Origin of the sequence: Mycobacterium europaeum (assembly GCF_034555895.2) — a bacterium.
Lineage (GTDB): Bacteria > Actinomycetota > Actinomycetes > Mycobacteriales > Mycobacteriaceae > Mycobacterium > Mycobacterium europaeum.
The window spans coordinates 3,822,678-3,877,200 of sequence record NZ_CP157315.1; the positions used below are offsets into that span (position 1 = coordinate 3,822,678).

67 protein-coding genes (2 of these 67 only partly in view) are annotated in these 54,523 nt (G+C 68.8%); 16 read left to right on the plus strand and 51 right to left on the minus strand.

Annotated features, from left to right (window positions below):
- On the plus strand, positions 1-330 hold the end of the coding sequence (gene mmsB / locus U8D42_RS17485; RefSeq protein ID WP_090423384.1) for a 3-hydroxyisobutyrate dehydrogenase. 546 nt of this gene lie to the left of the window's left edge; the window shows 330 of its 876 coding nt (coding positions 547-876); its start codon lies off the left edge, out of view; the stop codon is at positions 328-330.
- 102 nt (positions 331-432) lie between these two features.
- On the opposite strand, the gene U8D42_RS17490 is transcribed toward mmsB, so the two are convergent.
- From U8D42_RS17490 to secY, 6 genes are all read right to left on the minus strand, one after another.
- Positions 433-939, minus strand: a complete 507-nt coding sequence (locus tag U8D42_RS17490) for a MarR family winged helix-turn-helix transcriptional regulator (protein ID WP_090422716.1) — start codon at positions 937-939, stop codon at positions 433-435.
- 41 nt (positions 940-980) lie between these two features.
- Positions 981-1,700 carry an anti-sigma factor family protein gene (locus U8D42_RS17495; protein WP_090423383.1) on the minus strand — a complete coding sequence of 240 codons (720 nt, stop codon included), beginning with the start codon at positions 1,698-1,700 and terminating at the stop codon, positions 981-983.
- Positions 1,701-1,740: 40 nt separating this feature from the next.
- Positions 1,741-2,232 (minus strand): sigma-70 family RNA polymerase sigma factor, encoded by a 492-nt coding sequence (locus tag U8D42_RS17500; RefSeq protein WP_431523882.1) that lies wholly within the window; start codon positions 2,230-2,232, stop codon positions 1,741-1,743.
- 102 nt (positions 2,233-2,334) lie between these two features.
- A complete protein-coding gene (map, locus tag U8D42_RS17505) occupies positions 2,335-3,135 on the minus strand; it encodes a type I methionyl aminopeptidase (RefSeq protein WP_085240494.1) in 801 nt (266 codons plus the stop codon).
- A gap of 2 nt (positions 3,136-3,137) precedes the next feature.
- Entirely contained in the window at positions 3,138-3,683 is a 546-nt protein-coding gene (locus U8D42_RS17510) for an adenylate kinase (protein ID WP_085240495.1), read from the minus strand.
- Positions 3,680-5,005 (minus strand): preprotein translocase subunit SecY, encoded by a 1,326-nt coding sequence (gene secY / locus U8D42_RS17515; protein ID WP_073879353.1) that lies wholly within the window; start codon positions 5,003-5,005, stop codon positions 3,680-3,682. Before secY ends, U8D42_RS17510 begins: the two co-directional genes overlap by 4 nt.
- Positions 5,006-5,226: 221 nt before the next feature.
- Between secY and U8D42_RS17520 the strand changes: the two genes are divergently transcribed.
- Positions 5,227-6,132, plus strand: a complete 906-nt coding sequence (locus U8D42_RS17520) for a class I SAM-dependent methyltransferase (RefSeq protein WP_322859517.1) — start codon at positions 5,227-5,229, stop codon at positions 6,130-6,132.
- 12 nt (positions 6,133-6,144) lie between these two features.
- Here the strand turns inward: U8D42_RS17520 and U8D42_RS17525 are convergent, their stop codons facing one another.
- A complete protein-coding gene (locus U8D42_RS17525) occupies positions 6,145-6,828 on the minus strand; it encodes a GNAT family N-acetyltransferase (protein WP_085240497.1) in 684 nt (227 codons plus the stop codon).
- A gap of 9 nt (positions 6,829-6,837) precedes the next feature.
- Positions 6,838-8,196 carry a xylulokinase gene (locus U8D42_RS17530; RefSeq protein ID WP_322859516.1) on the minus strand — a complete coding sequence of 453 codons (1,359 nt, stop codon included), beginning with the start codon at positions 8,194-8,196 and terminating at the stop codon, positions 6,838-6,840.
- A 30-nt stretch (positions 8,197-8,226) separates the two neighbouring features.
- Here U8D42_RS17530 and U8D42_RS17535 point away from each other — a divergent pair, with 30 nt between their 5' ends.
- The 3 genes from U8D42_RS17535 to U8D42_RS17545 are packed head-to-tail and all read left to right on the plus strand — an operon-like array spanning position 8,227 to position 10,774.
- Positions 8,227-9,207, plus strand: coding sequence for an NAD(P)-dependent oxidoreductase (locus U8D42_RS17535; protein ID WP_322859515.1), 981 nt, complete (start codon positions 8,227-8,229; stop codon positions 9,205-9,207).
- Entirely contained in the window at positions 9,204-9,857 is a 654-nt protein-coding gene (locus U8D42_RS17540) for an L-fuculose-phosphate aldolase (protein ID WP_322859514.1), read from the plus strand. The genes U8D42_RS17535 and U8D42_RS17540 overlap by 4 nt, the downstream gene beginning before the upstream one ends.
- A complete protein-coding gene (locus tag U8D42_RS17545; protein ID WP_322859513.1) occupies positions 9,857-10,774 on the plus strand; it encodes an MBL fold metallo-hydrolase in 918 nt (305 codons plus the stop codon). Before U8D42_RS17540 ends, U8D42_RS17545 begins: the two co-directional genes overlap by 1 nt.
- A gap of 20 nt (positions 10,775-10,794) precedes the next feature.
- Here U8D42_RS17545 and U8D42_RS17550 read toward each other — a convergent pair whose 3' ends face one another.
- Entirely contained in the window at positions 10,795-11,646 is an 852-nt protein-coding gene (locus U8D42_RS17550; RefSeq protein WP_322859512.1) for a helix-turn-helix transcriptional regulator, read from the minus strand.
- Positions 11,647-11,720: 74 nt separating this feature from the next.
- Between U8D42_RS17550 and U8D42_RS17555 the strand changes: the two genes are divergently transcribed.
- The 4 genes from U8D42_RS17555 (at position 11,721) to U8D42_RS17570 (ending at position 15,301) form a co-directional block, all read left to right on the plus strand.
- Positions 11,721-12,368, plus strand: a complete 648-nt coding sequence (locus U8D42_RS17555; protein ID WP_431523783.1) for a class I SAM-dependent methyltransferase — start codon at positions 11,721-11,723, stop codon at positions 12,366-12,368.
- Positions 12,369-12,488: 120 nt separating this feature from the next.
- A complete protein-coding gene (locus U8D42_RS17560; RefSeq protein ID WP_322859510.1) occupies positions 12,489-13,439 on the plus strand; it encodes a class I SAM-dependent methyltransferase in 951 nt (316 codons plus the stop codon).
- A 10-nt stretch (positions 13,440-13,449) separates the two neighbouring features.
- Positions 13,450-14,364: a class I SAM-dependent methyltransferase gene (locus U8D42_RS17565; RefSeq protein WP_431523784.1), complete on the plus strand. Its 915-nt coding sequence runs from the start codon at positions 13,450-13,452 to the stop codon at positions 14,362-14,364.
- 22 nt (positions 14,365-14,386) lie between these two features.
- Positions 14,387-15,301 (plus strand): class I SAM-dependent methyltransferase, encoded by a 915-nt coding sequence (locus U8D42_RS17570; RefSeq protein ID WP_322859509.1) that lies wholly within the window; start codon positions 14,387-14,389, stop codon positions 15,299-15,301.
- Between the two features lie 4 nt (positions 15,302-15,305).
- Here U8D42_RS17570 and sppA read toward each other — a convergent pair whose 3' ends face one another.
- Entirely contained in the window at positions 15,306-17,078 is a 1,773-nt protein-coding gene (gene sppA, locus U8D42_RS17575) for a signal peptide peptidase SppA (protein ID WP_085240507.1), read from the minus strand.
- Positions 17,079-17,117: 39 nt separating this feature from the next.
- Between sppA and U8D42_RS17580 the strand changes: the two genes are divergently transcribed.
- On the plus strand, positions 17,118-18,044 hold the full coding sequence (locus U8D42_RS17580) for an LLM class flavin-dependent oxidoreductase (RefSeq protein ID WP_322859508.1): 927 nt from the start codon (positions 17,118-17,120) through the stop codon (positions 18,042-18,044).
- On the opposite strand, the gene rplO is transcribed toward U8D42_RS17580, so the two are convergent.
- The 13 genes from rplO to U8D42_RS17645 all read right to left on the minus strand — a co-directional run bounded on the left by rplO (position 18,045) and on the right by U8D42_RS17645 (position 24,983).
- Positions 18,045-18,485, minus strand: coding sequence for a 50S ribosomal protein L15 (gene rplO, locus U8D42_RS17585; protein WP_322859507.1), 441 nt, complete (start codon positions 18,483-18,485; stop codon positions 18,045-18,047). It lies immediately after the preceding gene.
- Positions 18,482-18,664: a 50S ribosomal protein L30 gene (gene rpmD, locus U8D42_RS17590; protein ID WP_068051429.1), complete on the minus strand. Its 183-nt coding sequence runs from the start codon at positions 18,662-18,664 to the stop codon at positions 18,482-18,484. The genes rplO and rpmD overlap by 4 nt, the downstream gene beginning before the upstream one ends.
- On the minus strand, positions 18,661-19,335 hold the full coding sequence (rpsE, locus tag U8D42_RS17595) for a 30S ribosomal protein S5 (RefSeq protein ID WP_085240510.1): 675 nt from the start codon (positions 19,333-19,335) through the stop codon (positions 18,661-18,663). The genes rpmD and rpsE overlap by 4 nt, the downstream gene beginning before the upstream one ends.
- Positions 19,336-19,373: 38 nt before the next feature.
- Entirely contained in the window at positions 19,374-19,742 is a 369-nt protein-coding gene (gene rplR / locus U8D42_RS17600) for a 50S ribosomal protein L18 (protein ID WP_085240612.1), read from the minus strand.
- A 41-nt stretch (positions 19,743-19,783) separates the two neighbouring features.
- Positions 19,784-20,323: a 50S ribosomal protein L6 gene (rplF, locus tag U8D42_RS17605; RefSeq protein ID WP_083174725.1), complete on the minus strand. Its 540-nt coding sequence runs from the start codon at positions 20,321-20,323 to the stop codon at positions 19,784-19,786.
- A gap of 10 nt (positions 20,324-20,333) precedes the next feature.
- Positions 20,334-20,732 (minus strand): 30S ribosomal protein S8, encoded by a 399-nt coding sequence (gene rpsH, locus U8D42_RS17610; RefSeq protein ID WP_055401845.1) that lies wholly within the window; start codon positions 20,730-20,732, stop codon positions 20,334-20,336.
- A gap of 67 nt (positions 20,733-20,799) precedes the next feature.
- On the minus strand, positions 20,800-20,985 hold the full coding sequence (locus tag U8D42_RS17615; protein ID WP_003873499.1) for a type Z 30S ribosomal protein S14: 186 nt from the start codon (positions 20,983-20,985) through the stop codon (positions 20,800-20,802).
- Between the two features lie 4 nt (positions 20,986-20,989).
- Entirely contained in the window at positions 20,990-21,553 is a 564-nt protein-coding gene (gene rplE / locus U8D42_RS17620; protein ID WP_065441097.1) for a 50S ribosomal protein L5, read from the minus strand.
- Position 21,554: 1 nt separating this feature from the next.
- Positions 21,555-21,872 (minus strand): 50S ribosomal protein L24, encoded by a 318-nt coding sequence (gene rplX / locus U8D42_RS17625; protein WP_085240511.1) that lies wholly within the window; start codon positions 21,870-21,872, stop codon positions 21,555-21,557.
- Positions 21,873-22,241: a 50S ribosomal protein L14 gene (gene rplN / locus U8D42_RS17630; RefSeq protein ID WP_003403649.1), complete on the minus strand. Its 369-nt coding sequence runs from the start codon at positions 22,239-22,241 to the stop codon at positions 21,873-21,875.
- A 200-nt stretch (positions 22,242-22,441) separates the two neighbouring features.
- The gene (locus U8D42_RS17635; protein WP_322859506.1) at positions 22,442-22,957 is read right to left on the minus strand and encodes a DinB family protein; all 516 of its coding nucleotides are present in this window, start codon (positions 22,955-22,957) and stop codon (positions 22,442-22,444) included.
- Positions 22,958-23,021: 64 nt separating this feature from the next.
- Positions 23,022-23,408 (minus strand): hypothetical protein, encoded by a 387-nt coding sequence (locus U8D42_RS17640; protein WP_322859505.1) that lies wholly within the window; start codon positions 23,406-23,408, stop codon positions 23,022-23,024.
- 69 nt (positions 23,409-23,477) lie between these two features.
- Complete coding sequence (locus U8D42_RS17645; RefSeq protein WP_322859504.1) at positions 23,478-24,983, minus strand: HNH endonuclease signature motif containing protein; 1,506 nt, start codon at positions 24,981-24,983, stop codon at positions 23,478-23,480.
- A gap of 103 nt (positions 24,984-25,086) precedes the next feature.
- Between U8D42_RS17645 and U8D42_RS17650 the strand changes: the two genes are divergently transcribed.
- Complete coding sequence (locus U8D42_RS17650) at positions 25,087-26,319, plus strand: transposase family protein (protein ID WP_348636969.1); 1,233 nt, start codon at positions 25,087-25,089, stop codon at positions 26,317-26,319.
- Positions 26,320-26,349: 30 nt separating this feature from the next.
- On the opposite strand, the gene U8D42_RS17655 is transcribed toward U8D42_RS17650, so the two are convergent.
- Together U8D42_RS17655 and U8D42_RS17660 are read right to left on the minus strand one after the other, a co-directional pair.
- Complete coding sequence (locus U8D42_RS17655; protein ID WP_322858765.1) at positions 26,350-27,330, minus strand: DUF4436 domain-containing protein; 981 nt, start codon at positions 27,328-27,330, stop codon at positions 26,350-26,352.
- 226 nt (positions 27,331-27,556) lie between these two features.
- Complete coding sequence (locus tag U8D42_RS17660) at positions 27,557-28,447, minus strand: formylglycine-generating enzyme family protein (RefSeq protein ID WP_322858764.1); 891 nt, start codon at positions 28,445-28,447, stop codon at positions 27,557-27,559.
- A 341-nt stretch (positions 28,448-28,788) separates the two neighbouring features.
- Between U8D42_RS17660 and pstS the strand changes: the two genes are divergently transcribed.
- Complete coding sequence (pstS, locus tag U8D42_RS17665) at positions 28,789-29,916, plus strand: phosphate ABC transporter substrate-binding protein PstS (RefSeq protein ID WP_244275180.1); 1,128 nt, start codon at positions 28,789-28,791, stop codon at positions 29,914-29,916.
- Positions 29,917-29,926: 10 nt separating this feature from the next.
- On the opposite strand, the gene U8D42_RS17670 is transcribed toward pstS, so the two are convergent.
- From U8D42_RS17670 to U8D42_RS17740, 15 genes are all read right to left on the minus strand, one after another.
- Entirely contained in the window at positions 29,927-30,862 is a 936-nt protein-coding gene (locus tag U8D42_RS17670; protein ID WP_085240515.1) for a DUF4436 domain-containing protein, read from the minus strand.
- Positions 30,863-30,905: 43 nt separating this feature from the next.
- Entirely contained in the window at positions 30,906-31,580 is a 675-nt protein-coding gene (locus U8D42_RS17675; RefSeq protein ID WP_322858763.1) for a hypothetical protein, read from the minus strand.
- The gene (locus tag U8D42_RS17680; RefSeq protein ID WP_322858762.1) at positions 31,555-33,915 is read right to left on the minus strand and encodes an arylsulfatase; all 2,361 of its coding nucleotides are present in this window, start codon (positions 33,913-33,915) and stop codon (positions 31,555-31,557) included. Before U8D42_RS17680 ends, U8D42_RS17675 begins: the two co-directional genes overlap by 26 nt.
- Before the next feature lie 116 nt (positions 33,916-34,031).
- Entirely contained in the window at positions 34,032-34,364 is a 333-nt protein-coding gene (gene rpsQ, locus U8D42_RS17685) for a 30S ribosomal protein S17 (RefSeq protein ID WP_085240517.1), read from the minus strand.
- Positions 34,364-34,597 (minus strand): 50S ribosomal protein L29, encoded by a 234-nt coding sequence (gene rpmC, locus U8D42_RS17690; RefSeq protein ID WP_067274850.1) that lies wholly within the window; start codon positions 34,595-34,597, stop codon positions 34,364-34,366. The genes rpsQ and rpmC overlap by 1 nt, the downstream gene beginning before the upstream one ends.
- On the minus strand, positions 34,597-35,013 hold the full coding sequence (rplP, locus tag U8D42_RS17695) for a 50S ribosomal protein L16 (RefSeq protein WP_007167840.1): 417 nt from the start codon (positions 35,011-35,013) through the stop codon (positions 34,597-34,599). Before rplP ends, rpmC begins: the two co-directional genes overlap by 1 nt.
- Before the next feature lie 3 nt (positions 35,014-35,016).
- Positions 35,017-35,856: a 30S ribosomal protein S3 gene (gene rpsC, locus U8D42_RS17700; protein ID WP_067924222.1), complete on the minus strand. Its 840-nt coding sequence runs from the start codon at positions 35,854-35,856 to the stop codon at positions 35,017-35,019.
- Positions 35,856-36,383, minus strand: a complete 528-nt coding sequence (gene rplV, locus U8D42_RS17705) for a 50S ribosomal protein L22 (RefSeq protein ID WP_085240518.1) — start codon at positions 36,381-36,383, stop codon at positions 35,856-35,858. The genes rpsC and rplV overlap by 1 nt, the downstream gene beginning before the upstream one ends.
- Complete coding sequence (gene rpsS, locus U8D42_RS17710; protein ID WP_085077188.1) at positions 36,380-36,661, minus strand: 30S ribosomal protein S19; 282 nt, start codon at positions 36,659-36,661, stop codon at positions 36,380-36,382. Before rpsS ends, rplV begins: the two co-directional genes overlap by 4 nt.
- 29 nt (positions 36,662-36,690) lie before the next feature.
- A complete protein-coding gene (gene rplB, locus U8D42_RS17715; RefSeq protein WP_085240519.1) occupies positions 36,691-37,533 on the minus strand; it encodes a 50S ribosomal protein L2 in 843 nt (280 codons plus the stop codon).
- Positions 37,534-37,561: 28 nt separating this feature from the next.
- The gene (rplW, locus tag U8D42_RS17720) at positions 37,562-37,864 is read right to left on the minus strand and encodes a 50S ribosomal protein L23 (protein WP_067924225.1); all 303 of its coding nucleotides are present in this window, start codon (positions 37,862-37,864) and stop codon (positions 37,562-37,564) included.
- Positions 37,865-38,530: a 50S ribosomal protein L4 gene (gene rplD / locus U8D42_RS17725; RefSeq protein WP_085240520.1), complete on the minus strand. Its 666-nt coding sequence runs from the start codon at positions 38,528-38,530 to the stop codon at positions 37,865-37,867.
- A complete protein-coding gene (gene rplC / locus U8D42_RS17730; RefSeq protein WP_055401884.1) occupies positions 38,530-39,183 on the minus strand; it encodes a 50S ribosomal protein L3 in 654 nt (217 codons plus the stop codon). Before rplC ends, rplD begins: the two co-directional genes overlap by 1 nt.
- Positions 39,184-39,198: 15 nt before the next feature.
- Positions 39,199-39,504 (minus strand): 30S ribosomal protein S10, encoded by a 306-nt coding sequence (gene rpsJ, locus U8D42_RS17735; protein ID WP_003873519.1) that lies wholly within the window; start codon positions 39,502-39,504, stop codon positions 39,199-39,201.
- 357 nt (positions 39,505-39,861) lie between these two features.
- The gene (locus U8D42_RS17740; RefSeq protein ID WP_244275260.1) at positions 39,862-40,422 is read right to left on the minus strand and encodes a TetR/AcrR family transcriptional regulator; all 561 of its coding nucleotides are present in this window, start codon (positions 40,420-40,422) and stop codon (positions 39,862-39,864) included.
- 192 nt (positions 40,423-40,614) lie between these two features.
- On the opposite strand from U8D42_RS17740, the gene U8D42_RS17745 reads away from it, so the two are divergent.
- Positions 40,615-42,210 carry an MFS transporter gene (locus tag U8D42_RS17745; RefSeq protein WP_322858761.1) on the plus strand — a complete coding sequence of 532 codons (1,596 nt, stop codon included), beginning with the start codon at positions 40,615-40,617 and terminating at the stop codon, positions 42,208-42,210.
- 146 nt (positions 42,211-42,356) lie between these two features.
- The gene (locus U8D42_RS17750) at positions 42,357-42,641 is read left to right on the plus strand and encodes a hypothetical protein (RefSeq protein WP_322858760.1); all 285 of its coding nucleotides are present in this window, start codon (positions 42,357-42,359) and stop codon (positions 42,639-42,641) included.
- Positions 42,642-42,883: 242 nt separating this feature from the next.
- Here the strand turns inward: U8D42_RS17750 and mftG are convergent, their stop codons facing one another.
- From mftG to mftA, 7 genes are all read right to left on the minus strand, one after another.
- A complete protein-coding gene (gene mftG, locus U8D42_RS17755) occupies positions 42,884-44,320 on the minus strand; it encodes a mycofactocin dehydrogenase MftG (RefSeq protein WP_322858759.1) in 1,437 nt (478 codons plus the stop codon).
- A 22-nt stretch (positions 44,321-44,342) separates the two neighbouring features.
- Positions 44,343-45,755, minus strand: a complete 1,413-nt coding sequence (gene mftF / locus U8D42_RS17760; RefSeq protein ID WP_322858837.1) for a mycofactocin biosynthesis glycosyltransferase MftF — start codon at positions 45,753-45,755, stop codon at positions 44,343-44,345.
- Positions 45,756-45,777: 22 nt separating this feature from the next.
- Positions 45,778-46,509 carry a mycofactocin biosynthesis peptidyl-dipeptidase MftE gene (gene mftE, locus U8D42_RS17765; RefSeq protein ID WP_085240525.1) on the minus strand — a complete coding sequence of 244 codons (732 nt, stop codon included), beginning with the start codon at positions 46,507-46,509 and terminating at the stop codon, positions 45,778-45,780.
- Positions 46,510-46,673: 164 nt separating this feature from the next.
- Positions 46,674-47,861 (minus strand): pre-mycofactocin synthase MftD, encoded by a 1,188-nt coding sequence (gene mftD / locus U8D42_RS17770; protein ID WP_085240526.1) that lies wholly within the window; start codon positions 47,859-47,861, stop codon positions 46,674-46,676.
- 2 nt (positions 47,862-47,863) lie between these two features.
- Positions 47,864-49,060 (minus strand): mycofactocin radical SAM maturase, encoded by a 1,197-nt coding sequence (gene mftC, locus U8D42_RS17775; protein WP_085240527.1) that lies wholly within the window; start codon positions 49,058-49,060, stop codon positions 47,864-47,866.
- The gene (mftB, locus tag U8D42_RS17780; protein WP_085240528.1) at positions 49,057-49,350 is read right to left on the minus strand and encodes a mycofactocin biosynthesis chaperone MftB; all 294 of its coding nucleotides are present in this window, start codon (positions 49,348-49,350) and stop codon (positions 49,057-49,059) included. The genes mftC and mftB overlap by 4 nt, the downstream gene beginning before the upstream one ends.
- Complete coding sequence (mftA, locus tag U8D42_RS17785; RefSeq protein ID WP_040621348.1) at positions 49,335-49,424, minus strand: mycofactocin precursor MftA; 90 nt, start codon at positions 49,422-49,424, stop codon at positions 49,335-49,337. Before mftA ends, mftB begins: the two co-directional genes overlap by 16 nt.
- A 99-nt stretch (positions 49,425-49,523) precedes the next feature.
- Here mftA and mftR point away from each other — a divergent pair, with 99 nt between their 5' ends.
- Both mftR and U8D42_RS17795 read left to right on the plus strand, forming a co-directional pair.
- The gene (gene mftR, locus U8D42_RS17790) at positions 49,524-50,120 is read left to right on the plus strand and encodes a mycofactocin system transcriptional regulator (RefSeq protein WP_085240529.1); all 597 of its coding nucleotides are present in this window, start codon (positions 49,524-49,526) and stop codon (positions 50,118-50,120) included.
- Positions 50,117-51,163, plus strand: coding sequence for a DUF2332 domain-containing protein (locus U8D42_RS17795; RefSeq protein WP_322858758.1), 1,047 nt, complete (start codon positions 50,117-50,119; stop codon positions 51,161-51,163). Before mftR ends, U8D42_RS17795 begins: the two co-directional genes overlap by 4 nt.
- Positions 51,164-51,209: 46 nt before the next feature.
- On the opposite strand, the gene U8D42_RS17800 is transcribed toward U8D42_RS17795, so the two are convergent.
- The 4 genes from U8D42_RS17800 to U8D42_RS17815 all read right to left on the minus strand — a co-directional run.
- A complete protein-coding gene (locus U8D42_RS17800) occupies positions 51,210-52,388 on the minus strand; it encodes an NAD(P)/FAD-dependent oxidoreductase (protein WP_322858757.1) in 1,179 nt (392 codons plus the stop codon).
- 25 nt (positions 52,389-52,413) lie between these two features.
- Entirely contained in the window at positions 52,414-53,232 is an 819-nt protein-coding gene (locus tag U8D42_RS17805) for a mycofactocin-coupled SDR family oxidoreductase (RefSeq protein WP_322858756.1), read from the minus strand.
- Between the two features lie 49 nt (positions 53,233-53,281).
- Complete coding sequence (locus U8D42_RS17810) at positions 53,282-54,112, minus strand: SHOCT domain-containing protein (RefSeq protein WP_085240533.1); 831 nt, start codon at positions 54,110-54,112, stop codon at positions 53,282-53,284.
- Positions 54,113-54,200: 88 nt separating this feature from the next.
- A protein-coding gene (locus tag U8D42_RS17815; RefSeq protein WP_085240534.1) for a PE family protein crosses the window boundary here: on the minus strand, positions 54,201-54,523 show its 3' end. It continues 430 nt past the right edge of the window; 323 of the gene's 753 nt are visible here — the last part of the coding sequence; its start codon lies off the right edge, out of view; its stop codon occupies positions 54,201-54,203.

The window sequence follows — 54,523 nt, forward strand, 5'->3', positions numbered from 1 at the left end:
GGCGAGGCGTTCGTCCTGGCCGAGAAGCTCGGGCTGTCGGCGCAGTCCCTCTTCGACGTCATCACCGGCGCAACCGGCAACTGCTGGGCCGTACACACCAACTGCCCGGTGCCCGGCCCGGTGCCGACCTCGCCGGCCAACAACGACTTCAAGCCCGGCTTCGCGACCGCGCTGATGAACAAGGACCTGGGCCTGGCCATGGACGCGGTGGCCTCCACCGGGTCGGCCGCGCCGCTGGGCACTCACGCCGCCGAGATCTACGCCAAGTTCGCGGCCGACCACGGCGACAAGGACTTCAGCGCGGTGATCCAGATGCTGCGGGAGAGCTGAATGCGGTAGCAGCGCGCCGAGCGTGCACTCACGGCGAAATATCGCCGGGAAAATCGCCCTCAGTGCACGTTCGGCGAACGACGGTCCTTCCTCGCGCCGGCGTCAGAAGTCGCCCGCGTTGCGGCGCAGCGTCTCGATCGATGAAACCAGTTCCTGCGCTTCGGTTTCGGACATCCCGATATCGGCGAAGACCTGCTCGTTGAGCGTGACCGTCGCGTCCTCGACCGTCGAGCGGCCCAGCTCGGTGATCTCCACCAGCGTGGTGCGGCCATCGGTGGGGTGGGGTACGCGCCGCACCAGTCCGTCGGCCTCCAGCCGGCGGATCGCGTGGGTCACGCTCGTGACGTGGACCTGCAGCCGGTCGGATGCCTTGGTGATCGGCAGCGCGCCGGTCCGGCTGAACGCCAGCAGCCGCAGCAACTCGTACCGGGAGAAGCTCAGGTCGTAGGGGCGCAACGCCGTCTCGACGCGGGCCAGCAGGATCTGATGCGCGCGCATCACCGACGTCACCGCCACCATGCCCGGCGCCACGTCGGCCCAACCGGAGCGCTCCCAGTTGTCGCGCGCCGCGGCGATCGGGTCGCGCTTGCGCGGTCGTGAGGCAGCCACGCCCCTTCATACCGCACTCTCTGTCGGTCGGTGAACCGCCCCTACAGCGAGCGCTGCAACAGAACCTGGCCGCTGTCGGCGGCCACCACCTGCACGGCGGCGATCTGGTCGACCGGCGTCGAGATGCTGCCCGCGGGCGTCGCGGTGCGGCCGGGTTCGGCCACCCAGGTCGCCAGCCGGGTCTGGGTGCCGTCCCGATCCACCACCACCATGGCCAGCGTGTCGTGGTGGGCGTTGAGCGGCGCCAGGCACACGCAGCGCAGGTTGATGGATGTTCCCCAGTGCTCGCTGGACAACTGCACCGTCGAGGCCAGCAGGGTGGTACCCACCTGCGCCATCGGCGCCGAGGCCGCGGCCACCTGCGGTGCCGGCGACGACGAGTGCCCCTGCACGCCGACGAACACGCCGACGGCCAGGACCACGGCCGCGGCCGACGAGGCCACCCAGGTCACGATCCGCGTGCGGCGGCGGCGCCAGGTCACCTTGCCCAGCAACGACGGCAACAACTGCGGCGACAGCTCCGGCGTCGCCGGCGCGGGGCCGGCCTGGTGGATCGCGGCCACCTCGTCCCCGCCGAGCTGCGAGAGCAGGGCCGGCACACCACTCAGGTCGGCGACGGCCCCCCGGCAGGCCGGGCAGTGCGCCAGGTGCGCCTCGAATTCGCGTCGGTCGCTCGCCGACAGCGAGCCCAAAACGTATGCGGCATCCCACATCACATAGGGATCGTCCGGTGAGCCGATTCCCCGTAGCGGCGTCTTCATGTCATCCATTCCCTCATCACCCTTTAAGCATTCGGAGCCCTCAGCGGGTGACCCCAAGTTCCTGCAGAGTGAGCCGCAACGCCCGCACGGCGTAGTGTAGTCGCGACTTCACGGTTCCCTCGGCGATCCCGAGGTCGGCGGCGATCTGCGCGGTGGTCCAGCCGCGGTAGTAGGACCGGTCGATCACGGCGCGGTGCTCGGTGGACAGTTGCGCCATCGCGTCGGCGATCAACAGCTTGTCCAGCGCCGCGTTCACCTCATCCGGGGTGGACCGTTCGGGCGCACCCGCCTCGTCGGTCGAGCCGACGACGTTGCGGAACCGCGCGCTGCGCCGGTCGTCGATGATCATGTTGCGGGCGACGGTGAACAGCCAGGCCCGCGCCGAGCGCTCGGTGTCCCCGACGACCTCCGGATGCTGCCAGGCCCGCAGCAACGTTTCCTGCACGACGTCCTCGGACTGGCTCGCGTCCCCCGTCAACCGGAGCGCGTAACGCCACAGGACCGCCGCGTGCTCGTCATACAGCGCCTTCATCAGGGCGGCTTCGGCAGCCCCGGATGCTCTCCAACCACCTGCCACACGGGCCACTCGATCACCTCCGACTACTGGAACGAGTCGAACGCGTGTTTAGTTCAGCTAAGGCAGCGTCAGGATGCGCGGCCCGGCGTCGGTGACCGCGACGGTGTGTTCCCAGTGTGCCGCACGGGACCCGTCCGAGGTGGTGACGGTCCACTCGTCATCGAGCACCACGGTCTTGCCCGTCCCGAGGGTCAGCATCGGTTCGATGGCCAGCACCGACCCGGGGGCCAGCAGCGGGCCCCGGCCGGGCGAGCCCTCGTTGGGCAGGAACGGATCCATGTGCATCTGCCGGCCGATGCCGTGCCCCCCGTAGCCCTCCACGATCCCGAACACCTGGCCGTGCCGCTCCCGCGCCGCTCGCGTGCCCGTTTCGATGGCGTGCGAGACGTCGGTCAGCCGGTTGCCGGGAACCATCGCCGCGATACCGGCTTCCAGCGATTCCCGGGTCGCGTCGCAAAGCGCCTGGTCGGCGGCGTCGAGGGCGCCGACGCCGAACGTGATCGCGGCGTCGCCGTGCCAGCCGTCCAGCACCGCTCCGCAGTCGATGGAGACCAGGTCGCCGGGCGCCAGGATCTCCGCGGCCGACGGGATCCCGTGCACCACCCGCTCGTTGACCGACGCGCAGATCGACGCCGGGTAGCCGTGGTAGCCGAGGAACGACGGCACCGCGCCGGCCTCCCGGATCACCGACTCGGCGATGTGGTCGAGTCCCAGGGTGGACACTCCGGCAACCGCGGCCGCCCGAACCGCCTGCAGCGCGGCCGCGACCACCGCCCCCGCCGCCGCCATCGCGTCGAGTTCACCGGCGGTGCGCTGCGGCACGACTTTGCGACTCCGCAGCCGCGCCAGCGGGTTCACGGTTACTTGCCCAGCGCTTGCAGGGCACGGGCGAACACTTCGTCCATCGTGCCGAGGGCGTCGACCGTCTTGAGTTCGTCGCGGTAGTACTCCAGCAGGGGCGCGGTCTCGTCGCGGTAGACCTTCATCCGGTTCAAGATGACGTCGTCGGTGTCGTCGGCGCGGCCCCGCGACTTGAGCCGCTGCAACAGCTCCTCCTGCGAGACGCGGAACTCGAGCACGGCGTCGATGTCGGTGCCCCGGCGTTCGAGCATCGCGTGCAGCGCCTTGGCCTGTTCGGTGGACCGCGGAAAGCCGTCCAGGATGAAGCCGTTGGCCGCGTCGGCATCGTTCAGTCGGTCGTCGACGAGCTGGTTGGTCAGGTCCGAGGGCACCAGGTCACCGGCGTCCAGATAGCGCTTGGCCTCCAGGCCGAGTTTGGTCCCGTTCCCGATATTGCTGCGGAACAGTTCACCGGTGGAGATGTGCGGGATCCCGAGCTTCTCGGAGAGCTTCTGGGCCTGTGTCCCCTTACCCGCCCCGGGCGGTCCCAGCAAAACGACCCTCACTTGAGAAACCCTTCATAGTTGCGCTGCATGAGCTGGCTCTCGATCTGTTTGACCGTATCCAAGCCAACCCCAATCATGATCAAAACCGCAGTACCGCCGAACGGCAAATTCTGAACCGCTCCGCCATTGCCGATCTGCAGGAACAAGTTCGGCAGCACCGAGATCGCGCCGAGGTAGATCGAGCCCGGCAGGGTAATCCGGCTGAGCACGTAACGCAGATAGTCGGCGGTGGGCTTGCCCGGCCGGATGCCGGGGATGAACCCGCCGAACTTCTTCATTTCGTCGGCACGTTCGTCGGGGTTGAACGTGATCGACACGTAGAAGTACGTGAAGAAAATGATCAGTCCGAAGTAGATGCTGATGTAAATCGGGTCGCTGGGGTCGGACAGGTAACTGCCGACGAACTTGTCCCACCAGCTGTTGCCCACCCCACCGCTGCCGCTGCGAATCAGCTGCGTGATCAGGTGCGGAATGTAGATGAGCGACGACGCGAAGATGACCGGGATGACGCCGGCCTGGTTGACCTTGAGCGGCAGGTAGGTCGACGTTCCGCCGTACATGCGCCGGCCCACCATGCGCTTGGCGTATTGCACCGGGATGCGGCGCTGCCCCTGCTCGACGAACACCACGCCGACGATGATGGCCAGGGCGGCGACGCAGACGGCGGCGAAGATGGCCCCGCCACGGCTGTCCAGGATGGTCTTGCCCTCGGACGGGATGCGCGCTGCGATGCCGACGAAGATCAGCAGCGACATCCCGTTGCCGATGCCGCGCTCGGTGATCAGCTCGCCCATCCACATCACCAGCGCAGCACCGGCCGTCATCACCATCACGATGACGACCAGCGTGAAGATGCTCTGGTCGGCGATGATGTCCAGCGAGCAGCCCTGCAGTAGCCCGCCGTTGGCCGCCAGCGCCACGATGCTGGTCGCCTGCAGGATCGCCAGCGCGATGGCCAGATAGCGGGTGTACTGCGTCATCTTGGCCTGGCCGGACTGGCCTTCCTTGCGCAGTTCCTCGAACCGCGGGATGACCACCGTGAGCAGCTGCACGATGATGCTCGCGGTGATGTAGGGCATCACCCCGACCGCGAACACCGTCAGTTTCAGCAGCGCGCCGCCGGAGAACAGGTTGATCAGCGAATAGATCTGCCCGGCCGCGCCGCCGCTGGCCTCTTTGATGCACTGCTGGACGTTGGGGAAATTGACGCCGGGGGACGGCAGGGCGGCGCCCAGCCGATAGAGGACGACGATGCCCAGCGTGAAGAGGATCTTCCGTCTCAGGTCGACTGTCCGCAGCGATGAGATGAAAGCCGAAAGCACTCTTCCTCCTGCGAGCCGGGGGTCTCCTGCAATACGCGCCCAACACCCCGCAGGCCAGGACGTACGGCGTCGCGCGTCAAACCGTGTACGAGACTAACAGCTGGGCTCGGTGAGTCCGTCCAGGCCCGTCATCGGACTACCGATAAATGCACAGGAAGCCGTCAGCGGTGGGGCGTAAAGTGCTCTGGAGTCGTTGCATTTGCTAAGTAAATGGGAGCACCATGACACGCACTGACCAAGACACTTGGGACCTGGCCTCCAGCGTCGGCGCCACGGCCACGATGGTCGCCGCTGCCCGGGCGCTGGCCAGCGAGGGCACCGACCCGATCATCGACGACCCGTTCGCGGCGCCGCTGGTGCGGGCCGTGGGCCTGGAGTTCTTCCGCCGCCTGGTGGACGGCGACGTGGCTCCCGCCGATGCCCGCGACGGCGAACGGGACCTGCAGCTGGAAACGGATTCGATCGCCGTGCGCACCCGCTTCTTCGACGACTTCTTTCTCAACGCCGCCCGCGACGGCATCCGGCAGTCGGTGATCCTGGCCGCCGGCCTGGACGCCCGCGCGTACCGGCTGGGCTGGCCGCCCGGCAGCGTGGTCTACGAGGTCGATCAGCCCAAGGTCGTCGAGTTCAAGACCGCCGCCATGACGCGGCTGGGTGCCACCCCCACCGCCGACCGGCGCACCGTCAGCGTCGACCTGCGCGACGATTGGCCGGACGCATTGCGGCACAGCGGGTTCGACACGGCGCAGCCGACGTCGTGGAGCGCCGAGGGCCTGCTGATGTACCTGCCGCCGGAGGCCCAGGACCGGCTGTTCGACAACATCACCGAGCTCAGCGCGCCCGGAAGCATGTTGGCCACGGAGTTCCACGGCGACTCCGGTCGGACGATGACCGAACGCGCGCAGCAGTTCAACGAGCGGTGGGCCAACCTGGGCTGCGACATCGACCTGTCGGGGCTGTTCTTCGACGGCGAGCGCAGCAATGTCGTGGACTACCTGACGGGCCGGGGCTGGCAGGTCAGCACCCGGGAGCGGCGGGAGTACTTCGCCGATTACGGCCTCGTCTTCCCGGACGACGAGACGTCGCAGCTGCGCAACATCGTCGCGGTCACCGCGACGCTGAGCTGAACCCCGGAGCGGCTACGGCTTTGCCGTGGCTTCGGCGGGCTTGGCGGCCGGCGCCCGCACCACCATCGGCACGGCGGGGAAGCACCAGGCCATCTCGGTGCGCGACTTGCGCAGCGCGGCGGTGCCGTAACCCTTCTTGCGGTGCCCGGGGTGGATCCAGATCCGCACGTTGACCTCGCCGCCCAGCAGCTCGCCGAACACCATCCCCACCTTTTCGCCCGAGTCGACCGCGACGAACCAGGCGGCCTCCTCGTCGTCGAGGCGTCCGAGCGCCGCGCTGATCTCGTCGTCGAGGTTGCCGGCCGGTCCGCCGGAGCCGTCGCCGGCGGCGCCCATGTCCTCGGTGCGGGCGGCGAAGATGTCGCGGTCCTTCTCGGCGGAGAACGGCCGCAGCTCGAGGGTCTCCCCCGAGCTGGCCGGGCGCTCACCGAGGGTGAAGCTGAGTTGTTTGTTCAGGTCCTCGAGTTCGGCCAGGATCTTGCGGCGCGAGTCGATGGTGAGCTGATCGAAGGACATACCCATCACCGCTTCGGCGGCGACATGAGAGGTGTCGAGCAGGCGGACGATCGCCTCGACCGCGGCCGCCTTGTTCTCCGATTCCACCACGACATCGGCGATTTCGTGCCGCCGCTCAAGGGCTTTCAACAGGGCGTCGGCGATTTCGCGGCGGGCGGCTTTGCGGTCGTGGTCGGTCATTGCACCAGCCTAAAACGCCGGGGGAGGTAGCGCGCTACATCTGCGGTTTCCCAGCTCCAGGAATCGCTGGTAGCGGCCCTCGATCGCGGCCGCCCAACCGGGGTCGGGTTCGACGACGCGTTCGGTGCGCGCCCATCGGGCCGCGTCGGCGATCGCGGTCTCCAGGCCGACCGCCATGCGCGCGAGGAAGGCAGCACCCAGCGCCGCGCCCTCGGGCACCCCGGACACCTCGACCGGCCGCCCGGTGGCGTCGGCGATCGCCTGCATCCACGGCCCGATCCGGGTGCCGCCGCCCGTGGCGACGATGCGGGCCACCGGCGCCCCGCTCAGTTCGATGAGCTGGCGCACCACGAAGCCCGACGCCTCGTACGCGGCCCGGCGCAGCGCGGCGGCGTCATGGGTGAGGTCCACGGCATCCAGCGTCGCCCGGCGATCGGGGTCGTGGAACGGGGTGCGCTCCCCGCGGATGTAGGGCGACCACACCGGCACCCGCCCGGGCCGGGCGGCGGCAGGGTCGCCGGCCGCAACCACGCGGTCCACCCAGCCGAGGAACAGCCCGCCGGCGTTGCTGGCCCCGCCGATCTGGCTCTTGCCCGCGGCGGTGTGGGGGATCGTCCACAGGCCGGGCACCTGCCGGGCCTCTCCGAGGGTGGTCCACACGATCAACGTGGTGCCGCACAGCACCAGCACGTCGCCCTCGCGGTCCGCGCCGGCCACGATCTGCTCGCACAGGGCATCGATCGCGCCGACCGCCAGCGCGGTGCCGCGGCCGCGCACCTGCCCCGCGGCGGCCCCCATGCTCTCGACCCGCGGCATCTGGTCGGGCCGCGCGCCGCGTTCGGCGCACGCCTCGGGACTCCAGCCCGTGCCGTCGAACAGCGGATACGCGGTCGCGGCGGTGGCGAAGTCGATCACCGGCTCGTCGCCCAGCGCGTGGTTGGCCACCGCCGGCGCCGGCCAGTAACCGGCCGCGTCAGGGGCCCGCGCCGCGGTCCAGCGCAGGAATTCGGCGGCCTCGCCCAGGGCCGGCAGCGGCTGCGCCTGCTGATCCGGCGTTCGGCCGCGCTCGTCTCCGTACAGCAGCCCCGGCGTGACCGGCACCCCCGCCGCGTCGACGGCCGTCAGCGACGGCACCATCGCCGACACGGCCACCGCGCGCACGTCCGGCCCGCCCAGCCTTTCCAGGGCCGCCACCGGTCCCCGCCGCCACGCCTCGTCGGCGTCGTGCTCGAGCCGGTTCGGCGCCGGCACCCGCAGCTGATGCGGGATCCGCACCCGCGCCGTCACCCGGCCGTCCGCGTCCGCGGCGACCGCCTTGACCGCGGTGCTGCCGACGTCGATGCCGATTGTGACGTCTTCGCGTGACACGGGCGTCACCGTACGCCAGCATTGGGGTTCGTGACGTCAAGACCGCGCGCCCTGGTGACCGCCCCCCTGCGGGGGCCGGGTTTCGCCAAGCTCCGCGAGCTGGCCGACGTGGTCTACGACCCCTGGATCGAGCAGAGCCCGCTGCGGATCTACAGCGCCGAGCAACTGGCCGACCGCATCGCCGCGGAAGGCGCCGATGTCGTTGTGGTGGAAAGCGACTCGGTGGCCGGGCCGGTGTTCGAGCGGGGGCTGCGGGTGATCGCATCCACCCGCGGGGACCCCAACAACGTCGACGTCGCCGGGGCCACCGCGGCCGGTGTCCCGGTGCTGAACACGCCGGGCCGCAACGCCGACGCGGTCGCCGAGATGACGGTGGCCCTGCTGCTCGCCGCCACCCGCGGGCTGCTGCCCGCGGACGCGGATGTCCGCAGCGGCAACGTCTTTCGCGACGGCACCATCCCCTATCAGCGGTTCCGCAGCTGGGAGATCGCCGGGCGCACCGCCGGGTTGGTGGGCCTGGGTGCCGTCGGCCGGGCCACCGCGTGGCGGCTGGCCGGGCTGGGCATGCGCGTCATCGCCCACGATCCGTACAACGACGACGCGCGGCACGGCCTCGACGAGCTGCTGGGTGAGGCGGATGTCGTCTCCCTGCACGCGCCCGTCACCGACGACACCGTCGGCATGATCGGGGCGCCGCAGTTCGCCGCCATGCGCGACGGCGCGGTCTTCCTCAACACCGCCCGCGCCCAGCTGCACGACACCGAGGCGCTCGTCGAGGCGCTGCGCGGGGGCAAGGTGGCCGCCGCCGGATTGGACCACTTCGTCGGCGAATGGCTGCCCACCGACCACCCTCTGGTCGGGATGCCCAACGTCGTGTTGACGCCCCACATCGGCGGCGCCACGTGGAACACCGAGGCGCGGCAGGCGCAAATGGTGGCCGACGACCTCGAAGCGCTGCTGGCCGGTGATCCGCCCGCCCACATCGTCAACCCGGAGGTGCTGGTCTCATGAAATCGGTCCCCCACCCCGAGACCGCGGTGCTGGACGCGGCCAAGGACATGCTGCGCCGGGGCCTCGTCGAGGGAACCGCCGGCAACATCTCCGCGCGGCGCTCCGACGGGAACATCGTCATCACGCCGTCGTCGGTCGACTACCGCGACATGCAGCTCGACGACCTCGTTCTGGTCGATCCGGACGGCGCCGTGCTGCACGCGGCGGACGGCCGCTCGCCGTCGTCGGAGATGCAGCTGCACCTGGCCTGCTACCGCGCGTTCGACGACGTCGGCAGCGTCATCCACAGCCATCCGGTGTGGGCGACCATGTTCGCGGTTGCGCACCAACCGATCCCGGCCTGCATCGACGAGTTCGCCGTCTACTGCGGCGGCGACGTCCGGTGCACCGAGTACGCCGCCTCCGGCACGCCCGACGTCGGCGCCAACGCGGTCAAGGCGCTCGACGGCCGGGGCGCCGCGTTGATCGCCAACCACGGCCTGGTGGCCGTGGGCCCGCGGCCGGACAAGGTGCTGCACATCACCGCACTGGTGGAGCGCACCGCCCAGATCGTCTGGGGTGCAAGGGCGCTCGGCGGCGCGGTGCCCATCCCCGAGGACGTGAACCGCAACTTCGCCGGCGTCTACGGCTACCTGCGGGCGAACGCCTGATGCGCCCCGTCCGGTTCGGTGACGCGCGCGTGACGCGGGTAGTCGAACTCCAATTCGACCTCGGAGCACAATTTTTCCCGCACACCCCGCCATCGGGTTGGCGGGACAACGCGGACCTGTTGGTGCCGGACTTCTTCGACCCCTCGACCGATCAGTGGCACATCGCGATCCAGAGCTGGGTGATCGAGGTCGACGGGCTGACCGTCGTGGTGGACACCGGTGTCGGCAATGACCGCCCGCGTCCCCACATGCCGCCCCTGGACCACCTCAACACCGGGTTCCTGGCCGCGCTCGGGTCGGCGGGCGTCGACCGCGCCGCCGTGGACGTGGTGGTGAACACCCACATCCACTCCGACCACGTCGGGTGGAACACCATGCTTGAGAACGGCACGTGGGTGCCGACGTTTCCCAACGCCCGATACCTGTTGCCCGCCGGCGACTTTCACTTCTTCGCGCCCGACGGCCCCGCGGCGCGGCGGACGCCGCGCACCGACGAGGAAGCGGCGCAGCAGCGAGGCGACGGGCTGGTGTTCGCCGACAGCGTGGCGCCCATCGACGCGGCGGGCCAGCTCGTCCAATGGTCGGATGACTATCAGATCAGCCGGTCGCTGCGGCTGCGGCCCGCCCCCGGGCACACCCCCGGCTCCTCGGTGCTGTGGCTGGATGCGGGCGAGCCGGCGGTCTTCGTGGGCGACCTGACCCACAGCCCGCTGCAACTCCGCCGCCCCGCCGACGCCTGCGCCTTCGATGTCGACGCGCCGGCCGCCGCGGCGACCCGCCGCCGGATCTTCACCGAGGCGGTCCGGGCGAAGGCGGCCGTCCTCCCCGCGCACTACCCCGGCTGCGGCGGTGCGACGATCCGCGCCGAGGAGGACCGGTTCGACGTCGACCACTGGCTGGACTTCGAATCCCTCTGACGCGTGCGGCATCCCGCCCGCTACGTGGCGCCCCGCCACTGGCGCGGCGAGGCGCCGTGCGCCCGGCTGAACAGCCGGCTGAAATAGCCGGGATCGAGCATCCCGACCCGCCTGGCGACCTCCCGGATGGGCAGGTCGGTGTCGGCCAGCAACCCGCGGGCCGCGGCCATCCGGCGCTCAGTGATCCACTCGCCCACGGTGCGTCCGGTGCGGCGCCGCACGACGGTGGTCAGGTGTCCGGGGGTGACGCCGAGCTCGTCGGCGACATCGCGTAGCGACAACGGCCCGGTGTGGCGCCGGTCGATCGCATCGAACACCGCGGCCAGCACAGGTTCGCCGGCGCGCTGCAGCTCGGCCACCGCCGGTCCCGCCAGCCGCGCGAGATCGATCAGCAGCAGCGTCAGATGCGCCAGGGCCGCCTGCCGATAACCGTCCTGCCGCGCGAGCAGCTCGGCTTCGATCGACCTGATCGCCGCGTCCCATGCCGGCCGTCGCGCAGCGGGCACCTCCAGCCGCAGGATCCCGCCCGCGCGCCCGTGCAGGAAGGGGAACAGCAGCGGGTGCCCTCCCCACGCCGGCCAGGGCGATCGCCCGTCCTCGCCCAGCGCCGCGGGGTCGAAGAACACCGCGACACCGTCGTCGCGGCCCTCCAGCCGCCCCGGGTCGAGCACCTGACCCGGAGCCGCCACGTAGACGAGCGAGGCCGAGGGCAGGTACCAGAGCGCCGGAAAGTCGTGGATGTGGCGACCGCGCTCGACGAAATCCTCGGGACCCGACCGCACCACCGACACCGGGGGCGTATCCGGATCCGTGCGGTACGCATAGATCGGCACGCCCGCCCTGCGCCGGACCATCCGAGTCGGTCGCGTCATGCCGCCAAAAATAGTCCCACTTTGACCGATGATCAGCCAATTCCTGAGCTTGCCAGCGGTTCACCATGGGTGATGTGACGAAACATCATCCACATGACTACCTGCCCGCCGCCGGCCACGACGCGCTGCTGCCGGCCTACGACCTGATGTCACGCCTGATGGGCATGCGAACGGCCTACGACACCCTCATCGCGCAGGCCGAGCTCGCCGATTGCCGTCGGATCCTTGAAATCGGCTGCGGTACAGGAAACCTGATCATCCGTGCCAAACGCGCCCATCCCCGCGTGGAGGCGATCGGATGCGATCCCGACCCGCGCGCTCTGCGCCGCGCGCGGCGAAAGTCGGTAAAGCTGAGCGGCATTCGCTTCGACCAGGGCTACGCGCAACGACTCCCCTACGCCGACGGCGAATTCGACCGGGTGCTGTCATCGATGATGCTGCACCATCTCGACGACGACGCGAAAACCGCCGCGGCAGCCGAGGTCTTCCGCGTCCTTCGCCCCGGCGGCCGGCTGCACCTGGTTGACATCGGCGGTGACCTGACCGCCGCCGATGGCCTGGGCGCACGACTCATCCTGCGCAGCCACCACGCGGCCGGCAACCTCGGCGACGCCATCCCGCGACTGCTGACGGCGGCGGGATTCGATTGCACCCAGGTCGCCACGCACCGGCAGCGCGTCGTCGGACGACTCACCTACTATCGCGCCACCCGGCCCGCCTGACGCGGGTCGCGTTCAGCGCGCCATCAGCCCAGCTTGCCGCCAACCGGTGCAGGCGTACAGTGGGAGAAGCTTGTTAAATTGGCTAAATATTAGCCTTGCTACTCCTGAAGAGGGGCGAACATGACTTCCACCAGGTATGAGGGCGACACCTGGGACCTGGCATCCAGCGTCGGGGTGACCGCGACGATGGTCGCCGCCGCCCGCGCCGTCGCCACCCGCGCCGAGCGTCCGCTGATCAACGACCCGTTCGCCGAGCCGCTGGTGCGGGCCGTCGGCGTGGACCTGCTCACCCGGCTGGCGACCGGCGAGGTGAACCCCGACGAGCTCAACGACGCGCACGACGGCGCGACCGGGTCCACCGGCGCGATGTCCCGGATGGCCGACAACATGGCGGTCCGCACCAGGTTCTTCGACGAGTTCTTCCTCAACGCGACGCGCGCGGGAATCACGCAGGCGGTGATCCTGGCCTCGGGGCTGGACGCCCGCGCCTACCGGCTGGCGTGGCCCCCCGGGACGGTCGTGTACGAGGTCGACCAGCCGCAGGTCATCGACTTCAAGTCGCGCACCCTGGCCGAGTTGGGCGCCACGCCGACCGCCGACCGGCGCGTGGTGGCCGTCGACCTGCGTGACGACTGGCCCGCCGCGTTGCGGGCAGCCGGCTTCGACCCGGCCCAGCCGGCCGCCTGGAGCGCCGAGGGCCTGCTCGGCTATCTGCCCCCGGAAGCGCAGGACCGCCTGCTGGACACCATCACCGAACTCAGCGCGCCGGGCAGCCGGTTGGCCGTGGAAAGCGCGCCCAACCCCGAGCCCGGTGACGAGGACAAGATGAAGGAACGCATGCAGCAAATCTCCGAACGCTGGCGTGCGCACGGCTTCGACCTCGACATGGCGGGGCTGGTCTACTTCGGGGACCGCAACGAGGCGGCCCCGTACCTGCGCGACCGGGGCTGGGCGCTGGACGGCGTCACCATCCGGGAGTTGTTCTCGGCCAACGGGCTTCCCCCGCTCGGGGACGATGACATGCGCATGGGTGAAATGCTCTACGTCAGCGGCACTTTGGACAAGAAATAGGAGCCATTGTATGACTGTGGAATCGGGACGCACGGAAGGCGACAGCTGGGGACCCGGGCACAGCGTGGGAGCGACGGCCACCATGGTGGCGGCGTCCCGCGCGGTGGCCTCGCAGGGGCCCGACGCGCTGCTCGACGACCCGCTGGCCGAGCCGCTGGTGCGCGCCGTTGGCCTGGAGCCTTTCATCCGCATCGTGGACGGGCAGGTCGATTTCGAGGACGACCCGCTGTTCAACCGCAAGGCCCGGGCCGAGCAGATCACGGTTCGTACCCGGTTTTTCGACGACTTCTTCACCGGCGCCGCCAAAGATGGTGTGCGGCAGGCGGTGATCCTGGCCTCCGGCCTGGACACCCGCGCCTACCGGCTGCCGTGGCCGGCGGGCACCGTCGTCTACGAGATCGATCAGCCGCAGGTCATCGCGTTCAAGACCGACACGCTGGCCGGGCTCGGCGCCGCCCCCACTGCCGAGCGCCGCGCGATCGCCATCGATCTGCGCGACGACTGGCCGGCCGCGTTGCGCGAAGGCGGGTTCGACGTGACACAGCCGACCACGTGGAGCGCGGAAGGGCTGCTGCCCTACCTGCCGCCCGAGGCCCAGGACCGGCTGTTCGACAACATCACCGGGCTCAGCGCGCCGGGCAGCCGACTGGCCACCGAGCATGTGCCGGACCCCAATGCGTTCTCCGACGAGCGGTTGCAGCGCATCAGCGAACGATGGCAGCGCTTCGGCTTCAACCTCAACGCGGCCGACCTGTTCTACCGCGGGGAACGCAACGTCGTCGCCGACTACCTGACCGAGCACGGCTGGCGGGTGACCGCGCACCCGGCCCGGGAGTTGTACGCCCGGAACGGGTTCGAATTCCCCGAGGACGAGATGGCGGCCACCTTCGGCGAGTTGAGCTACGTCGCCGCGACACTGGCGTAGCGGATTGACTAGGGTTTCGCCTATGTCACGCGCTCACGACGACGAGTGGGATCTGGCGTCCAGTGTGGGCGCGACGGCGACCATGGTGGCCGCCGGACGCGCCATGGCGACGAGGGATCCCCGCGGCCTGATCCACGACCCGTTCGCCGAACCGCTGGTGCGCGCGGTGGGGGTGGACTTCTTCACCAAGATGATGGACGGCGAGCTCGACCTCGCCGCGATCGAGAACGTCTCGACGGTCCGCATGCAGGCGATGGTCGACGGAATGGCCGTGCGCACCAAGTACTTCGACGACTACTTCGTCAAGGCGACGGAGGGCGGGATCCGGCAGGTGGTGATCCTTGCCTCGGGGCTGGACTCCCGGGCCTACCGGTTGCCGTGGCCGGACGGCACGGTGGTCTACGAGATCGACCAGCCCCGGGTGATCGAGTTCAAGACCGCCGCGTTGACCGGCATCGGCGCCGAACCGACGGCGACGCGGCGCACCGTGCCGATCGATCTGCGCGCCGACTGGCCCGCCGCGCTGACCGCGGCCGGGTTCGACACGACGGCGCCGACCGCGTGGCTGGCCGAGGGTCTGCTGATCTACCTGCCGCCGGAGGCCCAGGACCGGCTGTTCGACAACATCACCGCGCTCAGCGCCCCCGGCAGCGCGATCGCCACCGAATTCGTGCCCGGCATCGTCGATTTCGACGCCGACAAGGTGCGGGAGATGTCGGGTTCCTTCCGCGAGCACGGCGTGGACATCGACATGGCGTCACTGGTCTACGCCGGTGAACGCAACCATGTCGTGGACTACCTGCGGTCCAAGCACTGGGACGTCGAAGGCACGACCCGCACGGAACTGTTTGCGCGCCAGGGCATCGACGTGCCCGCCCCGGAAAACGACGACCCGCTCGGCGAGATCATCTTCATCAGCGGCGGGCTCACCGGCTAGTTCGTCAAAACCGCGACTGTCCCGCCCATAACACGGCGGCGCCGCCCAGGGACTGTTCGACGTTGTCCAGGATGCCGGCGGCCGCGCGCCCGAGCAGGGCGGCCAGCGCGTCCGGCAACGACGCGGCGGCCGGTTGCGACGAGGCCCGGGGCCGCACCATGTCCCGCAGCGAGGACCCCGGGTAGCTGACGACGCGGACTTCGCCGTCCTCGTCCAGCCCGGCCAGCACCTTGGCCCGGCGCACCGCGGCGCGGAAACCGCCGAGTTCGTCGACCAGCCCGTGCTCGAGGGCGTCGGCTCCGGTCCAGATGCGGCCCTGCGCAACGCGATCGACGGCATCGGCGGTCAGGTTGCGCGCCTCGGCGACCCGCCGCACGAAGTCCGTGTAGAACAGGTCCGCCTCGGCTTCCCGGTGGGCCTGCTGCTCCGGGGTGAAGGGCGCGTCGATCGACCACGCGTCGGCGTTGGCGTTGGTGCGCACGGTGTCCGACCCGACCCCCAGCCGCTCCAGCAGGTCCCGGATCACCAGCTTGCCGGTGATCACCCCGATGGACCCGGTGACGGTTGCCGGGTTGGCGACGATCACGTCGGCCCCCATCGAGACGTAGTAACCGCCGGAAGCGGCGACCGCACCCATGGAGGCCACCACCGGCTTGCCCCGCTTACGCGCCCTGGTCACCTCGCGCCAGATGCTTTCCGACGCGGTGATCGTGCCGCCGGGGCTGTTGACGCGCAACACGATCGCGGACACCGACTCGTCGGCGGCGGCCTCCCGCAGCGCCGCCCCAATGGTGTCGCCGCCGGCGGTGGTGGCGCCGAACGGCAGGAACCCCGGACCACCGCGTCCGTCGACGATCATGCCGTCGAGGGTGACGACCGCCAGCGTCGGCTTGGGCCGCCGGCCGGGAACCGGTGGCTTGGGTGCGGCCAGGCGGGGGCGGGCTGCACCGGCATAGCGCGACAAGTACAGCCGCGGCGGGTCGGTGTCATCGGAAACGTCTTTCACGCCAACCATTTCCGCTATCCGGGCGTATGCCTCGTCGCGGAATCCGATCCGGTCGAGCAGGCCGGCGGCCGCGGCGTCGTCGCGCAACAGCGGGGCGCGGTCGGCCAGCGCGTCGAGCGTCGCGGGGTCGAGCTTGCGCGAGTCGGCAATCGCCCGCCAGGCCTGCTCCTGCAGGCTTTCCAGCATCCGGGTGACCGCCTCGCGGTGGGCGGCGGTGAAGCCGTTCTCGGTGAAACGGTTTGCCCAGGACTTGTATTGGCCGCGGGCGACGAATTGCGGTTCGATGCCGGCCTTGTCGAACGCGTCGCGCAGGAAGGTGGCGTTGCTGGCGAAGCCGATCAACCCGACGCTGCCCGACGGCTGCATCCAGACCTCGCCGAACGCCGAGGCCAGGTAGTAGGACAGCGTGCCCGGGTAGGTCTCGGCCCACGCCAGCGACGGCTTGGCGGCGCTGAACGCCGCGACGGCCTCGCGCAGTTCCTGCACCGCGGCCGGCGCGGACGCCGCCAGTTGCACCCGGGCGATCAGCCCGGCGACCCGCTGGTCCTCGGCCGCCCGGTGGATGGCGGCGACCGCGTCGCGCAGCGCCATCGGTTTCCCGCCGGTGAAGATCGCCAACGGGTCGAAGCCGGTCGCCTCCGGCGGCGCCGAACGCAGGTCGAGCTCGAGCACACAGCCGTTGGGGACGCCGCGGTGGCGGGCGGTGTCGACGCGTTCGGCCAGCGCGCGGACGTCGTCGACCCCGGGAATCGAGGGCAGGAAGGCGAACATGTCTGCAGCGTACCGACACCGCCCCCGTACGGTGGTGGGGTGAGGTTCTCCATCGCCATCCCCCAACTCGACTACGACCGGTTCGACGCCGAAGGGTTGCGCGACTATCTCGTTCGCGCCGAGGAGCTCGGCTTCGAGGGCGGCTGGGTGCTCGAACAGATCATCGGGGAGGCGCCGCTGCTGGCCCCGCTGGAGCTGCTGGCCTACTGCGCGGCCTGCACCGAGCGCCTGCGGCTCGGGGTGGCCGTCCTGGTGACGTCACTGCACGACCCGCTGCAGTTGGCCTCGTCCGTCACCGCCGTCGACCGGCTCAGCCACGGCCGGCTGGACGTCGGCGTCGGGACCGGCGGCGGCTTCCGCAGGTTCACCGCGTTCGGCGTCGAAAAGTCCACGTACATCTCGTATTTCACCGAGGGACTGGAATTGATGAAGGCCGCCTGGTCCGACGAACCGCGGATCACCTTCCACGGCCGGTTCCGCGACGTCGACGACCTGCCCATCCAACCCAAACCGGTGCAGCGGCCCCATCCGCCCATCTGGTTCGGTGGCCTTGCCCCCAAGGCCCTGGCCCGGGCCGTGCGCCACGGCGACTCGTTCCTGGGCGCCGGCTCCTCGACCACCGAGGCCTTCGCCGGAGCGGTCACCGTGGTGCGCCGCGAACTCGACGAACAGCGAAAGGACGCGGCGCATTTCACCATCGGCAAACGGGTCTACCTGATGGTCGACGACGACGCGGCCCGGGCCCGCGAGCGGGTGCTCGCCGGGCTGCGCCGGATCTACGGCAGGATGCCGGGCGTCGAAGACGTTCCGGTGTCCGGCACGCCCGACGACGTCGCACGCGGGCTGCAGGAGGTGATCGACGCGGGCGCGCAGTACCTGCTGCTCAATCCCGTCGGCATCGACGTACCCGAGAACCGCGAGCAGATGGAACGCCTTGCCGCGGAAGTGATTCCGCGGCTGGGTTGATCACAGCTCGGTGGCCGAGCCGCCCGCGGCGGTGATCTTCTCGCGGGCGCTGCCGCTGAACTTGTGCGCGGTCAGGTCGACCTTGACGGTCAGCTTGCCGTCGCCGAGAACCTTGACCAACGCGTTCTTGCGAACAGCGCCCTTGGCCACCAGGTCGTCGACGCCGACGGAGCCGCCCTGCGGGAACAGCCGGTTGATGTCGCCGACGTTGACGATCTCGTACTCGGTGCGGAACCGGTTGCGGAATCCCTTGAGCTTGGGCAGCCGCATGTGGATCGGCATCTGCCCACCCTCGAAGGTGGCCGGCACGTTCTTGCGGGCCTTGGTGCCCTTGGTGCCGCGGCCGGCGGTCTTGCCCTTCGAGCCCTCACCGCGACCGACGCGGGTCCGGGCGGTCTTCGACCCCGGGGCCGGCTTCAGGTCGTGCAGCTTGATGGTCACTTGGCCTCCTCCACGACCACGAGGTGGTTGACCACCGCGATCAGGCCGCGGGTCTGTGGGTTGTCCTCACGGACCACCGAGTGGCGGATCCGTCGCAGGCCCAGGGTGCGCAGGGTCTCCCGCTGCTTCCAGCGGGCCCCGATGGTGCTGCGCACCTGGGTGATCTTCAGTTGGCTCATTGCGGTGCCGTTCCCTCTCGCGCGGCACTGGCGGCCAGCGCTTCACTTTCCCGCCGCGCCTTCAACATTCCGGCGGGGGCGACGTCCTCGATGGGCAGCCCGCGCCGGGCCGCCACCTCCTCGGGACGCTGCAGCAGCTTGAGCGCGGTGACGGTGGCGTGCACCACGTTGATCGCGTTGTCGCTGCCCAATGACTTGGCCAGGATGTCGCGCACCCCGGCGCATTCCAGCACCGCACGCGCCGCGCCGCCGGCGATGACGCCGGTACCGGGGCTGGCCGGACGGAGCAGCACCACACCGGCGGCCGCTTCGCCCTGCACCGGGTGCGTGATGGTGCCGCCGATCAGCGGCACGCGGAAGAAGCCCTTGCGCGCCTCTTCCACGCCCTTGGCGATGGCGGCCGGAACTTCCTTGGCCTTGCCGTAGCCGACGCCCACCATGCCGTTGCCGTCGCCGACGATGACCAACGCGGTGAAGCTGAAGCGCCGACCACCCTTGACCACCTTGGAGACACGGTTGATGGCGACGACCCGCTCGAGGTAGTTGCTCTTGTCGCCGTCGCGGTCGCGGCCACGACCGCGGTCACTGTCGCGCCGACCGCGGCTGTCGCGGTCACCGCGCGAGTCGCGGCTGTCTGGGGCGCCTTGTCCGCCGGCCGACTGTTCCGCCATTATGCGGTCCTTCCAGTCTTGTTCGAGGTCTCGATCATCTAGAAACTCAATCCGTTCTCGCGTGCGGCATCGGCCAGCGCCGCGATCCGTCCGCCGTAGGTGTAGCCGCCGCGGTCGAACACCGCGGTGTCGATACCGGCGGCCTTGGCACGCTCGGCGATCAACTGGCCCACCCGCACGCTGCGGGCCTTCTTGTCCCCCTGCAGGCCGCGCACGTCATCCTCGATGGACGACGCGGCGGCCACCGTGGTGCCGTTCTGGTCGTTGACCAGCTGCACGTGGATGTGCCGCGAGGACCGGTTGACGACCAGGCGTGGACGCTCCGGGGTGCCCTCGATCTTCTTGCGCAGCCGTGCGTGCCGACGCAGCCGGGAGACCCGGCGAGTCGCGGATACGCTGTTCCCCACCGGCTTTCGCGCGGCGTTGTCAGCTTGTTTTTGCGCCATGACTACTTACCTGTCTTTCCGACCTTGCGGCGGATCTGCTCGCCCTCGTAGCGCACGCCCTTGCCCTTGTACGGGTCGGGACGGCGCAGGCGGCGGATGTTCGCCGAGATCTGGCCGACCTTCTGCTTGTCGATCCCGGAGATCGAGAACTTCGTCGGGGACTGGACCGCGAACGTGATGCCCTCGGGCGCCTCGATGACCACCGGGTGGCTGTATCCCAGCGCGAACTCCAGGTTGGCGCCCTTGAGCTGCACGCGGTAACCGACCCCGAAGATCTCCATCTTGGTGGTGTAACCCTCGGTCACGCCGGTGACCAGATTGGAGACCAGGGTGCGCGACAGCCCGTGCAGCGAGCGGTTGCGCCGCTCGTCGTTCGGGCGGGCGACCACGATCGCGCCGTCCTCGTTGCGCGCCACCGTGATCGGTTCGGCCACCGTCAGGTTAAGGCTGCCCTTGGGGCCCTTCACCGAGACGTTCTGGCCCTCGATCGTTACGTCGACTCCGGAGGGAACCGGAACCGGCTGCTTACCAATACGCGACATGTCTATTCCCTCACCACACGTATGCGAGGACTTCGCCGCCCACGCCCTGTCTGGCTGCCTGGCGGTCGGTCAACAGGCCCGAGGAGGTCGAGATGATCGCCACACCCAGGCCGCCGAGCACGCGCGGCAGGTTGGTGGATTTCGCATACACCCGAAGACCGGGCTTGGACACTCGCCGCAATCCGGCGATGCTGCGCTCCCGGCTGGGGCCGTACTTGAGCTGGACGACCAGCGACTTGCCGACCCGGGCGTCTTCCGTCCGGTAGTCGGTGATGTAGCCCTCGGCCTTGAGGATCTGGGCGATGTTCGCCTTGATCTTCGAGTGCGGCAACGTCACCTCGTCGTGATACGCCGAATTGGCGTTGCGCAGACGTGTCAAAAAGTCTGCGATCGGGTCCGTCATAGTCATGACAGGCGTGTCACCTTCCTCGCGGCGGTTCCCGTCCCGGGCCTACCGCGCAACTGTTTGGGGCTCGTTACCAACTGCTCTTTTGCACGCCGGGCAGCTCGCCCGCGTGCGCCATCTCGCGCAGACAGATCCTGCACAGCCCGAATTTGCGGAAGACCGCGCGCGGGCGACCGCACTTGTTGCAGCGCGTGTAACCGCGCACCGCGAACTTCGGCTTACGTGCGGCCTTGTTGACCAGTGCCTTCTTCGCCATCTGCTCAGTTCTCCTTGAAGGGAAAGCCGAGGGCCCGCAACAGCGCTCGTCCTTCGTCGTCGGTCGTCGCCGAGGTGACGACGTTGATGTCCATGCCGCGGACCCGGTCGATCTTGTCCACGTCGATCTCGTGGAACACCGACTGCTCGGCCAGCCCGAAGGTGTAGTTGCCGACACCGTCGAACTGCTTGGGCGACAGGCCGCGGAAGTCGCGGATACGCGGCAGCGCGATCGAGGTGAGGCGGTCCAGGAACTCCCACATCCGGTCCCCGCGCAGGGTGACCCGGGCGCCGATCGGCATGCCCTCGCGCAGCTTGAACTGGGCGATGGACTTGCGCGCCCGGCGGATCTCCGGCCGTTGCCCGGTGATCAGCGCCAGATCGTTGACCGCGCCGTTGATCAGCTTCGCGTCCCGAGCCGCATCGCCGACGCCCATGTTGACGACGACCTTGGTCACCGTCGGGATCTGCATGACGTTCCCGTAGCCGAACTGCTGCTGCAGCGAATCACGAATCTCGTTGCGGTAGCGCTCTTTCAGACGCGGCTGCACCTTCTCAGTTGTGGTCATGCTAGATGTCCTTGCCGTTGCGCTTGGAGATGCGGACCCGCTTGCCGGTCTCCTCGTCGACCCGGTAGCCGACGCGGGCGGGCTTGCCGTCCGAGTCCACGACCATCACGTTCGAGACGTGGATCGGGGCTTCCTGGGTGACGATGCCGCCGGACTGGGCTCCGCGCTGGTTGCTCGAGATCGCGGTGTGCTTCTTGATCCGGTTGACGCCCTCGACCAGCACCCGGTCACGCTCGGGGTAGGCCTGCAGCACCTTGCCCTTGGCACCCTTGTCCTTGCCGGCGATGACCAGGACGGTGTCGCCTTTGCGGACCTTCATCTACAACACCTCCGGGGCAAGCGAGATGATCTTCATGAACCGCTTCTCACGCAGCTCGCGGCCGACGGGCCCGAAGATGCGGGTGCCGCGCGGGTCGTTGTCGGGCTTGATGATCACCGCGGCGTTCTCGTCGAACTTGATGTAGCTGCCGTCCGGGCGGCGGCGCTCCTTGACCGTGCGCACCACGACGGCCTTGACGACATCCCCACGCTTGACGTTGCCGCCGGGGATGGCGTCCTTGACGGTGGCGACGATGACATCACCGATGCCGGCGTAGCGTCGCGACGAACCACCGAGCACCCGGATGCACAAGATCTCCTTGGCGCCGGTGTTGTCGGCGACCTTCAGCCGCGATTCCTGCTGAATCACTCGATCTCCTGACCTGGTTGCGTGTGCACGGCAGGAGGCAAGCCACAGCCCACCGAATAACCTGACATGCGCGGTCTTTGTCACCGAAGGGCACGCGGGGCCGATTTGCACCGGCCGAGGTCTGCCCAAGGCAACCCCTAGAGTCTAGGGGACGACCAGCTCAGAGCCAAATTCACGGCCCAGGCGGCATCGCGGCGGGTTTAGCGAGCGGTTTCCCCGATTCTTCGGATATCGCCGAGGTGGTGCACGCCTTCGTGCATGGCCTGCCGCACGAGCCAGCGGGCGGTGCGCTCCTCACCCGGCAACCGGGTTGCCGTGCGGTCCCAGCCGTGATCTTTGATGCGCGCGACTTCGTCGCGGAAGCCCGTTACGGCGGCCGCCAGCTCATCGAGCGTGGCATCGATGTCGCAATCGTTGTACCGGAAGCGGCGGGCCCGCAGATCGTTGAACATCGGCTCGAAGGCGGGCTGGTGCTCCGTGCGGACGCGGTAGAGCCGGATCGTGAAGCTGACGTAGACGTCGCGCACGTGACAGAGATACTCGGCGACCGACCACGCCTCGGGACTGGGCCTCACCCGTCGCAGCTCAGGCGGGATCGCGGAGACCGCCTCCCGGACGGCGCCGGGCAGAACGGCGATGACGCCGACCGCGTCGTCGACCCGGGTATCCGGATAGCTCACCCCACAGGCGGCGCAGACGTAGTCTTCGCCGGCCAACGGGGGCAGTGGAGCGGGCATGAGCGATTTTCCACCCAGAAGGGCCTTCGTCGGTGGTGGTTTCCTAGGCCTTTTCCGCACCCACCAGCCAGGCGATTACGTCATAAAAAGCAGGGCCGTCGGTGGCGGTTATCCTTCTGCACGAGACAAAGCTCGACTCGCTAGGTGCGAGATTGTAGACATAGCGATCGTTGAACTGCTCGCCACCTTTAGTGCGTTGAACCGCCACGGTCGCGCGGATCGGAAAATCCTTCGAGGCATTGATCACATGCCAGGAGAAAAAGCCGCCGCAAGCGTTGTCCGGCCAGCTCTCCACCGAAGACAGGTGGTTTGGGGCAACAGTATCGGCGAACGCGAATCCCGGCGGGCCGACGAGCGGAACGCAAACGGTGAGTAAAGCAATACCTTTAGCGATGCATCTCACGATCATGTTCTCCGATATTGAACCCATGCATCCTATCGCCGTAGGGCTTGAAGCGCTGATTAAATCGGGCGCTTTCATCGGCCTGACGGCCACGAGTTAGAACGGTGGCGGATCGTTCTCGCCTGACGGTGCGGGCCCGGTTTGCGTGATTTGGGCGGCTTGGCGGGTTTGGCGGTTGTGGTGGCGTTCGGTGGCGATGCGGGTGGCGCGGTCTTGGGCGCGAGTGCGGCGGCGTCGGGGCATCATGGCGGTGCGTTCGGCGCAGTAGTCCTGCGCGGCTGGGTCGGCTGCGGCGGCGGGCAGCGCCGCCGTGGGTGCGCACAGGCTGGGGAACAGCAGGGCGCTGCCCGGGGTGGTGACGTAGCTGTGCCCGGTGGGTAGCCGCCAGATCACACTGCCGTCGGGCAGTTGTTCTTCGCGCCAGCCCCAGAAGGTCTTGAGCAAATGATGTAGCCGGCACAGGCATTTGAGGTTCGACGCGTGCGTGACCCCGCCGGAGCTGTAGGGGACGGTGTGGTCGATGTCGCAGCCCGACGCGGGCTGGTCACAGCCCGGCGCCCGACACGTCAGATCCCGGCACCGCACGAAATCGGCCAACGCTTTCGAGGGCACATAGCCCTGCTCCGGTGCGGCGTCCGCGGGGTGGATCAGCGGCACCAGCTTGGCCGAGGCGGCCAACTCGGCGATCAGCTCGGGTGGGATCAGCCCGTCGGCACCCAGCTCGCAGCCCGGGGCGGCCCCGTCGCGCCCGCCGAGGGCGCCCTGTTCGGCGAGCACATGGATCACCACCGGGCCCGCCGGCGCGCGGGTACCGGCGGTGCAGTCGGTGCGCCCGCAGCGGCAGCCCAGCCGATCGGCCCCGGCGGCCAGCGCCCCCAGCGCGTCGGCGCGGCGCTGGGTGTGGCTGCGCGGATCATGCGCACACACCGTGGCCGCCAACGCGTTCAGCCGTGCCTCCAACGCGTGGGCGTCCGGGCTGAACAGCACACCCTCGAGGCGGGCAAGGCCCTCGCCCATGTCGGCGATCCACACCTCGCGGCCCGCCGCGCGCTCCCGACGCCGCCGCACCGCATCGGCATCGGCGGCCGCCACGATCTTGTCCACCCGCGCGGCCACCCGCGCCGGGGTCAGCGACGGCCAGCGCCCCACCACAGCCGCCAACTGCCCATCCACCACCGCCAGCACCGCGGGGTCGGTGAGCAAATCGGTGCGATACACCAGCGTCTGCACCATCCGAACATCGATATCCCCGGCAGCGAACACCTCAGCCACCCGCGGCAACCGCTCCCGCAGCGCCCGGGCATAGCGCACCCGGCCGGCCGCCAACCCCTGGCCGATCCCCAACTGCGCAGCCACCTCCGCGGCCACCGCCGCCTCGGTATCCACCGCCCAGTCCTCGGTCTCCCCACACCGGGACAACCGATAGGCGAACAACTCCCCAATCGCCGCCAACTGCGCGGCCGCCGCCCGATTCTCCAGCCGCGCAAAACGCGAGACCCGCTCCAGCAGCGCCGAAGACTCCACCGTCTTCGACGGACACCGCCGCTCGAAAAGCTCATCGAGCTCGGCGATCACCGCCGCCGACGCCCCGGGATCGAACATACATTCGATCATGCCACCGGCCTACGACCGCGTTGACTCGTCAGAAATGCGCGCGAAAGGGTGAGTCGTTGCCTCACTGAAAATGCGCGCGTACGCCCAGTGGATGGGGTTGACGTTGGCAGAGCGCAGAGCAATCACCGAGACGACCGCGACCCGCTACCAGCAGGCGAGCAAGCGCGCTAAGAGCCGGATCCTCGACGAGTTGTGCGCCAATACCGGATGGCATCGAAACCATGCCCGCAAGGCCCTCAAGGCCGCACTGGTGCCCACGGTCGTGACGCCGCGCAATCCACGGCCGGTGAAGTACGGCGATGATGTCATCGCTGCGTTGATCCGCTGCTGGGTGGTGCTCGAAAGGCCGGCCGGCAAACGGCTCGCACCCATGCTCACAGAGCTGGTGGCCGTACTGCGCTACTTCGGGGAGCTGATCATCGATGACGCCACCGCGGAGTTGTTGGTGTCGATGTCGGCAGCCACCATCGATCGCCGCCTGGCCGATCAGCGAGCCAAATACTCGCTGCGCGGACATGTGGGGACAAAGCCGGGATCGCTGCTCAAAAGCCAGATCCCGGTGCGCACCTGGGCCGAATGGGACGACGCTCGACCGGGGTTCGTCGAGATCGACCTGGTCTGGCATGACGGCGGCAACCGCGGTGGAGGCCATGCATTTACCTTGACCGTCACCGATATCGCCACCGGCTGGACCGAGAACCGCTCCGTGCCGGACAAGACCGCCAAATGCGTGCTGGCAGCCCTCAATGACATCGCCGGCAAAATGCCGTTCCCGATCCTGGGCGTGGACTCCGATAACGGCTCAGAATTCATCAACGACCACCTGCTGGGATGGTGTCAAGGACGCCAGATCACCTTCACCCGCGCACGACCGGGCAATAAGAACGACGGTTGCCACGTCGAGCAGAAGAACTGGGCGGTGGTCCGTACCGTGGTCGGCTACCACCGCTACGACACAGCTGCAGAACTGTTGCTACTCAACGAGATCTGGCAGTTGCAGTCCAAGCTGACCAACTACTTCTACCCGCAGCAGAAACTGATCTCCAAGGTCCGCAAAGGCGCCAAAGTGTCCAAGAAACACGACACCGCCACCACCCCATTTCATCGCGCGATCGATCACCCCGCCATCACCGTGGAACGCATCGTGGCGCTAACCCGGACCTACTCGCTGATCAATCCCGCCGCCACCCAGCGCCAGGTCCAAGCCCTCACCGCCCAGCTCCACACCCTCACCACCAGCAAAGCTGCACCCGGCGCCACAGCTCCAATCAACAAGCGCGCACGTTTACGTGAGGCAACGAATCCGCCTTCGCGCGCATCTTGACATGAGGCAACAGGACGACAAACTCGTCGGCTAGTCCCCCTGGCGCACCCACGAGAAGATGTACAGGCTCATCGCCGTCACCAGCGCTAGCAGCACCCATTGCACCAGGGCCTGGTCGATCCATGAACCGGGCGGTGGGCTGCCGGGAAGGATGTTGCGCAACGGTACGACGGCGAACAGCATCGCGGCGTACCACGTGCCGAACGGCGGCACGAACTTCCGCCTGCCCATCGCCATCGGAATGGCCACCAACAGCGCCAAGGTCGGCAGCGCCATCAGGACAAGGCAGATGACCAGGTCGAAGACAAGCGGCCCGTCGGCCCTCTCCAGGGTGATGACCACGTTGCCGGTGTCCATGGACCGCGAAGTCCGAAGTCCGCTCGGGTCACGGACGCGCTCGACGTTGATGTTCCAACCGTCCAAAGATCCGGTTACCTCGACGATGGCCGGTACCTTCTTGCGATTGTCACCGGACCCCACGAACGCGTCGGCCGCGATCGGCTCGGTCTTGTACTTGTCGAATGGCCAGTTCCGCGGATTGCCATGCGCCTCGATGGTGGTGGTGAGTTGCGCCGGCGCCTTCCCCTTGGGGTAGGCCAGGTCCCCGAGGTCGCTCGTCGGATACAGCCGCACGGCGACGTCGTTGCCCAGCACGTCGAATCGTGGGTCGTACTGCGCAACCCCCGGATAAACGAGCACGTTCACGGTCAGGCGATTGGCGACGGGTTTCAGCTCCTCGACGCGCAGCTGCACGATGGTGGCGTCGCCCCCGCCCTGGCTGAGATCCAACGGAGGGAGCGGACCCGATTCCCGCTGCAACGCATGGACACCGAGCAGCGAGAGCGCGTAGGTGATCACGACGGTTACCAGGATGGCCACGCCGATCTCGATCTGCGACTTCTTCAACTTCGGCGGCTTGACCTTGGCCGCCGATTTCTTCTTCTTCTTCGGCGCCGCTGGCGCCGCGGCCGGCGCGCCGACAGGTGGTTGCGCCGGCGCCTCAGACGTCATCGGTCGACCGCCGCAACTGCTTGCTGGAGCCGTGCGGGTATGGCCGTCGAGGTCCACTGTGTCGGGGCACCACGTGGTGGGATGCTAGCGAACGGCCATCCTGGTCGCGCGGTGAATTCCCATGTCCGCCTGCACCTGGCGGTTCCGTCACCCGCTGGACATCCTCGGTTCACCCACTGGACGACGGCTCGCACCGGCGCCGGACGGCGACCCAGCGAACCGTTTGCTAGCGGGACTCCGGGTCCGCCACGCAGCGGAACCCGATGTGGGAGGTCGCCGAGTCCTGCGACTGCGGCGACCGGGCCGCCGGGCGGTAGCGGTGGCAATACTCCGCCGCGCACAGGTGCGAACCGCCTTTGAGCACTTGGTTGACCGAAGGATTCGGGGGTCCCGTTGGGGCGCAACAGGCCTTCGGCGGCTGATCGAGCCGGTGGTGCGCGGAGAACTCGGTGGCGGTCCACTCCCACACGTTGCCGATCATGTCGAACAGGCCGAACCCGTTGGGCGGAAAGGTCCCCACCGGAGAAGTCCCCACCCAGCCGAGCGCACCTTCGTTGCGATAGGGAAAGTCGCCCTGCCAGGTGTTGGCCATCAGCCGGCCATCGAGCCTGGCCTCGTCACCCCAGGGGTAGGTCGTTATGCTTCCGGCGCGCGCCGCATACTCCCATTCGGCTTCACTGGGCAGGCGGCGGGCCGCCCAGCGGGCGTAGGCCGCGGCGTCCGGATAGGCCACCTGTACCACTGGATGATCGGGGCGGCCCGTGATGTCGCTGTCCGGCCCGAACGGGTGGCGCCAGCTGGCCCCCGGCACCCAGTGCCACCATTGGCGCCAGTCACGCAGGTCCACCGGGCCCGGCGTCGGGCGAAATACCATGGCCCCCGGACACAGATCGCTGGGATCGGCGCCGGGGTAGAGCGCGGCGTCGATCGGTTGCTCGGCGACCGTCAGATAGCCCGTGGCCGCGACGAATTCGGCGAACTGCGCGTTGGTCACGGGGTGCCGCTCCATCGCAAACGGGCCCACGGTGACGGTGTGGACGGGTACCTCTTCGGGATAGAAGCTCGTCGAGCCCATGCGGAATGACCCGCCGGGCAGCTCGACCAGCTCGGTAAGCACCACCTCAGCGTAGGGCCACCGCGGACTGCCGGGTGACAACGGGAGGAACGCGCGCATGCGCGGATAACTGTCAGACAACCGCACAACCGGACACGTCGACGCAGGGCGACATGAACCGCCCTCCGCCCCAGGCGATAACGGCCGTGTGACGCCCGCCGTTCGCCCGGCCGAGCCAACCAGTTCACCTGAATTTGGTTTGCCTGCCGGTTCGATGACGGTAAGTCTCGACATGTGCCGAAAGGGGCGACGCTCCCGACCCCGCGCTCGCCGTCGGCGCCGGGCGCCATCGTCGTCGCCGCCGACACACCCCCCGGATCTGTTGCCGCAAGGAAATCATCGAAGTGAAGCGCAATCGATTGGCTGCCACCGTGAGCATGCTGGCCGCGGGCGCTCTGGCGCTTCAGGCATGCAGCAACGCTCCCGCCACTCTGCCGTATACCGCTGGGGCGAAGGTCAACTGCGGCGGTGACCAGAACTTGTCGGCCAGCGGATCGACCGCACAAGCCAACGCGATGAACCGGTTCATCGCCGCCTACACCAAGGCCTGCCCCGGGCAGAACCTCAACTACACGGCCAACGGGTCCGGTGCGGGAGTCGCCGATTTCCTGGCCGGCAAAACCGATTTCGCCGGATCCGACATACCGCTGACGCCCGACCAATACGCCGTGGCGAAACAGCGATGCGGTGGTGCCGACGCCTGGAACCTGCCCGTGGTGTTCGGCCCGCTGGCCATCACCTACAACCTCGCCGCGACCGATTCCTTGGTGCTTGACGGGCCCACGCTGGCCAAGATCTTCAACGGAACCATCACGCGCTGGGACGATCCGGCCCTCACTGCGCTCAACGCCTCCATGCCGGCCGAGGACATCCACGTCATCTACCGCAGTGACGCCTCGGGCACCACCGACAACTTCCAGTCCTATCTGCAGGCCGTGTCCGGAGGCGCGTGGAACAAGGGCACGGGCAAGGCGTTCAACGGCGGCGTGGGAAACGGTGCCGCGGGCAACGCCGGCACCGCCGCGCTGGTCAGAACCACCGAGGGCGCGATCAGCTACAACGAGCTGTCGTTCGCGCTGAAGGAAGGGCTTTTCGCCGCGGAGATCAAGACGCCGGCCAGCCGCAGGTCGTTGCGGCCGGTGCGGATCGGCGCCGACGCGGTCGGCAAGACCATTTCCGGCGCCAAAGTCATCGGCGAGGGCAACAACCTCGTGCTCGACCTCTCGGCGTTCTATAACCCGGCCCAACCCGACGTCTACCCGATCGTGTTGGCCACGTATGAGATCGTCTGTTCGACCTATCCCAGCGCCGACGTGGCCAAGGCGGTCAGGGCGTTCCTGCAGGCGGCGATCGGTCCCGGCCAGGTCGACCTCGCGAAGATCGGCTACATCCCGCTATCGGTGGACTTCCGGGCACGGGTCTCGAGCGCCGTCGACGCGATCGGCCCCGGCGACACATCGAGTTCGGAGTAGCCGCCGGCCGCTAGGCCTTCTTCGGCGCCTTTTTCTCCCGGAACCGCCACCAGGCGACGATGAACAGCGACATCGCGGTGACCAGTCCGATCAACACCCACAGCACGATGGCCTGGTCGATCCACGAACCCGGTGGCGGAGAACCCGGGAGGAAGTTGCGCAACGGGACGACGGCGAACAGCATCGCCGCGAACCACGTTCCGAACGGCGGCAGGAACGTGGTCCGCCCCAGCGCCATCGGAATGGCCACCCACAACGCCAGCACCGGCAACGCGATGAGGACCAGACAGATGCCGACGTCGAAGATCAACTGCCCCTTGGACCGCTGCAGGGTGACGATCACGTTGTCCTGGACGTCCGGGTTTGGGTCTTCCGGATCGTGGACGCGCGTCACGGTGGCGTCCCAGCCGTCCAGCTTTCCGGTCACCTCCACCCGCGCGGCGGCCTTGTCGCGGTTCTGGCCCGAACCGGTGAACACGTCGGCCGCAAGGACTTCGGTCCGGTACGAGTCGAACGGCCAGTTACCGGGATCGCCGTGGGCGACGAGGCCGGTGCTGACTTGCGCGGGCGCTTTGCCCACCGGGTACTGCAAGTCCCCCAGATCGTTCTCCGGGTACAAGCGCACGGCCGCGTCGGTCGTCAGCACACCGAAGTTCTTGTCGTACAGCGAGTCCTTCGGGTAGACAAGCACGTTCACCGTCAGACGGTTCGCGACGGTATCCAGCTTCTCGAGGTGGACCTGCACGACGCTGTCCTCGGCCTCGAGCTTGCTGAAATCCACCGGGGGCAACGCGGGCGACGACTTTGCCAGCAGGTGCACGGCGATCAGCGACAGCACATAGATGACGATGACGGCCACGACAATGCCGAAACTGATCGCGATTTGCCGACCCCGGGGGGCGGCCGGCGCCGGCGGCGCGGGGGGAGCCGGGGTCCCGGCGGTCATTGAGGCATCACGGGCCAGATGCTAGCAGTGACAATGACAATTTTCAGGGGACAGTGACGGCGAAGTCCTGCATTACCGTCGATTTCGCCGCCTCGAAACCCGGGGCTTTGCCGGGCCCCTGCAGATGGACGGCGACCAGATACGCCTGGGTGTTGGTCCAGATGTGGGTGATGCGGTCGGCGAATTCGTTTGCTCCGGTCCCGCCACCGGTGCCGTTGAGCAGCTGGCTGCTGTAGCCGCAGAACTGGGCGGCCGTGACGGTGACCTTGACGTTCGGGTTGGCCGTGCGCAAGTCGCTGGCATAACGCAGGAAAGCCCCGCCCGGGTCGAGGTCGGTGCGCGCGATGGTCACCCGCACCGACATGCCGTCCGGGCCGGTCGCCGTCAACGCCACGTCACCGGTTCCCGGGGCGGAACTCCAGCCGTCCGGCAGCGGGACCGTGAGCACCGGCGCCACCGGGTCGGCCACCGAGGCCTTGGTCATGGAGCCGCTATTCGGCGGCGGGAAGCACACCAGGGCATTGGGCGGAATGTGATCGGGCAGAGTCGTTTCGACGCCGGGCACCGGCTCGGCCGGGTCGGACAGGCGCGTGGTCGAGGTCGTCGACGGGGCGGTGTGACCGATCGCGGTGCCGCCGGTGGTCTTCTCGCATCCCACCGCCGGGAGGGCCAGCAAGCACAGCGTCAGGACTTCAGTCGCGCGAAAACGCAAGCGCAATTTCGGCTTCCACGTCCACATAGGGCCGCCCGGACAGGTCGACGGTGACTTGCGTGATGGTGCCGCCGGTGAACGAGAACGGCGCCTTGTAGCGGCTGCACACCGCCGAGCCGCCGTTGCGCCCAACCGTGATGCCGGCCCCGGCGATCCCGAACGTCCCGGGATGCGTCTGCACGTCGGCGAGGGTGCCGACCACGTCGTCGTCGATGAACAACGTGACGTCGCCAAGCGGCGTGTGGCTGTCCGGCACGGTTCCGGTCCGCGAATAACTCACGCCGAGCAGATGCCTACCCAGCGGCACCGCGACCGACGACGACACGGCCTGCCGGCGCTCGCCCAGGAAGTTGTAAACGTAGTGCAGGCGTCCGTCCTGGATGAACAGCACGTGCCCGCCGTGCGCGCCGCCCTGCTTGAAGAGCACCCCCTCCGCGCCGGTGGTGTCCACGCTCACCTCGGCCAGCACCGAGAAGGACCGCCCCCGGATTTCGGCGCCCGCGCCGATGCTGACGTCCGCGCAGTCGGGATAGTAGACATAGCTTGACCGTTCACCGACGAGGTACGGGCGGAACCGCATCATCGTCTCCATGATGTTCAGGTCCGAAAGCGGTAGCCCGTTGTATTTGGCGGCTTCGGAGTACCACAGCGCCTTGAGTTCCTCGAGCTTGTCCGGGCGTTGGGCGGCCAGGTCGTGGCACTGGCTGCGGTCGGCCTCGATGTGGAACAGCTCCCAGCGGTCGGTGTCGAAATGCGACCACCCGGCCGGTGTGGCCGCATGGATGGTGTTGGCGAACCAGCCCTGATGCCAGATCCCGCGGGTGCCGAGCATCGAGTAGAACTGGGTCTGCTTCCCGGTGTCGGCGGCCGGATCGGCAAGGGCGGCTTTGAAACTCACACCATCGAGGGGCTTTTGTGTGATGCCCCGGACGGTTTCGGGCGGCGTCATGCCCAGCAGGTCGTAGACCGTGGGGGTGATGTCGCAGACGTTGACGTAGGTGTCGCGGATCTCCCCATGGGCGGCAATCCCGTTGGGCCAGGAGATGATCGCCGTGTCGGCGATGCCGCCCTCGTGCGACGCGTACCGCTTGTACAGCTTGTACGGGGTGTTGAAGGCCATCGCCCAGCCGATGGGGTAATGGTTGTAGGTCTCCGGGCCGCCGAGCTGGTCGAAGAGCTTCATGCTCTCTTCGACGGTGTCGATGTAGCCGTTGAAGAACTTGCCCTCGTTCACCGACCCGTTCGGGCCGCCCTCCCCGCTGGCGCCGTTGTCGGAGATCACCACGATGATGGTGTTGTCCAGCTGATTGGATTCCTCCAAATAGTCGAGGATCCGGCCGATTTGGGCGTCGGTGTAGGTCAGGAAGCCGGCGAACACCTCGGCCATGCGGGAGAACAGCTTCTTCTCGTCATCGCCCAGCGAGTCCCACGGCCGCACCGTGTCCTGCAGGGGCCAGGGCTCGCCCTGCGGCCCCGTGACGTCCGCGTACGGGTTGACCGGCGACAGTTCGGTGTCGGGCGGCACGATGCCCATCGACTTCTGTCTTTCCAGCACGACCTCGCGGTAGGCCTCGTAGCCCATGTCGAACTTGCCGGCGTAGCGGTCGGCCCATTCTTTGAAGACGTGGTGCGGCGCGTGGCCTGCGCCGGGGCACACGTAGCTGAACCATGGCTTGTCGGGGGCGATCACCTTGGCGTCGCGGATGAACTCGATGGTCTTGTCGGCGATGTCCTTCGAGAGGTGATAGCCGTCTTCGGGTGTGCCCGGGGGGTTGACCGGGTGGTTGTCGTACACCAGGTCGGGATACCACTGGTCGGTCTCGCCACCGAGGAAACCGTAGAACCGCTCGAAGCCGCGCGACACCGGCCAATGCCGTTTGGTCGACGCGAGATTGGACTCCTCGAGCGGTGTCAGGTGCCACTTGCCGACGCAGTACGTGTTGTAGCCGCGCTCGGCGAGCACTTCGGAGAGCAGCGCCGTGTCGAACGGGATCCGACCGTTGGCGTTGGGGAAGGCGTCGGTGAATTCCTCGATGGTGGCCATGCCGACCGTGGTGGCGTTGCGGCCGGTCAACAACGACGCACGGGTCGGTGAGCACAGCGCGGTGGTGTGGAATTGCGACAGCCGGACGCCGCGCTCCGCGACGCGGGTCATCGCGGGCATCTCGACCAGCCCGCCGAAACAGTCCCACGTCGCAATGCCGGTGTCGTCCCAGACCAGGTACAGGATGTTCGGCGAATTCTCCGGCGCGGTCGGCGCGGCGTAGGGGCCCCAGTCCGGCTCGGAGTCGCGGATATCCAGTTCGATCTTGCCTTGAAAGCCTCGGGAGTCAGTCGACATTCGCCGAGCGTAGCGCGGCCGCGAAATTTCCGACCTCTTTTCGCGGCGGCGTTACGCTCGCGCAAAACGAAGCGCCCGAGACCTTCGGGTCTCGGGCGCTTCCTGCCACTTCGAGGCTACTTGGCCTTCTCCAAAACTTCGACAAGCCGCCACCGCTTGGTCGCCGACGTCGGACGTGTCTCCATCAGCGAGACGCGGTCGCCGATGCCCGCGGTGCTGTTCTCGTCGTGCGCCTTGACCTTCTTGGTGGTACGGATGATCTTGCCGTACAACGGGTGGCGCACGCGGTCTTCCAGCTCGACCACGATGGTCTTCTGCATCTTGTCACTCACGACATAACCGATGCGCGTCTTGCGCCGTCCACGCACCTTCGGATTGGCCGGAGTGTGCTTGGCGCCCTTCTCTTTCGAGCCGGCGTCCTGCGCGGCCGCCTTCTTCGCTTCTGCCATCACGATTCCTTACCGTCAGGCCCGGAAGCCAGGCCCAGTTCCCGTTCGCGCAGCACCGTGTAGACGCGCGCGATCTCCTGCCGGACCGTGCGGAGCCGGCGGTTGTTGCTGAGCTGCCCGGTCGCCATCTGGAAACGCAGGTTGAACAGCTCTTCCTTGGATTCACGCAGACGCTCGGTCAGCTCCTCGTCGGTGAGCTCACGCAGTTCGCCAGGCGAAATTCCCACTGCCATCAGAACTGATCCTCTCGGGTCACGATGCGTGCCTTGATCGGCAACTTGTGGATTGCACGGGTGAGTGCGGCCCGGGCCACCTGCTCGTTGGGGTAGCTCAGCTCGAACAGCACGCGGCCCGGCTTGACGTTGACCACCCACCATTCGGGTGAACCCTTACCGGAACCCATCCGGGTCTCGGCGGGCTTCTTGGTCAGCGGGCGGTCCGGGAAGACGTTGATCCAGACCTTGCCGCCACGCTTGATGTGGCGGTTGATGGCGATACGCGCGGACTCGATCTGCCGGTTGGTGACATAGGCGTGCTCCAGGGCCTGGATGCCGTAGTCACCGAAGTTCACCGCCGTGCCGCCGCTGGCGATGCCGCGCTGGCGGGGGTGGTGCTGCTTACGGTGTTTAACCCTGCGGGGAATCAACATGATTCAGCTCTCCGTGCTCTGCGGTTCTGCAGCTGGCGGCGTCTCCGCCGCGGCGGTTGCAGTGCTTTCTTCGGCGCCCGCGGCGGCGCGGCCGGCCTCGGTGCTGGTCGCCGTCGTGCCCGAGGCACCGCTGCGCCGGGGCCGCGTGCCCGACGGGCGCTCGCGGCGCGGACGGTCGGCGCCCGCCGGGGCGGCGGCGGCCAATTCGCGCTTGCCACCGACGATGTCGCCCTTGTAGATCCACACCTTCACGCCGATCCGGCCGAAGGTGGTCTTCGCCTCGTACAGGCCGTAATCGATGTCGGCGCGCAGCGTGTGCAGGGGCACCCGGCCCTCGCGGTAGAACTCCGAGCGGCTCATCTCCGCGCCGCCGAGACGGCCCGAGCACTGCACCCGGATGCCCTTGACGTTGGGCTGGCGCATCGCCGACTGGATCGCCTTGCGCATGGCGCGGCGGAACGCCACGCGGTTGCTCAGCTGCTCGGCCACACCCTGGGCCACCAACTGCGCCTGGGACTCGGGGTTACGGACCTCGAGGATGTTGAGCTGAACCTGCTTGCCGGTCAGCTTTTCCAGGTCCGCACGGATGCGGTCGGCCTCGGTGCCGCGACGGCCGATGACGATGCCCGGACGCGCGGTATGGATGTCCACCCGCACCCGGTCGCGGGTGCGCTCGATCTCCACGTCGGCGATGCCGGCGCGCTCGAGCCCGGTGGACAGCAGCCGCCGGATCGCGACGTCTTCCTTGACGTAGTCCGCGTACTGCTTGTCGGCGTACCAGCGCGACTTCCAGTCCGTGGTGATGCCCAGCCGGAACCCGTGCGGATTGATCTTCTGGCCCACTAGTCTGAGCCTCCCTTCGCGTCAGAAGCCTCAGACGTTTTGGCGGGTGCCTTCTTGGCGGGCGCCTTCTTGGCAGGCGCCTTGGATGCGGCCTTCTTCGCGGGGGCCTTCGCCGCGGCCTTGCTGGCCTCGGCGCGGCGGGCCCGCGTCGACTTCGCCGAACGCTGGTCCTTGGCGGGCCGGCTCTCCAGCACGACCGTGATGTGGCTGGTGCGCTTGCGGATCCGGAACGCGCGACCCTGCGCGCGGGGGCGGATGCGCTTGGCGGTCGGGCCCTCGTCGGCGTAGACGGTGGCGACCACCAGCGTGGAGGGATCCAGCCCGTTGTTGTTCTGCGCGTTCGCCGCGGCGCTGGCGATCACCTTGGCCACCGGCTCGCTGGCGGCCTGCGGCGCCCAGCGCAGGATGTCCAGCGCGTCGGCCACCGACCGGCCGCGCACCAGGTCGATCACCCGGCGCGCCTTGGTCGGCGACACCCGCACGAACCGCGCCTTGGCGACCGCGGACGGGAATTCGGTTGTGGTCATCGCCGTTTCGCCTTCCGGTCGTCCTTGATGTGTCCCTTGAAGGTGCGCGTCGGCGCGAACTCACCAAGCTTGTGACCGACCATCGCCTCGGTGACGAACACCGGGACGTGCTTGCGTCCGTCGTGGACGGCGAAGGTGTGGCCGATGAAGTCCGGGATGATCGTCGAACGCCGCGACCAGGTCTTGATGACCTGCTTGCTGTTCTTCTCGTTCTGCGCGTCCACCTTCTTGAGCAGGTGGTCGTCGACGAACGGGCCCTTCTTCAGGCTGCGTGGCATGTGCTTGTACTCCTAGTCCCGGAACTTCCTCAGCGACCGTGCTTCTTGCCGGTGCGCCGGCGCCGGACGATGAGTTTGTTGCTGGCCTTGTTCGGGTGGCGGGTGCGGCCCTCCGGCTTGCCCCACGGGCTCACCGGGTGCCGACCGCCGGAGGTCTTACCCTCACCACCACCGTGCGGGTGGTCCACCGGGTTCATCACCACACCACGGACCGAAGGGCGCTTGCCCTTCCACCGCATCCGGCCGGCCTTGCCCCAGTTGATGTTCGCCTGCTCGGCGTTGCCCACCTCGCCGACCGTGGCGCGGCAGCGCACGTCGACGCGGCGGATCTCACCGCTGGGCATGCGCAGCGACGCGTAGGTGCCCTCCTTGCCGAGGAGCTGGATGCTCGAGCCGGCGGACCGCGCCAGCTTGGCGCCACCGCCCGGCCGCAGCTCCACGGCGTGGATCACCGTACCGGCCGGGATGTTGCGCAGCGGCAGGTTGTTGCCCGGCTTGATGTCGGCGTTCGCGCCCGACTCCACCACGTCGCCCTGCGAAAGACCTTGCGGCGCGATGATGTATCGCTTCTCGCCGTCGAGGTAGTGCAGCAGCGCGATGTTGGCGGTCCGGTTGGGGTCGTACTCGATGTGCGCGACCTTGGCGTTGACCCCGTCCTTGTCGTTGCGACGGAAGTCGATCACCCGGTAGGCGCGCTTGTGGCCGCCACCCTTGTGCCGGGTGGTGATGCGGCCGTGCGCGTTACGGCCGCCATGGCCGTGCAGCGGGCGCACCAGCGACTTCTCCGGCTCCGTCCGGGTGACCTCGGCGAAGTCGGACACGCTGGAGCCGCGGCGGCCCGGGCTCGTCGGCTTGTACTTACGAATTGCCATGTCTAATCAGGTCTTTCTCTTTCGCGGGCTAGGCCGGGGCCCCGAACAGATCGATCGGCTTGCTACCCGGCGCCAGCGTGACGATGGCCCGTTTGGTGCTCTTGCGCTTGCCGTATCCGGTCCTGGTGCGCTTGCGCTTGCCCTGCCGGTTCGCGGTGTTCACCGACGCGACCTTGACGGCGAAGATCTTCTCGATGGCAATCTTGATCTGCGTCTTGTTCGAGTCGGGGTGTACCACGAAGGTGTACACGTTCTCATCCAGCAGCCCGTAGGACTTCTCCGAGATGACCGGGGCCAGGATGATGTCGCGGGGGTCGGTGATGGTCGCCATCTACGCCGTTACCTCCTCAGTGCTAGCGGTGCCGGCTCCAGCCTGGGAATCGATGTAGGCGTTGAGCGCCTCGACGCTGAACACCACGTCGTCGGAACGCAGCACGTCGTAGGTGTTGAGCTGGCCGGGCGTCAGGATGTGCACACCGGGCAGGTTGCGCACGCTCTTGGCGCCGGCCTCGTCGCTGCGGCCGATCACGATCAGCACGTTCTTGCGGTCGGTCAGCGTGTCCAGAAACGCCTTGGCGTTCTTGGTCGACGGGGTCTGACCCGACACCAGCTCGGTGACCGCGTGGATGCGGCCGTTGCGCGCCCGGTCCGACAACGCCCCGCGCAATGCCGCGGCGATCATCTTCTTCGGGGTGCGCTGGGAGTAGTCGCGCGGCTTGGGGCCGTGCACGACACCGCCGCCGGTGAACTGCGGGGCACGCGTCGAACCCTGACGGGCGCGACCGGTTCCCTTCTGCCGGTAAGGCTTCCGCCCACCGCCGCTGACCTCGCCGCGAGTCTTCGTCGAGTGCGTGCCCTGGCGCGCCGCCGCGCGCTGCGCGGTGACCACCTGGTGCATCAGCGCGATATTGGCCGGGGCGTCGAACAATTCGGCCGGCAGCTCCACGGAGCCCTCGACCTTGCCGTCCGGCGTCTTCACGTCAATCTTGAGCGCCATTACTTCTCACCTCGTTTGATCGCGCTGCGGACCACCACGAGCCCACCGGTGCGGCCGGGGACCGCACCCTTGATCAGCAGCACGCCGTTCTCGGTATCGACCTTGTGCACCACCAGGTTCTGGACGGTCACCCGGTCGTTACCCATCCGGCCCGCCATCCGGGTGCCCTTGAAGACCCGGGCGGGCGTGGCGCAACCACCGATGGAACCCGGCCGGCGGTGCACCGCCTGCGCACCGTGACTGGCGCCCTGGCCGCGGAAGCCGTGACGCTTCATGGTGCCGGCGAAGCCCTTGCCCTTGGAGGTTCCGGTCACGTCGACATAGGCGCCGTCGGCGAAGATCTCCGCCGTCAGCTCCTGGCCGACCTCGTATTCGCTGGCGGCGGCCTCGTCGTCCAGCCGCAACTCGGCGAGGTGGCGGCGCGGGTTCACGCCCGCGGCGCTGTACTGACCGGTCACCGGCTTGTTGACCTTACGAGGGCTGATCTCGCCGTAGGCCAACTGAACGGCGCTGTAGCCGTCACGCTCGGGTGTGCGGATGCGGGTGACCACGTTGGGGCCCGCCTTGACCACCGTCACCGGGACGACCCGGTTGTTCTCGTCGAACACCTGCGTCATGCCCAGCTTGGTACCCAGAATGCCTTTTCTTGCCATGAGTTCACCAAGCCCCTATTGGATGTTGACGTCGACACTGGCCGGAAGGTCGATGCGCATCAGCGCGTCGACGGTCTTCGGCGTCGGGTCGAGGATGTCGATCAACCGCTTGTGAGTACGCATCTCGAAGTGCTCCCGCGAGTCCTTGTACTTATGCGGGGAGCGGATGACGCAATACACGTTCTTCTCAGTCGGCAGCGGCACCGGACCTACGACACTGGCACCCGTGCGGACGACGGTCTCGACGATTTTGCGCGCCGATGCGTCGATGGCCTCATGGTCGTAGGCCTTGAGCCTGATGCGGATCTTCTGTCCCGCCACGCTTCTCCTACCCTCACTCCACTTACAAAATCCGTGTTCCGGACTGGTGCCCCCGCGCGCGGGCCGGTCCGCCCCATGGGGCCGACCGAGCGTCGCGCCGGATACTGCGCCGCTGTTTACCTGTCGTGGTCCACCGGCCCCCGCGGTCGGGTGTGTCACCCTCACGCAACCTGGGCGCGCCTCTTTCAAGGCCGAAAAAGTCGCAATCCAAGGTTGGGACCGGACGCGCCCGTTTTGGGCGCTGGTCGTATGCCCGACCAGGCGCAAACCTGGCCCAAGGCAACCTGAACAGTATGCCCTAGATCGGGTGTTTGGCCAAATCTGGGCCGAGGGCCACCAACCTGCCCTTTTGGGGCTTCAGACGCCCGCCGATTCGACGCTCGCCGCGTCGGCCCGATTGAGTGCGCGCTGGACATAGAGGAAACCGTCGACAGCCGCGAGCGCGCACTCGCGGTAGTCGAAGTCCGGAAGGGTCGACAGGCGCCCGAGCACCAGGGGCCCGATGAGCAGCGCGATGGCACGGGACCGATCCACCTCACCCAGCTCGGCGGCCTCCGGGCTGTCGAAGATGGCGTCGAACGGCGCCGCGTACTGCTGGGCGATCCGCTCGCGCAGCGTGGTGATCGCCGGGCTGTCCGCGGAATCGCTGTCGCGGGGCTCCGGCAACTCCTGCAGATCCCGGCCCATCGACAGCCACGACATGGCCGCCATCAGGGCCGGCGCCTGGGCCACCGACTCGGCCTGCGCCAGCACCACCGCCACCAGGCGATCCCGCACCGACCCCTCGGCCGGCGGCGTGGGCGACGGCGGAATCAGGCTGTTGAAAGCCGCTGCGAGCAGATCGTTTCCGCTCGGGAAGTGGCGGTACAGCGTGGCCCTCGCCACGTTGGCGGTACGGGTGACCGCGTCGACGGTCACCGCGCTGGGCCCCCCGGAGCGCAGCAGCGCCGCGGCCGCCTCGAGCAATCGGGCCCGCGAGCGCGCTGGGCGCGGATCGGTAGTACCGCCGGTAATTGTGACCCACCTCCCACGTTTGGGAACAAGACTATCGGTCTATCTACAAGACTGTTGGTCTCAAAACTCTCCGACGCCACCGTGAGGAGGCGCCCCATGGTCGACACCCTGGTCCGGCCCGACCAGCGTACTGATGCGGTCAGCATCGGCGGAAGCCCCCGAGCGCGGAACTGGACGCTGGCCGTCGCCTGCATGGGCGTCGCGCTGGTCGTCGCGTCGATGACGGCGCTGAACACCGCGCTGGGAGACCTCGCGGTGGCCACCTCGGCCACCCAGTCGCAGCTGAACTGGATCGTCGACGGATACACCGTGGCCCTGGCCTGCCTGCTGCTGCCCGCGGGCGCGATCGGCGACCGTTACGGCAGGCGCGGCGCCCTGCTGATCGGCCTGCTGATCTTCTCCCTCGGCTCGGTGGCACCGGCGATGCTGCACAGCCCGGCGCAGATCATCGCCGGCCGCGCGGTCGCCGGGGTCGGCGCCGCCTTCGTGATGCCGGCGACGTTGTCGCTGCTGACCGTCGCCCATCCGAAGGACGACCGCACCAAGGCGGTCGGGATCTGGGCCGGCACGGCCGGATCCGGCGGGGTGCTCGGCATGCTCGGTTCCGGCCTGCTCCTTCGCTTCTGGGACTGGCACGCGATCTTCTGGTCCCTGGGTGCCGCCGGGCTGGTGATCTTCGCGTTGGCGTGCACCGTCGCATCGTCACGCGACGGCAACGCCCCGCGCATCGATTCGCTGGGCGCGGTATTGATCGGCGCCGCCGTGGCGGTCGCCGTGGCGGCGATCCTCGAAGCCCCGACGCGCGGATGGGGCGACCCGTTGGTCTGGGGCGGGCTCGCCGCCGGTGCGGTGCTCGCCGCCGCGTTCGGTGTCGTCGAACTCCGGCTCACCCGGCGCGACGGGCAACCGCTGCTGGACGTGCGGTTGTTCGCGGACGCGAATTTCGCCACCGGCGTCGCCGCGATCGTCATCCTGTTCGGCGCGACGTTCGGGTTCTTCTACATCGGCATGCAATACGTGCAACAGATCATGGGCTACTCGGCCCTGGCGACGGCGATCTCCTTCGGACCGTTCATGGTGCCGTTGGGCATCTTCTCGGCGCTGTCGTTCTGGTACGTGCCCAAGCTGGGTCTGCGGCTGGTGTTGTTCGTCGGCACGCTGCTGATGGCGGTCGGGTTCGCCTGCATGTACCGGCTGGACCTGCATTCGTCCTACCTCCAATTCGCCTGGCCGACTCTGGTGTTGGCGACGGGCATCGGAATCTGCACGGCGCCGACGACGTCGGCGATCATGGGAGCGGTTCCCGACGAGAAGCAGGGCGTCGCGTCCGCGGTGAACGACACGTCCCGGGAAATGGGCGGCGCGCTGGGGATCGCGGTGGCCGGTTCCATTCTGGCCGGCCGCTATTCGGACGAACTCGCCCCGAAGCTGGCGGGCTTCCCGGCGCCCGTCCGCGGGCCGGCCACCGATTCACTGGCCAAAGCCGTCGAGGTGGCGGGCAGGCTGGGGCCCCAGGGCCGCCAGCTGGCGGACGTCAGCAAGACCGCGTTCCTGGCGGCCCTGCACGCGTCCACGATCGCGATGGCCGTGATCGTCGCGGTGGCCGCGGTGCTGATCGGGCTGTGGGCACCGGGCCGCGACGGGCGGCAGCTGCGGCCGGTGCGCCGGATGGTGTCCCGGCGCCGTCACTGAGCGAGGCACCCAATGCCGTTGTCCTACAGCGGCTTCAGCCGTGTTGTGTCGCTGCCGCGAGTGCTTGAAAACGTCTGCCGCTTCTGGTATCAGAAATATATATATCGACAGATACAGGTCATCTCTGCGAGGCGAGGTGCGATGTGGTGTTGATAGGCGTGGCGAACGGTGTCGAGCCGGTCTGCCCAGCGCTGCGCGAGGCGGCGGCGATCGTGGAGGCCGAGTGGATTCGCCTGAGCCGACTGGGCGGCCCGGCCGAGCAGCCCGTCGGTGAGCTTCCCGCGGCGCGGCGGTGCCCGCGCCGCACGGGCACTGTGGTGTCCACCGAGCCGGCGGGCGCCGGGCTCTCGACGCGCACCCGCGGGCACCAGGCCCGATGGCCGGTCTCTGTGGTATTGGCGCGGCAGCGGTCACCTCCGCTGCGCGCTTGACTGCCAACGTATTCGGAGGGGAAGCGAAGGAGGTGACTCACCAAGGGATAAGTAACGGCATGTGAAAAGCGAGCCGGCGGCCGTGCCGTCCACGAATATTGCGACGCATTGTCCGCGCGACGCATACCTGCGCACGCACCGCCACTTGTCGTGGCCATCTGCGTGGACCGCATGACGTTCGCCGCTCGTCGGGGCGGGCCTTACGCATCACGCGTGGGGCCCGCCTCCACACGCGCGCCCCCTCACCGCACGAACTCGGCGGCCCGATGGCCGAGCATCACGATGGTGGCGTGCGGCCCCCTGCTGGTGATGGCGGGCAGGACCGACCCGTCGATCACCCACAGGTTGTCGATGCCGCGCACCCGGCAGCGATGGTCGACGACGGCCCGCGGATCGGTGTCGGCGCCCATCGGTGCGGTGCCACACAGGTGTTGCGACGTGGACCATACGGGGGCACCGACACGCGTTGCGCCACCGGCGAGTTCGCGGGCAAGCTCGGTTCCCCGCTCTAGCGCCGCGACGTCGTCGGGCTCGCTGTCGTAGCGGTGCTCGATCAGGGGCGGGACGTCGGGATCCGCCGACACCACCGTGATGCGCCCGCGCGCCCGCGGCTGCATGAGCGCCACCCCGATGTGCGGCCAGTCGGCATGCCCGGCAGTCCCGTCCCCCGTCATCGCGACGAATCCTCCGGTGTAGGGCCGGATCTCGAGATCGTCGGCGGTGCTGAGCACGACCTCGAGCACCGGCCGGCGGGGGGCCACCGTCCACTCGGTGGGCAACACCCATTCGGGATGATCGCTGAACGCGGCGCCGACTGGCAGCGGCGCCACCGTGGGTACGCCGACGGCCCGCAACCCGTCCTCCGACCCGATGCCGGAAACCATGAGCAGCTGTGCGGTCTGAATGGCGCCGGCGCACAACACGATCCGGTCGGCGGTCAGGGTCATTTGGCCGCTCGGGCCGATCGCGTCGACACCGACCGCGGCGCTGCCGGCGAAACGCAACCGCGCCGCGCGTGTCCGCGCGTGCACCGTCAGGTTGGGCCGGCCCAGGGCCGGGATCAGGAATCCGGCGCCAGATCCGGTACGCACGCCGTCGACGATGTTGAGTGGAACGGCACCCATCCCCGAAACCGGTTCGGGGCCGACATCGTTGAGATCGTCGATCCAGTCGAATCCGGCGCGCTGCGCGGCGTCGATGAAACGCTCGGTGGTGCCGGTCATTTCGCGGGTGCGATGCACCCTGATGGGGCCGCGGTCGCCATGGGCCGGGCCCGCGAAATCGAGGTCGGTCTCGATGGCGCGGAAGCTGGCGAGGACGTCGGACCAGGCCCAGCCCGGCAGGGCGAGGCGATCGAAGTCGCGCGGCAATCCGCGACAGAAGTAACCGCCATTGACCGCGCCCGAACCGCCGACCGTCGCCCCCCGCACGAGCGGATGCCGACGCACCGGCCGGTCGGTCAGGCTGGCCTGATAGCGCCGCACCAGCGGGCTGCTGACCCCTATCGGCAGCTGGAGTCCGTTGGCGGTCTGGGCGAGCAGCCCTGGATCGTCGAGGGCGGGGCCCGCCTCGAGGACGGTCACCAGACGGCCGGGATCGACGGAAAGGCGTTCGGCGACAACCGATCCAGCACTGCCGGCACCGACGATCAGCACGTCGCTGTGCGGGTCGGCCTTCATCAAGGGCGGGTCAAGGTGGCGGCTAGTTCCGAATCTGCGGTTTCAGCGCGCGCAGGTTGCGCTCCCGCAGCACACCCCACCACAACCCGAGACCGTACGCCAGGTCGTCGACACGCTTGAGCAACAGATACGTCAGCGGGCCGATCGGTTCGGCATCGTCCCCGATGGCGTCGCGGCGGCGCAGCCAGTCCACGACGCCGTCCATGATCGCCGCGACCAGTAGGACATGCCGGAAATGCCGCGACACCGTGGCGGCGAACAATGCCAGCGGCCAATAGTGGCGGCACAGGGCCGACGCCAGCTGCAGCGCCGCCGACCACAGCCCGCGGCCGGCGATCACGGCCACGTCGGTGACAGACGTGTCGGCGCCGCGCATCGCCCTCGCGATCCGGCGGCCCGTCAGGACGGCGAAGACGACGGAGGCCAGCTGCGACAGGGTGGTCCCGAACGCCATCAGGATCCAGGTCATCAGCGCCCAGCCGGAGATCACCACCGGTGCCGTCTTGTCCGGATGGCGGACCGAGAGCGGGGCCGCCGAACCACCGTAGAACGCCTTGCGCGCCAGCCAGTCCCGCAGTTCGGTGCGGTGGTCGTGGGCGACCAGCGCGATGGGCTCGTAGCGCAGCCGGGCACCGGCTTCGATGAGCCGCCAACACAGGTCGACGTCCTCGCCGGACTGCAGCGTCTCGTCGAACCCGCCGACAGCGCGCAGGGCGGAACAGCGACAGATGATGGCCGCGCTGGGCACGTAGGACACCGTGCTGTGGGGCAGCACCGGGGCTTCACGCTCGCCGAGATCGAGGGAGGAGTGCACCGCCTCGTAACGCGCCACCACATTCTCACTGTGCGACAAACCGACGATGCGCGGCGCGGCGAGCGCGACCGTCGGGTCGCAGAAGTGACCGAGCAAAGCCTCCAGCCAGCCGCGCCGGGGCGCGACGTCGGAATCGAGGAAAGCGACGTAGTCGGTGGTGCAGGCGGCCAGCCCGGTGTTGCGGGCGGCGGCCGGGCCCCGGCTGCGCGGGTGTCGCAACACCTCGACGTCGCAGTGAGCGCCAACGAAATCGTCCGGCTCGATGGGCGGGAACGAGCCGTCATCGACCACGATGACCCGCAGGCCGCGCAGCGAGCTCACCAGGCGGCGCACCCCGGAAAGGTTGTTCCGCACCGGGATAACCACGGTCACGTCACGGTGCGACGGTCCCCCCGCCGGCCGCGGATGCGCCACCGTGGCGTCCAGCAGGGTGCGAGCCAGCTGCGCGCTGACGTCGTCGCGGACCTTGAGCCGGCCGTCGCACAGCATGTCCTGGGCGGCAGGCGCGAGCTTGAGCAGCCGGGTCGGCGAGCCGCCGAGCAGCGCCGACCCGTCGCCGAGCACCCGCACGCGGCGATCGACCTGGACGGCGAAGCCGTCGGGCAGCCGGGCCGCGGTCATGTCCGCCGCCCCGCCGGCGCCGTCATGCCAGCATCCCGTCGCGCCCCGGTGACCACCGGTCCACCCGGCGGACACAGCCGTCGACCATCTCGGCGAGGATGCGCTCGCCGTCGGCAGCGGTCGCGGTGGTCGGGTCGCCGAGCACCCCCACCGGGCTGACCGCGGCCACTCCCCCGCGGCGCATCGACGGAAGCAGTTCGGACAGCGGCGCCCGGTTGCCGGTGCGCCACCGATCGGTCAGCACGTCACCGGGCGAGATGTGCAGCAACAGCGACGTTTCGGTGTGCCCGGCGTGGGCGTCGCCACCGCCGGCCAGGCAGGGGCACCAGCCGGCATCGCGACCCTCGGAACGCAGCCGGGCCACCGCGGCGCTCAGCGCGGCGACGTTGCCACCATGGCCGTTGACGAAGACCAGGCGCTCGGCCCAGCCCGCGGCCGACCGGCCGTACTCCACCAGCAGCATCGTCAGGGCTTCGGTGCCGATGGAGATCGTTCCGGCGAAGCTTTGGTGCTCGCCGCTGGCGCCGTAGGCGATGGCCGGCGCCACCAGCCAGTCGCGGGCGAGGCGCGTCCGGGCCCCCCGGGCGACCGCGGTTGCGATCCGGGTGTCGGTATCCAACGGCAGGTGCGGACCGTGCTGTTCCGTCGACCCCACGGGTACCAATACCGACGGCGAGGTGCCCGATAGCTGGCTTGACGTCGCCATTGCCAATTCGCCGAGTACGGGCACTCGGTGATGGTAGGACGAATTCACCTGGCGTGCACCAATTGTTGTCCGTTGAAAATGATTTTTTTCCTGGCTGGTTCATCCGGTGCTCGAAATTAGTGCTCGTCCGTCACGGACACCACGCTTGTACCACGATATGGGCGCGGCCAACCCTTCCCGAAAAATCTGCCCGGGATATCGGTAATTGGCGCCTAGGCGTCGCCGGCGGCCGGAACGCCGAGGGCCCGGGTGAAGCCGGGTGGGACCAGGATGTCGTCGGGGCCGAGGTCGTGGACGCTGCCGAGTCCCAGACCCATCAGCGCCGAGTCGACGCCCCCGCGCAGGATGTCGAGCACGTTCTCCACGCCCGCCTGCCCGGCCGCGGCTAGGCCCCACAGGTACGCGCGGCCGATCATCACCGCGCGCGCCCCGAGCGCCACCGCCTTGACGACGTCACTGCCGCGGCGGATGCCGCCGTCGAGCAGCACCTCGACCTGATCGCCCACCGCGGCGGCCACCGCGGGCAGGGCGCGGATCGACGCCGGCGTGCCGTCGAGGTTGTTGCCGCCGTGGTTCGACACCGAGATCGCCGAAACTCCGGCGTCCACGGCCCTTTTCGCGTCATCGACGCGCATCACGCCCTTGAGCATGAACGGCCCGCCCCACAGTTCGCGGAGCCAGGCGATGTCCTCCCACGTCGGGGGCGGTGTGCCCATCCACTCCCCGTAGGCCGCGAAGAAGGGCGGACCCGGTTCGCCGCGGCGCGCCTGGTTGGGCACGCGCAGGTCCGGCGGGCGCAGCGTCTTGCCGTACTTCCACAGCCAGCGGGGCTTGAAGACGGCCTCCGGCGACTGCCGCAGGATGGTCCGCAGGTTCATCTCCTCGGGGATCTTGGGGCTACCCCAGTCGCGGCCGTGGGAGAACGACCAGTCGGTGGTGACGATCAGGCCGACGGCACCGGCTTGCCGCGCCCGCTCCACGCGCTCGGCGATCGCGTCACGCCCGCCCAGCCAGTAGACCTGGAAGAAGACCTTGGGGTTGGCGGCGATGACTTCCTCGATCGGTTTGCTCGCGAACGAGGACAGCCCCATCGCCGTCCCGCGCGCCGCCGCGGCCCGGGCGACGGCCACCTCGCCGTCGGGGTCGACCGCCTGCACGCCGGTGGGCGAGATCAGCACCGGCAACGAGATGTCTTGTCCCATAACGGTGGTCGACTGGTCACGCTTTTCCGGCGCGCCGACCACGTGGGGCGCGAATCCGAGTTCACTGAACGCCTCGACGTTGTTGGAGACGGTGATGCCCTTTTCGCTGCCCGCAACCAGCGCTGAATACACGGACTTCGGGAGCCGCCGTTTCGCGCGTTGCTGCGCGATGGCGACGGTCTCAAACCATTCGGCCATGGCTAGATCGGGCTTTCGTTGCAGAGGCGGGCGGGGGGTGTGTCCGGTGGTCGCACCGACAGCGTCAGGGGCACCGGCTGGCGAACCCGGCGCCCGTGGGAATGGTCGGCGCGGGGGCGCGGCGTCTCACGGCTCCGGGCCAGCGCCGAGGCGCTGTGCCCCTGGACGCATTCGGGATCCGGGCCGTCCATCGGCAGGCCGGTGAAGAACTTGGCGGCCATGCAGCCGCCCCGGCAGGCGTCGTAGTGTCCGCAGCTGCCGCAGGCGCCCGCGGACTGCGGTTCGCGCAACTCCCGGAACAGCGGTGCGTTCTTCCAGACGTTGTCGAATCCACCGTCGGCCAGGACGTTTCCGGCCAGGAAGCGGTCGTGGATGGCGAACGGGCAGGCGTAGACGTCACCCACCGGGTCGATCAAACACACCACCCGCCCGGCACCGCACATGTTCAGGCCGGCCAGCGCACCGGAGGAACCCAGCGGCGACAGGTGGAAGAAGGAGTCGCCGGTGAGCACCCGCTCGCCCTTGGCCACCAGCCAGTCGTAGAGCTGCACCTGCTGGGCGGCGGTGGGGTGCAGGTCCTCCCAGACGTCGGCGCCGCGCCCCGACGGACGCAGCCGGGTGATCCGCAGGGTGGCGCCGTAACGGTCTGCCAGCGCGGCGAATTCGTCGAGTTGGTCGACGTTGTGCCGGGTGACGACGACGGAGATCTTCGCGTCCGCGAAGCCCGCGTCAGCCAGGTTCTGCAGCGCCCGCACCGCCATGTCGAAGGAGCCGGGACCGCGGACCGCGTCGTTGACCTCCGCGGTGGCGCCGTCGAGCGAGATCTGGACGTCGACGTAGTCGCTGGCGGCCAGCCGGGCGGCAACCTCTTCGGTGATGCGGACCCCGTTGGTGGAGAACTTCACCCCGACGTGGTGCGCGGTGGCGTAGTCGACCAGCTCCCAGAAGTCCGGCCGCACGGTGGGCTCGCCACCGCCGATGTTGACGTAGAACACCTGCATGCGTTCCAGCTCGTCGATGATGTCCATGCATTGCCGGGTGGACAGCTCCCGCGGATCCCGCTTGCCCGACGACGAAAGGCAGTGCACGCACGCCAGATTGCAGGCGTAGGTCAGCTCCCACGTCAGGCAGATGGGCGCATCCAGCCCGCTCTCGAACTGCTCGATGAGCCGCGGCACTCTGGCCAGTCCGGCGGTCATGGGGCCTCCTGTGGAACCAACATCAACGAATCGGCCAACACGCCCAGTGCGTGCAAGTACGGCGCCTCACCCCCGTCGTCCACCCCCGCCGCGCGGCAGGCCGAGTGCACATCGGGATGGTCGGCCAGGGACCGCACCACGGTGAGGATGGTGCGGTTCTTCAGAAACGACAGCTTGCGGGTGCCGAAGTGGTAGAGCAGCGCCCCGAACGGTTCGGGTCGAACCGCCACCTGCGGGTGCAACCGCCAGCCGCGGTCGGGGTCGAACACGCGGCTCAGTAGACCCCGCACATGCCGTCGATCGACACCTCTTCGACCAGGGTCTCGGCGACGAGCTGGGTCTCGGTCTCGGTTTCGTGGTCCATGGGTCTTTGCCTTTCGCCGGGTCTTGACAACGATGGGACTTGGGTCACAAGCTTCGTCAGAATATGGCATCGAGTGCCGAAATGGAAGGGCGGGGTCTCATGGGGCCGCAGCCGCGGGTGGGCCGTCGCCGCTCGACCACGCCGCACGACATCACCGACGTTGCGATCGAGCTGTTCAGCGCCCGCGGGTTCGCCGAGGTCAGCGTCGACGACGTCGCACACGCCGCCGGCATCTCGAGGCGGACGCTGTTTCGCTACTACGCGTCCAAGAACGCCATCCCCTGGGGCGACTTCGACACCCACCTCGCGCACCTGCGCGACCTGCTCGACGACGTCGACCCGCGGGTGCCGCTGGGTCAGGCGCTGCGCGATGCGCTCTTGGCGTTCAACACCTTTGACGAATCCGAGACCGCCCGGCACCGGCAGCGGATGCGGGTGATCCTGCAGACCGCCGAACTGCAGGCCTACTCGATGACCATGTACGCCGGCTGGCGCGAGGTGATCGCCGGTTTCGTCGCCCGCCGGTCGGACTGCAAGACGACCGACCTGCTGCCGCGGACCGTCGCCTGGACCATGCTCGGGGTGGCGCTCTCGGCCTACGAGCACTGGCTCGGCGACGAGTCCGTCCCGCTGCCGACCGCGCTGGGCCAGGCGTTCGACGTGGTGGGCACCGGGCTGCACGGGTTGGATCCGTGACCGGCGACCACCTGCTGCACACCCTGCGCGCGCAGGGGCGGTTCTGCGCGGGCTCCGGCTCACCGATGTACGGCGAGCTCTTCGAGCTGGTGGCCCGCGACGTCGCCGCCGGCGGTGTCTTCGCGACCATCCTGTCCGGGCACGAGGACGACCCATCGCGCCTCGCGGTGCCGCTGCGGCTGCTCGGCGGCCTGCACCGGTTGGTGCTCGACGGGCGGGCGGCGCAGCTGCGCCGGTGGTATCCCAGCACCGGCGGCAGCTGGGACGCCGCACGCGCGTGGCCCGAGATCGTGGACGTCGCGGCCGGGCACGCCGAAACGCTGCGGGCGGCGTTGCGGCAACCGCCCCAGACCAACGAGGTCGGGCGGTCCGCCGCACTGGTCGGCGCCCTGTTGCGCATCAACAGTGAATCCGCGCTGCCGATAAGGCTTTTCGAGATCGGGACGAGCGCGGGACTGAACCTGCGCGCGGACCGCTACCGTTACCTATTCGCCGGCGGACAGTGGGGGCCGAGCGATTCGCCGGTGACCATCTCCGACGCGTGGCGCGGCGCGCTGCCGCCCGACGGCGCGCTGCGCATCGTCGAGCGTCGCGGCTACGACATCGCACCCGTCGACGTCACGGGGGCCGACGGGGAGCTCACCCTGTTGAGCTACGTCTGGCCCGACCAGACGGCCCGGCTCGAACGCCTGCGCGGCGCCGTCGACGTCGCCCGGCGGGTGCCCGCGCGGCTGGCGCGCCACACCGCGGCCGACGCGGTCGCCGAGCTGAGCCCGGCCGAGGGCGCGCTGACGGTGCTGTGGCACTCGATCACCTGGCAGTACCTGTCGCGGGAGGAGCGCGAGACGGTGCGCGCCCGGGTCCGCGCCGTGGGCGGACAGGCGGACGAGCGATCGCCGTTCGTGCACCTCACGCTGGAGCCGGCGCGCGGCGGCCCCGACGCACCTATCCGGTTCCTGGTGCGCGCGCGCCGGTGGCCGGGGGGCGAACTCCAGGTTCTCGGCGAATGCCATCCGCACGGCCCGCCGGTGCACTGGCGGTAGGCGGGCGCGAACGAAAGCGGCTGTCGCCCAACGGCTCGCGCCGAAGTCAGCCCAGCACGTCCGAGATGGGTGCGCCGGTGGCGATCTTGCCGCGGACCTTCATGACCTTGCCGGGCATTCCGCCGCCGACGACGCCGACCAGCACCCCGTCGCGCTCGTAGTACGCCAGGAACTTGCGGCCGTCGTCCTCGACGAGGTGGACGGTGTCGGTGGCTTCCGGCTCCCCGAGGCACTGGATCTTCACGTCGTACTGGTCGCTCCAGAAGTAGGGGACGACGACCGCGGCCGACGACACGTCCTGCCCCAGCATCGCGGGCACCACGACGCGGGTCTGGTCGGCGACGTTGCTCCAATGTTCCACGCGTGCTTGATGTCCGGTCGCATCGCGCCAGGAGGCGACGTCACCGAGCGCCCACACGTTGGGCACGCTGGTCCGTCCGGCCTGGTCGCAGAGCACGCCGTTGTCCACGTCGACACCGCTGCCCTCGAGCCAGCCGGTCGCCGGGTGCGACCCGATGCCGATCACCACCAGGTCGGCCGCCAGCTCGGTGCCGTCGGACAGCACCACGGTGTCCACCCGCCCGTCGCCGCGCACGTCGGCCACCCCGACGCCGAGGCGGACGTCGACACCTTCCTCGCGGTGCAGCCGCGCGACCAGCTCACCGATCCGCTCGCCGAGCACCGCCGCCAGGGGCGTCGGCTGGGGCTCGACCAACACGACGTCCACCCCGAGGCTGCGCAGGCTGGCCGCCACCTCGCAGCCGATGAAGCCGGCGCCGATGACCACGGCGCGCTGCGCGGCGGACGCGTGCTCGCGCAGCGCCAGGCTCTCGTCGAACGTGCGCAGCACCCGGATGCCCTCCAGATCCGGCAGCGTCGGGATGCGGCGCGGCACCAGGCCGGTGGCGATGACCAGTTCGTCGTAGCCGATCACGGACCCGTCGGCCAGCGTCACCGTCTGCGCCGCGGTGTCCAGGCCGGTGGCTGCGGCGCCCAGCCGCAGGGTGATGTCGTTCTCGTCGTACCACTCCCGGGGTTTGAGGGCCACGTCGTCGACCTCTTTGCGCAGCACCTCTTTTGACAGCGGGGGGCGGTCGTACGGCAGGTGCACCTCGTCGCTGACGATCGTGACGCGGCCCGCGTACCCCGACCGGCGAAGTTGCTCGGCGGTCCGGGTGGCGGCCAGGCCGCCACCGACGATCACGATTCCTTTGCTAGCGGTCACGTGGAGTTCATACCACGATCGCCGATCAGTACTTCAGGGCGCCCTTGTCCACGGGCACCTGCGTGCCGGTGATCGTGCCGGAGCCGTCCCCAGCTAGCCACGCCACGACATCGGCAACCTCGTCCGGTGTCATGAAGCCGTTGGGTTGCAACGGCATCGGGGGAAAGCTGTGCACGAAGCCGGGGTGGCGGGCAAATATCTCCATCATCGCCTCCGGCTCGATCATCGGGGTGTCGACCGAGTACGGATGGATGGAGTTGACCCGGATGTTGTATTCGCCGAGCTCGATGGCCAGCGTGTTGGTCAGCGCGGTGAGGCCGTGCTTGCTGGCCGAGTAATGCCCGTTACCGGGGGTGGCTTTCAGTCCCGCCGACGAGCTGACCACGACGATCGAGCCCCCGTTGCCGGCGTCGATCATCGCGGGCACGGTGGCGCGCAGCGTGCGCCAGGTGCCGGTCAGGTTGACCCCGATCACCGTGTCCCACTGCTCATCGGTGAGTTCCCAAACCCGGCCCCAGCTCAAGACTCCGGCGTTGGCCACCACGATGTCGAGCCGGCCGAATTGTTCGACGCCGTCGGCCACGAGCTGGCGCAGCGCGGCGTCGTCCCGGATGTCCACTTCGCGCGCCAACACCTTGCGGCCCTCCGCCTCCACCAGGCGGACGGTCTCGGCGAGGTCCTCCGGCGTGGCCGGCGTGTAGGTCAGGCACTTCGAGGCCGGCGCACAGATGTCGAGCGCGATGATGTCGGCACCCTCCCGGGCCAGCCGCACCGCGTGCGAACGGCCCTGGGCGCGGGCGGCGCCGGTGATGAACGCGACGCGCCCCTGCAGTGATCCAGTCACGCAGTCAGGCTAGCAGCGAAACTGAAACCTGTTCTAACTTGGCCGCCGATCAGATTTCCGAGATGATCTGGGCCCGCCGGCTGCTGTACTCCTGGTCGGTCACCGCGCCGCTGGCGCGCAGCGTCTCGAGTTCCTGCAGCCGTTGCGCGATCGATGGTTGCGGGGGCGTGGCCACCGGTGCGGGGCCGCCGGCAGCGGCCGGCTGGGCGGCCGGGGCCTGTTGTTCGGCCGCCCGGCGCACCACCGCCTGAATCTGCTGGCGCAGCACCGGATTCGACCGAATGTCCACCATGCGGTCCAGGGGGACGTTGTTGGCCTTGAGGATCTGCAGGATCTCCATCAGCGGGCCGGCCTGTCCGCTCAGGTCGTAGGTCCGGTTGTCTTCGGCCACGGTGAACTGGGCGGGCACCAGGCCGTTGACCAAAGCGCTTCGCTCCCAGTCGATCCGGTATTCGTTGGTGGTGGGATTGACCAGCACCACCAGCTTGCGGGCGTTGAGGTTGCCGAGCCGGGTCACGCTCGCGATCACCCGGTCTTCGCTGTCGAACGGCAGAAACCCGGGCCCGGCGATGTGCAGGTGAACCTTGACCACCTGCTGGTTGTTGATCCACGTCCCGGTCTCGGTGACCCCGGTGATCTGGGCGAGCGCCAGCACCCCGCTCTGTTCGAGCGCCGCGGTCTTGGCCGAGGACTTCGCGCCGTAGTTGGCCAACGCGAGTGCGATCAGCACGTCGGCCACGGTGACGAGCAGACCGACATAGAACATCCACTGCAACAGGCTGCCGAGCCCGAGGGTGAAGTAGACGATCAAGAAGATCGGCCCGACCAGGCCGCCGCACAGCAAAACCACCAACTGTGCCTTCAGGTAGCGCGCCAACACGAGGGCCTCCTTACACTGGCCGGAATTTGCGTGTCAGGTTAGCTGTCGCGGTCTCACCGCGAGCGGCATACGCGCAAGCGATCCGGGGTCAGTCCACCCTGGGTATCAGCGTCGGCGCCGGGCGACCGGACGGCCCCGCCGGAGTGCCCGGGGCGGGCGAATGAGCCGACACCATCTTCACCGGCGTGCCGGTCGAAACCGGCATCGCCGGGGCCGCGGCGGCTTGCGGCGTCTCGACCTGAGCCGGCGCCGACGCCAGCGGGCCGGCCGTCGCCGGAGTCGAAGCCACCGGTTGCGAGGCGGCCGGGGCGTAGGCGGGCGTCACCGCCTGGACCGTCGTCGCAGGCGTGGTGGCGGGGGCCAGCGCGGCCGGTCCCGTGCCGGCCGCGGCCACCGCCGGGCCGGCCGGTG

Coding starts and splice junctions, on each gene's coding strand:
- U8D42_RS17560 (WP_322859510.1), top strand. CDS start 12,489: ATGACTTCCACCAGGTATGAGGGCGACACCTGGGACCTGGCATCCAGC.
- rpmC (WP_067274850.1), bottom strand. CDS start 34,597: ATGGCAGTGGGAATTTCGCCTGGCGAACTGCGTGAGCTCACCGACGAG.
- rplE (WP_065441097.1), bottom strand. CDS start 21,553: ATGACCACAACTGAGAAGGTGCAGCCGCGTCTGAAAGAGCGCTACCGC.
- rpsS (WP_085077188.1), bottom strand. CDS start 36,661: ATGCCACGCAGCCTGAAGAAGGGCCCGTTCGTCGACGACCACCTGCTC.
- U8D42_RS17550 (WP_322859512.1), bottom strand. CDS start 11,646: ATGACGCGACCGACTCGGATGGTCCGGCGCAGGGCGGGCGTGCCGATC.
- U8D42_RS17565 (WP_431523784.1), top strand. CDS start 13,450: ATGACTGTGGAATCGGGACGCACGGAAGGCGACAGCTGGGGACCCGGG.
- U8D42_RS17650 (WP_348636969.1), top strand. CDS start 25,087: ATGGGGTTGACGTTGGCAGAGCGCAGAGCAATCACCGAGACGACCGCG.
- U8D42_RS17570 (WP_322859509.1), top strand. CDS start 14,387: ATGTCACGCGCTCACGACGACGAGTGGGATCTGGCGTCCAGTGTGGGC.
- U8D42_RS17655 (WP_322858765.1), bottom strand. CDS start 27,330: ATGACGTCTGAGGCGCCGGCGCAACCACCTGTCGGCGCGCCGGCCGCG.
- rplF (WP_083174725.1), bottom strand. CDS start 20,323: ATGTCGCGTATTGGTAAGCAGCCGGTTCCGGTTCCCTCCGGAGTCGAC.
- U8D42_RS17615 (WP_003873499.1), bottom strand. CDS start 20,985: ATGGCGAAGAAGGCACTGGTCAACAAGGCCGCACGTAAGCCGAAGTTC.
- mftR (WP_085240529.1), top strand. CDS start 49,524: ATGGGGCCGCAGCCGCGGGTGGGCCGTCGCCGCTCGACCACGCCGCAC.
- rplX (WP_085240511.1), bottom strand. CDS start 21,872: ATGAAGGTCCGCAAAGGCGACACCGTCCTGGTCATCGCCGGCAAGGAC.
- rplP (WP_007167840.1), bottom strand. CDS start 35,013: ATGTTGATTCCCCGCAGGGTTAAACACCGTAAGCAGCACCACCCCCGC.
- rplV (WP_085240518.1), bottom strand. CDS start 36,383: ATGACCACAACCGAATTCCCGTCCGCGGTCGCCAAGGCGCGGTTCGTG.
- rplD (WP_085240520.1), bottom strand. CDS start 38,530: ATGGCGCTCAAGATTGACGTGAAGACGCCGGACGGCAAGGTCGAGGGC.
- U8D42_RS17680 (WP_322858762.1), bottom strand. CDS start 33,915: ATGTCGACTGACTCCCGAGGCTTTCAAGGCAAGATCGAACTGGATATC.
- U8D42_RS17495 (WP_090423383.1), bottom strand. CDS start 1,700: ATGAAGACGCCGCTACGGGGAATCGGCTCACCGGACGATCCCTATGTG.
- rplW (WP_067924225.1), bottom strand. CDS start 37,864: ATGGCGACCATCACCGACCCCCGCGACATCATCCTGGCCCCGGTCATC.
- U8D42_RS17500 (WP_431523882.1), bottom strand. CDS start 2,232: ATGAAGGCGCTGTATGACGAGCACGCGGCGGTCCTGTGGCGTTACGCG.
- rpsE (WP_085240510.1), bottom strand. CDS start 19,335: ATGGCGGAACAGTCGGCCGGCGGACAAGGCGCCCCAGACAGCCGCGAC.
- mftF (WP_322858837.1), bottom strand. CDS start 45,755: ATGACCGCGGCCCGGCTGCCCGACGGCTTCGCCGTCCAGGTCGATCGC.
- rplC (WP_055401884.1), bottom strand. CDS start 39,183: ATGGCAAGAAAAGGCATTCTGGGTACCAAGCTGGGCATGACGCAGGTG.
- U8D42_RS17545 (WP_322859513.1), top strand. CDS start 9,857: ATGCGCCCCGTCCGGTTCGGTGACGCGCGCGTGACGCGGGTAGTCGAA.
- rpmD (WP_068051429.1), bottom strand. CDS start 18,664: ATGAGCCAACTGAAGATCACCCAGGTGCGCAGCACCATCGGGGCCCGC.
- mftD (WP_085240526.1), bottom strand. CDS start 47,861: ATGGCCGAATGGTTTGAGACCGTCGCCATCGCGCAGCAACGCGCGAAA.
- U8D42_RS17745 (WP_322858761.1), top strand. CDS start 40,615: ATGGTCGACACCCTGGTCCGGCCCGACCAGCGTACTGATGCGGTCAGC.
- rpsH (WP_055401845.1), bottom strand. CDS start 20,732: ATGACTATGACGGACCCGATCGCAGACTTTTTGACACGTCTGCGCAAC.
- U8D42_RS17670 (WP_085240515.1), bottom strand. CDS start 30,862: ATGACCGCCGGGACCCCGGCTCCCCCCGCGCCGCCGGCGCCGGCCGCC.
- sppA (WP_085240507.1), bottom strand. CDS start 17,078: ATGTTCGCCTTCCTGCCCTCGATTCCCGGGGTCGACGACGTCCGCGCG.
- U8D42_RS17540 (WP_322859514.1), top strand. CDS start 9,204: ATGAAATCGGTCCCCCACCCCGAGACCGCGGTGCTGGACGCGGCCAAG.
- U8D42_RS17520 (WP_322859517.1), top strand. CDS start 5,227: ATGACACGCACTGACCAAGACACTTGGGACCTGGCCTCCAGCGTCGGC.
- mftG (WP_322858759.1), bottom strand. CDS start 44,320: ATGAAGGCCGACCCGCACAGCGACGTGCTGATCGTCGGTGCCGGCAGT.
- rpsQ (WP_085240517.1), bottom strand. CDS start 34,364: ATGGCAGAAGCGAAGAAGGCGGCCGCGCAGGACGCCGGCTCGAAAGAG.
- rplB (WP_085240519.1), bottom strand. CDS start 37,533: ATGGCAATTCGTAAGTACAAGCCGACGAGCCCGGGCCGCCGCGGCTCC.
- U8D42_RS17640 (WP_322859505.1), bottom strand. CDS start 23,408: ATGGGTTCAATATCGGAGAACATGATCGTGAGATGCATCGCTAAAGGT.
- U8D42_RS17525 (WP_085240497.1), bottom strand. CDS start 6,828: ATGACCGACCACGACCGCAAAGCCGCCCGCCGCGAAATCGCCGACGCC.
- mftC (WP_085240527.1), bottom strand. CDS start 49,060: ATGACCGCCGGACTGGCCAGAGTGCCGCGGCTCATCGAGCAGTTCGAG.
- mftA (WP_040621348.1), bottom strand. CDS start 49,424: ATGGACCACGAAACCGAGACCGAGACCCAGCTCGTCGCCGAGACCCTG.
- U8D42_RS17645 (WP_322859504.1), bottom strand. CDS start 24,983: ATGTTCGATCCCGGGGCGTCGGCGGCGGTGATCGCCGAGCTCGATGAG.